At 46.4% G+C, this 57,671-nt stretch carries 41 protein-coding genes (2 of these 41 only partly in view); 20 read left to right on the top strand and 21 right to left on the bottom strand.

What is annotated here, in order from left to right; genetic code table 11:
- The 16 genes from AC121Z_RS04130 to cysD all read left to right on the top strand — a co-directional run.
- Window positions 1–1,364: the 3' portion of a serine hydrolase gene (locus AC121Z_RS04130; RefSeq protein ID WP_498126910.1), read on the top strand. It extends 262 nt beyond the left edge of the window; 1,364 of the gene's 1,626 nt are visible here — the last part of the coding sequence; its start codon lies off the left edge, out of view; the stop codon is at window positions 1,362–1,364.
- A gap of 130 nt (window positions 1,365–1,494) precedes the next feature.
- Window positions 1,495–2,298 carry a PEP-CTERM sorting domain-containing protein gene (locus tag AC121Z_RS04125; protein ID WP_498126908.1) on the top strand — a complete coding sequence of 268 codons (804 nt, stop codon included), beginning with the start codon at window positions 1,495–1,497 and terminating at the stop codon, window positions 2,296–2,298.
- Window positions 2,299–2,395: 97 nt separating this feature from the next.
- Window positions 2,396–3,718 (top strand): nucleotide sugar dehydrogenase, encoded by a 1,323-nt coding sequence (locus AC121Z_RS04120; protein ID WP_498126907.1) that lies wholly within the window; start codon window positions 2,396–2,398, stop codon window positions 3,716–3,718.
- The gene (locus AC121Z_RS04115; protein ID WP_498126905.1) at window positions 3,702–5,198 is read left to right on the top strand and encodes a glycosyltransferase family 2 protein; all 1,497 of its coding nucleotides are present in this window, start codon (window positions 3,702–3,704) and stop codon (window positions 5,196–5,198) included. The genes AC121Z_RS04120 and AC121Z_RS04115 overlap by 17 nt, the downstream gene beginning before the upstream one ends.
- Window positions 5,199–5,222: 24 nt before the next feature.
- Window positions 5,223–6,371: a PilZ domain-containing protein gene (locus AC121Z_RS04110; RefSeq protein ID WP_498126904.1), complete on the top strand. Its 1,149-nt coding sequence runs from the start codon at window positions 5,223–5,225 to the stop codon at window positions 6,369–6,371.
- A gap of 1 nt (window position 6,372) precedes the next feature.
- Window positions 6,373–7,752: an alginate export family protein gene (locus AC121Z_RS04105; protein WP_498126902.1), complete on the top strand. Its 1,380-nt coding sequence runs from the start codon at window positions 6,373–6,375 to the stop codon at window positions 7,750–7,752.
- Window positions 7,752–9,203, top strand: a complete 1,452-nt coding sequence (locus AC121Z_RS04100) for a right-handed parallel beta-helix repeat-containing protein (RefSeq protein WP_498126900.1) — start codon at window positions 7,752–7,754, stop codon at window positions 9,201–9,203. The genes AC121Z_RS04105 and AC121Z_RS04100 overlap by 1 nt, the downstream gene beginning before the upstream one ends.
- An 8-nt stretch (window positions 9,204–9,211) precedes the next feature.
- Entirely contained in the window at window positions 9,212–10,600 is a 1,389-nt protein-coding gene (locus tag AC121Z_RS04095) for a hypothetical protein (protein ID WP_498126899.1), read from the top strand.
- 45 nt (window positions 10,601–10,645) lie between these two features.
- Window positions 10,646–12,064 carry an MBOAT family O-acyltransferase gene (locus AC121Z_RS04090; RefSeq protein WP_498126897.1) on the top strand — a complete coding sequence of 473 codons (1,419 nt, stop codon included), beginning with the start codon at window positions 10,646–10,648 and terminating at the stop codon, window positions 12,062–12,064.
- 10 nt (window positions 12,065–12,074) lie between these two features.
- Window positions 12,075–13,139, top strand: coding sequence for an alginate O-acetyltransferase AlgX-related protein (locus tag AC121Z_RS04085; RefSeq protein WP_498126895.1), 1,065 nt, complete (start codon window positions 12,075–12,077; stop codon window positions 13,137–13,139).
- A 5-nt stretch (window positions 13,140–13,144) separates the two neighbouring features.
- On the top strand, window positions 13,145–13,780 hold the full coding sequence (locus AC121Z_RS04080; RefSeq protein ID WP_498126893.1) for an alginate O-acetyltransferase AlgF: 636 nt from the start codon (window positions 13,145–13,147) through the stop codon (window positions 13,778–13,780).
- Window positions 13,781–13,782: 2 nt separating this feature from the next.
- Complete coding sequence (locus AC121Z_RS04075) at window positions 13,783–15,183, top strand: alginate O-acetyltransferase AlgX-related protein (RefSeq protein ID WP_498126892.1); 1,401 nt, start codon at window positions 13,783–13,785, stop codon at window positions 15,181–15,183.
- Window positions 15,156–16,307 carry an alginate lyase family protein gene (locus AC121Z_RS04070; protein ID WP_498126890.1) on the top strand — a complete coding sequence of 384 codons (1,152 nt, stop codon included), beginning with the start codon at window positions 15,156–15,158 and terminating at the stop codon, window positions 16,305–16,307. The genes AC121Z_RS04075 and AC121Z_RS04070 overlap by 28 nt, the downstream gene beginning before the upstream one ends.
- A gap of 309 nt (window positions 16,308–16,616) precedes the next feature.
- Window positions 16,617–16,958 (top strand): DUF3718 domain-containing protein, encoded by a 342-nt coding sequence (locus tag AC121Z_RS04065; protein WP_498126889.1) that lies wholly within the window; start codon window positions 16,617–16,619, stop codon window positions 16,956–16,958.
- A 327-nt stretch (window positions 16,959–17,285) separates the two neighbouring features.
- A complete protein-coding gene (locus tag AC121Z_RS04060; RefSeq protein WP_498126887.1) occupies window positions 17,286–18,593 on the top strand; it encodes a mechanosensitive ion channel family protein in 1,308 nt (435 codons plus the stop codon).
- A gap of 133 nt (window positions 18,594–18,726) precedes the next feature.
- A complete protein-coding gene (gene cysD / locus AC121Z_RS04055) occupies window positions 18,727–19,647 on the top strand; it encodes a sulfate adenylyltransferase subunit CysD (RefSeq protein ID WP_498126885.1) in 921 nt (306 codons plus the stop codon).
- Here the strand turns inward: cysD and AC121Z_RS04050 are convergent.
- Both AC121Z_RS04050 and AC121Z_RS04045 read right to left on the bottom strand, forming a co-directional pair.
- Entirely contained in the window at window positions 19,644–21,176 is a 1,533-nt protein-coding gene (locus tag AC121Z_RS04050) for an MFS transporter (protein ID WP_498126883.1), read from the bottom strand. The two genes, cysD and AC121Z_RS04050, sit on opposite strands and share 4 nt — an antisense overlap.
- Window positions 21,177–21,194: 18 nt before the next feature.
- Complete coding sequence (locus AC121Z_RS04045) at window positions 21,195–22,547, bottom strand: GH1 family beta-glucosidase (RefSeq protein WP_498128144.1); 1,353 nt, start codon at window positions 22,545–22,547, stop codon at window positions 21,195–21,197.
- Window positions 22,548–22,737: 190 nt separating this feature from the next.
- On the opposite strand from AC121Z_RS04045, the gene AC121Z_RS04040 reads away from it, so the two are divergent.
- The gene (locus AC121Z_RS04040; protein WP_498126881.1) at window positions 22,738–23,859 is read left to right on the top strand and encodes a glycoside hydrolase family 5 protein; all 1,122 of its coding nucleotides are present in this window, start codon (window positions 22,738–22,740) and stop codon (window positions 23,857–23,859) included.
- A 108-nt stretch (window positions 23,860–23,967) separates the two neighbouring features.
- Here the strand turns inward: AC121Z_RS04040 and AC121Z_RS04035 are convergent, their stop codons facing one another.
- The 7 genes from AC121Z_RS04035 to AC121Z_RS04005 all read right to left on the bottom strand — a co-directional run bounded on the left by AC121Z_RS04035 (window position 23,968) and on the right by AC121Z_RS04005 (window position 35,555).
- Entirely contained in the window at window positions 23,968–24,648 is a 681-nt protein-coding gene (locus tag AC121Z_RS04035) for a hypothetical protein (protein ID WP_498126879.1), read from the bottom strand.
- 32 nt (window positions 24,649–24,680) lie between these two features.
- Window positions 24,681–26,225 carry a tryptophan halogenase family protein gene (locus tag AC121Z_RS04030; protein ID WP_498126877.1) on the bottom strand — a complete coding sequence of 515 codons (1,545 nt, stop codon included), beginning with the start codon at window positions 26,223–26,225 and terminating at the stop codon, window positions 24,681–24,683.
- Window positions 26,226–26,238: 13 nt separating this feature from the next.
- Window positions 26,239–27,783: a tryptophan 7-halogenase gene (locus AC121Z_RS04025; protein ID WP_498126875.1), complete on the bottom strand. Its 1,545-nt coding sequence runs from the start codon at window positions 27,781–27,783 to the stop codon at window positions 26,239–26,241.
- Between the two features lie 7 nt (window positions 27,784–27,790).
- The gene (locus AC121Z_RS04020) at window positions 27,791–29,341 is read right to left on the bottom strand and encodes a tryptophan halogenase family protein (protein ID WP_498126874.1); all 1,551 of its coding nucleotides are present in this window, start codon (window positions 29,339–29,341) and stop codon (window positions 27,791–27,793) included.
- Between the two features lie 153 nt (window positions 29,342–29,494).
- Window positions 29,495–32,464 carry a TonB-dependent receptor gene (locus AC121Z_RS04015; protein ID WP_498126873.1) on the bottom strand — a complete coding sequence of 990 codons (2,970 nt, stop codon included), beginning with the start codon at window positions 32,462–32,464 and terminating at the stop codon, window positions 29,495–29,497.
- Window positions 32,465–33,007: 543 nt separating this feature from the next.
- The gene (locus AC121Z_RS04010) at window positions 33,008–34,759 is read right to left on the bottom strand and encodes a glycoside hydrolase family 9 protein (RefSeq protein ID WP_498126872.1); all 1,752 of its coding nucleotides are present in this window, start codon (window positions 34,757–34,759) and stop codon (window positions 33,008–33,010) included.
- Window positions 34,760–35,072: 313 nt separating this feature from the next.
- A complete protein-coding gene (locus AC121Z_RS04005) occupies window positions 35,073–35,555 on the bottom strand; it encodes an acyl-CoA thioesterase (RefSeq protein WP_498126870.1) in 483 nt (160 codons plus the stop codon).
- A 237-nt stretch (window positions 35,556–35,792) separates the two neighbouring features.
- Between AC121Z_RS04005 and AC121Z_RS04000 the strand changes: the two genes are divergently transcribed.
- The gene (locus AC121Z_RS04000; protein WP_498126869.1) at window positions 35,793–36,962 is read left to right on the top strand and encodes a MerR family transcriptional regulator; all 1,170 of its coding nucleotides are present in this window, start codon (window positions 35,793–35,795) and stop codon (window positions 36,960–36,962) included.
- 85 nt (window positions 36,963–37,047) lie between these two features.
- Here AC121Z_RS04000 and katG read toward each other — a convergent pair whose 3' ends face one another.
- The 9 genes from katG to AC121Z_RS03955 form a co-directional block, all read right to left on the bottom strand.
- The gene (katG, locus tag AC121Z_RS03995) at window positions 37,048–39,315 is read right to left on the bottom strand and encodes a catalase/peroxidase HPI (protein WP_498126865.1); all 2,268 of its coding nucleotides are present in this window, start codon (window positions 39,313–39,315) and stop codon (window positions 37,048–37,050) included.
- Between the two features lie 223 nt (window positions 39,316–39,538).
- Window positions 39,539–40,849 (bottom strand): MFS transporter, encoded by a 1,311-nt coding sequence (locus tag AC121Z_RS03990; RefSeq protein WP_498126864.1) that lies wholly within the window; start codon window positions 40,847–40,849, stop codon window positions 39,539–39,541.
- Window positions 40,850–41,000: 151 nt separating this feature from the next.
- Window positions 41,001–41,636 carry a LysM peptidoglycan-binding domain-containing protein gene (locus AC121Z_RS03985; protein WP_498126862.1) on the bottom strand — a complete coding sequence of 212 codons (636 nt, stop codon included), beginning with the start codon at window positions 41,634–41,636 and terminating at the stop codon, window positions 41,001–41,003.
- A 125-nt stretch (window positions 41,637–41,761) separates the two neighbouring features.
- Entirely contained in the window at window positions 41,762–42,589 is an 828-nt protein-coding gene (locus AC121Z_RS03980) for a sugar-binding protein (RefSeq protein ID WP_498126861.1), read from the bottom strand.
- A complete protein-coding gene (locus AC121Z_RS03975; RefSeq protein ID WP_498126859.1) occupies window positions 42,546–43,085 on the bottom strand; it encodes a gluconokinase in 540 nt (179 codons plus the stop codon). The genes AC121Z_RS03980 and AC121Z_RS03975 overlap by 44 nt, the downstream gene beginning before the upstream one ends.
- Before the next feature lie 17 nt (window positions 43,086–43,102).
- Window positions 43,103–45,466 (bottom strand): GH36-type glycosyl hydrolase domain-containing protein, encoded by a 2,364-nt coding sequence (locus AC121Z_RS03970; protein WP_498128143.1) that lies wholly within the window; start codon window positions 45,464–45,466, stop codon window positions 43,103–43,105.
- Window positions 45,467–45,471: 5 nt separating this feature from the next.
- Entirely contained in the window at window positions 45,472–46,824 is a 1,353-nt protein-coding gene (locus tag AC121Z_RS03965) for an MFS transporter (RefSeq protein WP_498126858.1), read from the bottom strand.
- On the bottom strand, window positions 46,824–49,466 hold the full coding sequence (locus tag AC121Z_RS03960; RefSeq protein ID WP_498126856.1) for a glycoside hydrolase family 3 protein: 2,643 nt from the start codon (window positions 49,464–49,466) through the stop codon (window positions 46,824–46,826). Before AC121Z_RS03960 ends, AC121Z_RS03965 begins: the two co-directional genes overlap by 1 nt.
- Before the next feature lie 40 nt (window positions 49,467–49,506).
- Window positions 49,507–50,745 (bottom strand): sugar MFS transporter, encoded by a 1,239-nt coding sequence (locus tag AC121Z_RS03955; RefSeq protein ID WP_498126855.1) that lies wholly within the window; start codon window positions 50,743–50,745, stop codon window positions 49,507–49,509.
- A 425-nt stretch (window positions 50,746–51,170) separates the two neighbouring features.
- Between AC121Z_RS03955 and AC121Z_RS03950 the strand changes: the two genes are divergently transcribed.
- Window positions 51,171–52,175, top strand: coding sequence for a LacI family DNA-binding transcriptional regulator (locus AC121Z_RS03950; protein WP_498126854.1), 1,005 nt, complete (start codon window positions 51,171–51,173; stop codon window positions 52,173–52,175).
- On the opposite strand, the gene AC121Z_RS03945 is transcribed toward AC121Z_RS03950, so the two are convergent.
- On the bottom strand, window positions 52,172–52,675 hold the full coding sequence (locus tag AC121Z_RS03945; protein ID WP_498126853.1) for a CreA family protein: 504 nt from the start codon (window positions 52,673–52,675) through the stop codon (window positions 52,172–52,174). The genes AC121Z_RS03950 and AC121Z_RS03945 overlap by 4 nt on opposite strands.
- Window positions 52,676–52,836: 161 nt before the next feature.
- On the opposite strand from AC121Z_RS03945, the gene AC121Z_RS03940 reads away from it, so the two are divergent.
- Entirely contained in the window at window positions 52,837–54,519 is a 1,683-nt protein-coding gene (locus AC121Z_RS03940; RefSeq protein ID WP_498126852.1) for an ATP-binding protein, read from the top strand.
- Window positions 54,520–54,550: 31 nt separating this feature from the next.
- Here AC121Z_RS03940 and hutH read toward each other — a convergent pair whose 3' ends face one another.
- A complete protein-coding gene (hutH, locus tag AC121Z_RS03935) occupies window positions 54,551–56,074 on the bottom strand; it encodes a histidine ammonia-lyase (protein WP_498126851.1) in 1,524 nt (507 codons plus the stop codon).
- Window positions 56,074–57,671: the 3' portion of a urocanate hydratase gene (gene hutU / locus AC121Z_RS03930; RefSeq protein WP_498126849.1), read on the bottom strand. 79 nt of this gene lie beyond the right edge of the window; 1,598 of the gene's 1,677 nt are visible here — the last part of the coding sequence; its start codon lies off the right edge, out of view — the gene reads right to left on this strand; it ends in the stop codon at window positions 56,074–56,076. Before hutU ends, hutH begins: the two co-directional genes overlap by 1 nt.

Genomic DNA, 57,671 nt, shown 5'->3' with positions numbered 1-57,671 from the left:
CCCCGCAGACCTACTTTCGTATTGCTTCCACTAGCAAAGCATTTACTGCAGCCTCGCTCGCGATTTTAGTCGACCGGGAACAACTGGATTGGGATGATAGGGTCATCGATCACTTGCCAGAGTTTCGCATGTTCGACCCCTATGTTACGCGGGAAATGACTGTCCGCGATCTCCTGTCACACCGCAGTGGTTTAGGTGGCGGTGCTGGTGACAGTATGCTGTGGCCAGAGCCTGCGGGTTTTAGTCGAGCTGAGATTGTACATAATCTGCGTTACTTGACGCCGCAGTCGAGTTTCCGTAGCCGCTATGCCTACAGTAACGTTATGTACATCACAGCTGGCCAAATAGTAGCGCGTATCGCCGGACAAGATTGGAGTGAGTTTGTTGATGAACAACTCTTTGCGCCATTACAAATGGCCTGTTTTGCTGGTGACATACCAAAGTCCGCATTAAGAAACGTAGCATTGCCGTATGGATTTAATGAAGATACTGGGATCCACCTAATTCCACGCAATGCGATTCACGAAAAGGGACTTGCATCAGCTGCTGCGGGTGGTTTGGTATGTAATACTGCCGAAATGAGTAAATGGGTCATGGCATTATTATCGGACGCCCGCGCCAACGGATCAGAGCAAGACGTCAGGCATACATCTAAACTTCCATTCTCGGTGCAGCAACTACAAGCAATGTGGTCACCCAATACTTTGCTCGGGATCAGTGAGTTTGAGCAAGAATGGGATGGCATGGTGCTAAAAGCTTACGCCATGGGTTGGCGCATCAGTCACCTTAACAATACAAAAATTGTGTCACACACTGGCACGCTATCGGGGTACCAGGCATTTGTTGCACTCATTCCAGAGCAGGATGTTGGGGTGGTGATTTTAAATAATGGTTCCAATTATGGTGCTCGCTCCGCCGTCATGCAAAGTATACTGCGACATTTCTTATTGCCGACTGAGCAAAAGGATTGGGTTACCTTATACCAAAACTATCAGGCAGAGCGTGAGCAAGAGTACCTTGCCAAACACACAGAACCGAATGGAACTAAGCAAGTCAATCTGGATCCCTTGGCTTATACGGGCACGTTTGTTGATCAGTGGTTTGGTGCCATGGAAATCATCTCCGATAATGGTACATTGCGTATCCAATCTGATAAAATGCCAATGTTGATAGGTCGTCTGGTGCCGTTTAATGACCATACATGGGTAATTGAATGGGACAATCAGAATGCGGCAAGTGATGCGTTTATCCACTTTTCTGTGAATATCAATAATACAGTGACCGGATTTAGGCTGACTCCGTTTACGACTCAGCAGGTGGACAACCATGAATGGCGAGATATGTACTTTAATCGGTCGAATTAGGTTGACCTTGGGTATACTTGTGTATAAAAAAACATACGGGAAAACATAAGATTGGCGGAAAATGCCATAGGCTTATCTGGCAGTCAGTCGATATAATTCATGCATTAATAGAGTAGTAGGCTGTTTTAGAATGTACAAATTAGTTGCTGGTGCTTTTTTACTGTTGTGTTCTTCAGCACAAGCAAACTTGCTGCTGACGTCCCCCACCTCATATGGTCAAATCGATTACCGTATACCAGACTTTGGTGGTGCCGTTATCGATATGATTGGGCACAATAACAATCGAGTAACAAGCTTCATCGGTGAGGGTAACTTGGCGCATGTGGGTTTGATCACAGACTTAAATGGGTACGCTGATACCACCATCGGTAAATTGTCATTTAATGATGACATGCTGAAGGCGCTTGGTGGCGGTATTGCTCAAATGGGGATCCGTTTGACCATGTGGGACGGTGATAACGACCTTTATCAAGACGATACACAATCTCTAGAGTTAGGCTTTCACGCTAACAAAAACTTTTTATTCGTGAATGACTACTATTTTGGTAACTTTTCGGACGTTGAAACGGTTTCTTTTAATCGGTTTGGTCTCGGTCAGGTAGAAACGTCTAACACCTCAGGTTTTACCACAGATCATACAGGCGTTGGTTGGTTTTTCTCGAATGACGGTAAACTCCTCAGTAGTATTACTGAAGCAATTTTTGCCACTAGCGAGCTAGCCATGAAATTTGTGGTTTCCGGTGCAGCGCCAAATCATGCGAACTTTATTTCGTTTTCGGATCGTGATGACCGCCTCACCAAGCAAGTTAAGTCATTTACTAGCATTAAGGTTCCAGAGCCTAGTACCTTGATTTTGATACTGCTTTTGGTCGGTATGTTAGCGCTCAACCGCTGGCGAGATGCTACGCACCATAGAGCGGTAATCAACGCGTAATTATGAAGGAAGCCAAATGGCTTCCTTTTTTTTTGTTGTCTCTTTACTCAAACTCTAATTCCATGAATACTATGAGAAAAAAGAGAACGCAGACACCATGATAAAGATAAGTGTTATTGGCATGGGTTATGTTGGCTTAGTTTCAGCAACCTGCCAGGCTAATGATGGTCACAAGGTAGTCGGTGTAGACACTGATTCTGCGAAGCTTGCGCTGATTGCACAAGGTCAAGCACCCATTGTCGAAAAAGATCTTGCTCAGCTGTTAGACAATGCCGTCAACCAATCAGGCAACCTAACGGTAACAACCGATATTCAAGACGCGGTGCTTGCGACCGACATTTCTTTTGTTTGTGTTGGCACGCCTTCCGACAAACAGGGGGGTCTGGATCTCAAATATATTCAACAGGCATGTCATGACCTTGGAGCGGCGATAAAAGCCAAGGGCAGCTATCATGTGGTGGTGATCCGCAGTACGGTTATTCCTGGAACGGTTTCAGATGTGGTTAAACCTGCTTTGGAAGCGGCCTCAGGGTTGGTCGCCGGCAAAGATTTTGGTATCGCCTCAAATCCAGAATTCTTGCGTGAAGGCTCCGCTATTCAGGACTACAAAAATCCTCCGATGACCGTAATCGGAGCGCTAGATGAGCGTTCTGCGGAGACGTTGTTGAAGCTGTATGCCAATACCCCAGGGGAGATTGTGCAATTACCTATAGAATCAGCCGAAATGGTGAAATATAGTTGCAACGCATGGCACGCCACTAAAGTTGCTTTTGCGAATGAAATTGGTAGCTTTGCCAAAGCCTATGGCGTTGATGGTCGACAAGTGATGGACGTGCTTTGTAAGGATCATATTCTCAACATTTCTCCTTATTATATGAAGCCCGGATTTGCTTTCGGTGGGTCTTGTTTACCCAAGGACTTAAGGGCCCTCGACCACGAAGCTCGCGGTCGTCATATTCAATTACCCTTGCTCCATGCCGTACTAGAAAGTAACCGCAAGCACATTTACAAAGCCGTCAGCCAAATCGAAAAAATTGGTAAATTGAAGGTTGGCTTATTAGGATTAAGTTTCAAAGCTGGCACGGATGATTTGCGTGAGAGTCCATTGGTAGAGCTCGCCAGTATCCTGACCGGCAAAGGCTATGATTTACAGATTTATGATGCAAACTTGAACGCCAGTTTAGCCTTACAGAGTGAAACTCAAGATTTTTCCAAATACATTCCATTCCCCTACTTACTGCGCCTGTTAAGCAAGAACATGCAAGAAGTGATTGAATTTGCCGATTTAATCATTATCGGTAATCCCGAGCCTGAATTTAAATCTGTGGTTGCTACGCTGCCAGCAGATAAAGAGCTGCTCGATTTGGCCGGGCTAATGAGCTCAACCAGTCAAGGAAATCTGCATGGCATCTGTTGGTAAAGCGCAACTTTTACCTGCGGTTTATACCCCCGTTGGCTGGGTACTATGGTTTACTGTTGTTGGCATTTTAGTGCTTGCAGTGCCCCCCGGCACCTTTGTCGCTGACCACCCCAACTTTATTTTTATTATTGGAGCCTTGGGAATTTGGCGCTATGGGGTTGGGATCATGCACTTTGTGCGCGGCATGATTTTCATGTACTTAGTGTTCCCCGGTCAGCGTAAACGTGCATTGAAAGCCATTGCCGATCGCCCCCCCTCGCACATCTACTTGATGGTCACGAGTTTTCGGATTGATTCAATGACCACCGCGAAGGTCTATTCAGCGATTATCAAAGAAGCAGTCGAGTGCGGTTACCCTACTACCGTCGTGGCCTCTATTGTTGAAATGTCAGATGAGCTCTTGATCCTGAATTTATGGGAGCAGTTCAGTCCCCCCCCACACGTGCAACTTAAGGTTGTGCGTATTGCTGGCACCGGAAAACGCGACGGATTGGCTAATGGCTTCCGCTGTATTGCTAAGGACCTGCCCGATGAAACTGCTCTGGTTGCGGTTATAGATGGCGACACTGAACTGCAACCCGGAGTTATTGCGAAGAGTGCTCCCTATTTCTCGCTGTATCCTAATGTAGGGGCATTAACCACGAATGAAACCTGTCAGGTACTTGGCTCCTATGTGATGAGTCAGTGGCACAAACTGCGTTTCGCTCAACGTCATGTCAACATGTGCAGTATGAGTTTAGCGAAACGAGTATTAACCTTGACTGGCCGTATGTCGGTGTTCCGCGCCGCCGTGGTCACCCAAACTGACTTTATCAATGATGTTGAAAACGACCATCTGGATCACTGGCGTTTAGGTACTTTCAAGTTCTTAACCGGTGATGATAAGTCTAGCTGGTACTCATTAATGCGTCGCGGCTGGGACACATACTACGTCCCTGATGCCAGCATCCACACCTGGGAACACCCACCCGATAAGAACTTTTTCCGGGCAGCAAAGCAATTGATGTTCCGTTGGACCGGTAATTCTTTGCGGCAAAATTACCGTGCAACACGCTTGGGTTTGCGTCGTTTAGGGGTTTTGACCTATTACGTTCTTTGGGATCAGCGTATTTCAATGTGGACCAGTTTGGTTGGCCTGACAGCTGCGATTGTGGGCGGTCTAAAATACCACTATTCAATCCTCGTCATGTATCTCCTGTGGATTGCAATGACACGAACCTTTGTTACCTTTTTGCTGATGTTTTCAGGCCACAAGGTTGGCCCTATGTACCCAGCATTGTTGTATTTCAATCAGATTTATGGCGCTCTTGTTAAGGTCTATGTGACGTTTAGACTCGATCGTCAAAGCTGGACTCGTCAAAAAACCAAAAGTAAAGAAAGTGACGATCCATTTCAGAAGCACTTTAATGTTTATTCAACTCGACTTATGACCTTTGGCGCATTTTGCTTATTTTTTGCATTCATCTTACGCCTGGTATAACGCAATGGGATTTAAGGTATCAACATGAGTAATCAGTCAGATCCAAACAGCATGGTTCACGAAACAGAAACGCAAAGGCGACATTCGCGGGTTAAGATACCGAGCAAATTAACCATCGTGGCCGAGGATGGCACAAAGTCCCAGTTCGAACTGTTGGATATCAGCGCCAGTGGATTTGCTGTGCAAGCGGGCGACCTCAGCTTTACAGCGGGCGATTTTGCCAAAGGCACTTTGACCTTTAAGTTTGATAGTCTAGAAATTGGCTTGGATGTAAAGTTTCAAGTCGTCGCGAAGTATGGTGAAAAAGACGCGCGCTACGGTTGCGAATTCCATGAACTGGGCCGCGAAGAAATTTCTACTATTCGTACCATCATCACCAAGTTCCTGAGTGGTGAAGTCACCAATGTGAACGATATTCTTACTACCCTATCGCGGGAAAACTTCGCCAAACAGCGTACCGATGTAAATCGCGCCCTATCTGGCTCAGATAAGGTAAAAGCGGTGATTTTTACCGGCATGTTTGTGTTTCTCAGTTTGCTTGCGTTTGCTTATGTGTTACTCAACATCCATCAGTCATTCTTTGTCATTAAGGCAGATACCGCTGTAGTTTCAGCGCAAACGAGCATAGCTGCCGCCCAGCGCGAAGGTAATATTTATATTCAAGTTCAACCCGGCCAGAAAGTCGTTAAAGATCAACCTTTAGCAATAATTGAATCACCAATGTTGGTGGACACCGGCAGTATTGCTGCAGCAGCAGGAATGGAGCAATCAGCATTGCAAGATTTGCTCGATAAAACCATCCCTAGCACGGTCAAGAGCCCCTGTGATTGCGAAATCGTAGAGCTTGCTGTACGCGATGGTCAGTATGTCACTCAAGGTCAAACCATTGCCACCTTTGGCGACGCAGCCACATCAGCCGTAGTGTTAGCACGCTTCAAGCATGCAGATTTAGCTGATATTGCGGTCGGCACTAGTGTTTACGTCTATCTTGATCCGGAAAAGGCTCCGGTGCGCTCTGTCATTACTAAATTAGAAGTACCCGAAAATATTCGCGCCGAAGAACACAAAGTTCACAGTGTTCTTGCGACAATAGTGCCAGACGATCACATTCCACTGTCCTACCTGAAACGGCCGGTGACTGTGAAAATCGGCGAACTAGACGCGTTTATGTAAGATGAAAAAATTGCGGAACAACATCATCAATCGAGACATTGCTAGCTGTCTGGCCGCAGCGATGGTAATGACTGGGCCTTTGGCTTTTTCAGGTACCGCGTATAGCTATGAACTCGAACCTTGGTTACGCGGTGCAGTAACATCCCGTGACGTTACGAATCGCCCTAGCTTAAACACTATTGACCAAGATAGTTGGCTACTAGAAGCACGTTTAGGTATTCGCGACCAAATCAACACGCAGTGGTCTTGGTTTGCTGACGTTAGAGCCCTCGCCGCGAATGACAATACGTTCTTAAGTGACCAAACCAACGATATAGTGCGTGAAGATGGTTCCAATGACTCTTATTTTTTACAAGTGCGCGAGGCCTATATTAGATACTCTGGGTTGACCCCCTACCCCGACGAATTTTTAACCATAGGCTTGCAGCGCTTGGCTGACGCCGATGGCTTTTGGTGGGACGCTGACATCGAAGCCATTAGCTGGCAAGCCGATACCACACAGTTGGACTGGTTGGTAGCAACCGGCAGAGAATTTGATACCTATCGAACTGATGCTGAGCTTAGCGCTGTCAATGAAGACGTTACCAGAACCTTTGCTGGTTTTGACTGGGACTGGATTGCTTACCATAGTATTGGCTTCCATTACATGCGACAAAGTCAAAGCACTGACCTCACGCAAACGCGGTTTATCGATACGGCACTAGGCAGAAACGCAACTGTCAATTGGTACGGCGTAAAAGTCATGTCCAATTGGCATACGCGACAGGGGCCGAGTCCACTGGCTTATAAAGTAGAGTGGATCTCTCAGCGCGGCGATACTTCACTTATTAACGCAGATAATGTTGCCACGCCGAGCAAAATAGACGCTGACGCTATCGATGCAGGCATCCGCTATGATCTTGCTCAGTGGTCGGTAGGGCTAACTTACACTCGTGGCTCTGGTGGCGGTACTGCAGAACAGTCAAATAACTTTGTACAAAGCGGATTACATACCAATCGTGGCCAATATTTCGGTGGCAGACAACGCCTCATTCGTTTTAATGAGGCGCTACGAGCGGATATAACCAACCTCTCGCACAGCGGCCTCTTTTTCAGTTATCGACCTAACCTAGAATGGGAAACGGTGGTGTTACTGGGTCACTATCAGAAAACCAACAGCCAAGAGAATATTTTTTCTCTGACGCGTGAGATCGAGACACATTCTGACAGTAAAGACGTCGGCAAAAGCCTGGATGTAAACCTTACCTACACTCCGCAGATCCCTTTTTACAACATGCACTTGCTGCGCTTGCGCGCAGGCGCGTTTAGTCCGGGAGACGCAATGTTACGCAGCGGGACTGATTATCGTATTACCCTCGATGCTCAGTTTTGGTATTGGTAATGAAAGCCATTCTTGTTTTAGCCTTCATCGTCCTAACTAGTTCAGCGTCGGTAAACGCCCAGCTAGCGCAGGTCACAGCAGTAGAAATGCCGCTCAGGGCCAATCAATTGCCGGATCGAGATATCACCAACAATCCCACTCTCAGCGCCGATGTAACAGTCTCCTCAGCTGCATCAATAGCAGGAAATTCTGAGGTTAAACGCCTTAGCGAAACTAAGGATGTATTAAAAACCATATACTCATCCAGCTTTACCCGCATGGCCGAACAGCAAGGCCAGATCCCACTCGGTATCGTACTCAATCAAGGCAGCATGTCATTAGCAGAGCTGCATCAACAGCACCCAACATGGTTGCGAAAGATTGATGCGCAGAGTTTTGTCGCAGAGCTCCCTATCATTGTTGATATCGGTGCCGAATTAATTATTAGTAAAAAGCAGGTCCTTACCCTATCGACGCAGCGTGGTAGCTTTTTACATAACAGCGGCCGCTTGGTGATAACTGATGCTGTTGTCCAAGGTAGCGAAAATAAATCCGACGCGAACGACTTCCGACCATTCATTGTAGCCTTTGGCGGCAGCACCACAGTCGTCGCAAACTCTACCATTCGACAGCTCGGGTTTAATGAGACCTCCAGTTACGGTTTTACCATCCGCCCAGCCACTGCAGCAGCATTAGCCATGCTCAATGGGAATGAACAACAACTATTGGCAAAAGCGCCAAGACTATTGGTTGAAAACTCAACCTTTGAGGACCTATACATTGGTATTCAAGCTGCCGGTGTCAGTGCTAGTGTGATTAACAATACGCAGGTGAACAACAGTAGATTCGACGGGATCCAAGTTTTAGCCAGCGCATCTGCTGTGATAATCAACAACACGATACAACACGCAAAGCGCCATGGACTTTTCCTCTCAGGATCTGTCACGGCGAGCAGGGTGAGCGATAATCAAATAACCCTCAATGGCGGTGCAGGGATCGTTCTGGAGCAGGCCAGTGAGCGCAATCTAGTTGCCTACAATGAAGTTTTTAACAATGCAGCTGATGGTATTGCGCTGTATGAAGCCAATGAAAATCGTCTGTTTGGCAATCAGATCTATCAGAATGGCAGCCACGGTATTCGCTTGCGCTCAGCACACGCAAGCCAGCTACATCAAAATATCCTACTCGCCAATCAAGGCAGTGGCGTATTCATTTATGCCAGTGGTAACGTCAGTGCTTCCAAAGCTAATGCAGCAAACACGCTTAGTGAAGTCATCGGTGGACTGATGATCGGCAACCAGCGTGGTGCCATTACTAGTGAAGCGCCATACTCACTGTTACTTGGTCAATTGCGACTTGAAGATAATGGCAGCAGAGCATTTCGAGGACAGCTAGAGGTGCTAGAGGGCGCAATTGCCAGAGCCACACTGTCCGATAGTTCGGCCGCGCTTATCCAATTTAAGGTAGAGTAGGAATGCAGATGAGCGAATTATTACGGTCTGTTTCAGCTTCATTCTCAATGCTGCGACTGCGTCGATACATGCTGCCTATCGGTAGTATTTTGCTATTCTCAATCCAAGGTTGCAAAGTGCTGGAAGATACTCAACTTGCCCGCATTCAACTCACTGACAATTCACCTGCCCGCCATCAGCAAGCCCTAAAAGCATTACAATCCTTGTCCCAAAAAGGCTACTTGGACGCCACAATATTGCTCGCAGAATATCATGGTCGCCTCGGACAGTTTCCCAATATTGAGGCGGCGCACAGTGCTTTTATCCAGATGATCCCAAGTGCTGCAAGCTATGGTAAGCGTTATGCCAATTGGCTAACCCGCCTTGCCAGCACCCAACCCACTTATCACCAGCAAGCCAATGACGTGTTGTGGCAGCGCATGCGCACGCATGGAGATGTTGGCTACCAGTTGGTTAGATTGGCAGCAGCAACTGATCAAGATGTTGACGCGACAGTGCAAGAAGTGTTTGCTTTACTCGACCAGCAGGGGGAGTCAAGCACACTCGAGAAAATTCGGATCTTGGCTGAATTGGATGACGTTGCTCCCTGGTATGAGATGCTAGCAGAACTCTGCTCTAATGCTATCGATGCGAGTTATCATTGCTTGCGTAGTGAATTACGGTTTGCCAAAAAACATCAAACAGATCGACTTTCAGCGCTCGCTGAAGAAGCCAATAGAGCCTTCCAAAAAGGTGAGATCAACGTCGAGGAAAACATCAGCTTAATGCGACTATTTGCTGCTCAAAATGCCGATATTGGCGCCGGCAGTCAACGTTTAGCCTTCACCTCAGCAGGCACGGCTATTGCAACAGAGGATACCGCTTTTCTGGCGTATGCCAACTACGCTGTGGCTAACGAGGTGCATTACAAACTACCTGAATTAACTCAGCGACTTGAGCGCATAAGCGAGCAACACCCTCAAGCATTCGTTTTTCTCGGTCGATTATTTATGGAGGGGCGTCGCACGGTGGAATATCCGAGTAGAGCTTTAGGTTATCTGGAGCAGGCTTTACCTGATCCTGAGGCTTCCTATTACCTCGGTAAACTCCTACTCTCGGGTAAACTAGGTTATGCCGTGCTGCAAGAAGGTGTTGATCGACTGTTATTTGCCGCCCGACGCGGTGAGTATCGAGCCTATCGCGAACTCTTTCAACTATTTACTAATGGCGCTGGAATAAAGCCCAACCCAACCTATGCGCAAACCTTTGCTGAGGTCTATCAAGCCTTGGGGTATCAATTAAGTGAGTTCGACACCGAATTGCTCGCGTCACTGCCTGCAGCCAATGATACCGCCACCGATGTTACCGAGCTTGTAGCTGCTGAGATGCTAATCCTGACAGAGTTAACCGATGATTAAGATTTATCAGGTGCGGTTAACCCATAAAAGGAAACGCTAACGCATATGGTGTTCTCATCCAGCATCTTTTTGTTTTTCTTTTTGCCGCTGTTTTTGCTGTGTTATTACCTAACTCCTGCGCGCTTTCGTTCCTTAACCATATTGCTTGGCAGCTATGCATTTTACGCGTGGTGGCGCGTTGATTTTCTAGCACTTTTTGTCGCTGTAACCCTGTGGAATTATTTCATCGGCAAGGGCATTGCCGCTGCTCTTGCAGTGCATCCCACGAAAGCCAAACGACTGCTCGTTATTGGAGTTGCTGGTGATCTCGCAACATTAGGTTACTTTAAGTATGCCAACTTTGGCGTGGAAAATTTGGATCAACTGTTGATCTCTATCGGCAGCGAGCCACTTTCTCTGGCGCACGTTATCCTGCCCATTGGGATTTCCTTTTACATTTTTCAGGCGATTAGCTATTTGGTCGATGTGTACCGACAAGACACCCCGCCTTCCCGACGATTTATTGATTTTGCCGCATTCATCGCCCTATTTCCGCAATTAATTGCGGGCCCGGTATTACGTTATAAAGACTTAGCCAGTCAATTTGTCGAACGAGTGCACAGTTGGCCACTGTTTTGTTCTGGTTGCCTGTTGTTTATGCAGGGATTTGCCAAGAAAGTCTTGATTGCAGATACCGTTGCCCCTATCGCTGACGCCGCATTTAATGGGCATGCAGTGACCATGCTGGATCACTGGCTAGGTGTAACTGCCTACAGTATCCAGCTGTATTTTGATTTCTCAGGTTATAGTGATATGGCTATTGGACTGGGATTGATGATGGGTTTTCACTTCATTCAAAATTTCAATCAACCCTATATCAGTCAAAGTATCACCGAATTTTGGCGACGCTGGCATATTAGCTTGTCCACTTGGTTGAGAGATTACTTATACATAGCGCTCGGCGGAAACCGACATGGCACCTGGAAAACCTACCGTAATCTGTTTCTCACTATGTTGCTTGGCGGCCTTTGGCATGGTGCCAATTGGACATTCATTGTATGGGGGGCATGGCATGGCCTCATCCTCGCCTTTGAGCGACTCACCGGACTATCAAATTATACCGGCTTTTCTTTACTGCGTTGGCTGATAACCTTACTTCTGGTCATGTTGGGCTGGGTGTTCTTCCGTGCAGACAATGTCACTGACGCAGTCCACATAATCATCGCGATGTTTAGTTTCGACACTCAAGCGCTCAGCCCTGAGTTCTCAATTGAAGTGGCTCGCTGGGCATTAGTGATGCTCGTAATCGGAGTGGTAGTCGTTTTAATTCAGGGTTTGCGTCAGCACATTGCTGCAATCGAACGGGCTCTGAGCCATGCGATGGTATTGAAGCTAGCGCAAGGATTGCGACTTCCTATTTTCTTACTTGCGTTGAGTAGCTTATTAGCATCCAGCTACTCACCGTTTTTATATTTCCAGTTTTGAGGGTTGTAACATGAACACCAAATCCCTGATCGCTGGCATATGCATGACGGTACTTGCTGTAACCGGATTTATTACATTATTTCGTGCGCCGGTTGTCTTACCGGTATCGATTGACGAAATCCTGAATGGAACCACAAGTAAAAACCTCGAAGACCAACTTTTAGAGGCCATTCCATATAAGCAAGCTGTCACTGATTATTGGGCTCGCTTTCTTTTTACTGTATTCAATGAAGGTAAAGCCGGTGTGGTTATTGGTGATCAAGGCTGGTTATACAGTGACGAAGAGTTTCAATGGCCCCATGATGCAGCACAAAACATTCAAACTCACACCCAGTTTGTTGTTGAGACTGTACGCCATCTACAGACTGCCAATATTGACGTAGTGATTATTGTCGTACCGGAAAAAATAGCGGTCTATCCAGAATTTAGTCCACAGCCGAGTGCGCACAACAGTAACACGCTACACCAGCGGGTGGTTCGGACACTGAGAACAGCTAAAGTAACCATCATCGACCCGTTACCGCAATTACTAAAAGCGAAAGCCCAGCAAGCTCCCCCCTTATTCTTGCGTACAGATACACATTGGACGCCCGCAGGCGCCGAATTAGTTGCGCAACACGTGGCAACAGAACTACCGCAGTTGCAAGGCACGTTAAACTTTAGCAGCACTATAGCAGAGCCAATAGCATATCCCGGTGACCTGATGACCTTCATTCCTGCGAATAATGACTGGTTACGTCAACAGATCACGGTGGATCAAGTCGCTGTGGTTACAACGAGTTTAGTGGCGGATGATTTTGCAGACCTATTCGCAACACCAGAGCCGGTGTTTGCGGCATTAGTTGGAACCAGTTACAGTGCGAATGCGACTTGGAATTTTCATGGCTTCCTCCAACAAGCAATGGCCCTCGAAGTTTTGAATTATGCGCAGGAAGGACAGGGTCCATTTAAGCCGATGTATGCATTAATTGAAGCAGACGAATTACAAGCCCAAGCAATAACTACCGTATTTTGGGAAATTCCAATAAGATATTTTGTCCAAGCACCAGCGAACATAAGCGTGAGAGAGAATTAAGAAAGATGCGAAAATTGCGTAATGTATACTCAATAGTACTACTGAATCTGCTCTTGGTAGCAGGCGCCGTGCTGGCTGAAGATGAAGCCTTGTACGGAGCAGCACCACCGCCAGATGCGGTTTTTTTTCGTGTATTTAATGCATCGGAACAACCCATCGAGATCGTTCATCAAGATAAAGTCTTGGCAACAGTAGAGTCTCTGCAAGCCACACCCTATGGATTTGCTGCAGCCGATGAGGCGATGCTAAAGCTCAATGGCCAACCACTTACCCTGACGGGTCCCATTAATAGTCAATGGACAGTCATTTTCACTCCCAGCGCAGGATCGCCCTTAGTCTTGCTCGAGTCGCCTTTTGACAATAAACGTCAGGCTCGTATCGCGGTTTATAACCTAACGGAAGAAAGCGAGCTAGCGGTAAAAACCATTGATGGAAAACACACGATTATTGACAAAGTCCCTACGCTAACCATGGCCACACGCGATGTCAGGGCAATCAAAATTCCTACTGCGATAATGGCCGGCGAACAATTATTAGTGCAGTCAGAACCACTGATGCTGGCCCGCGACAATGTGACCAGTCTATTTATAACGCAGTTAAATGGGGCTGCTAGCCTTACCGTTGTTCAGGCGGAACAATAGTAATGACAGCAGCAAGAGGAATTCTCGTATTTATACTGTTAGGTTTAGTGTCGGTAGCCCGCGCCTCGACCTATCAAGTTGAAACCTACCCAACGCTCTGTGATGCGGTTTACGATGAAGCTAATTACACGACTGAATTCTTACGCAAGCATTGGCGTATCCTGCCAGGACAAGGTAACTGGCTCGCCAATACCAGTATGGATTTTCCCGATTATAGCAATATCATCTCAGCTCAAGGTATACAGGAACTTCGCCGCTTAACCGAGGTTTTAGCTACTTTTGATACTCAGCTTATGCTGGTTTATTTGCCCGCGCGAGGCGTCACCTATCCACAGCTACTCAATGCCCAACTAGCAGGCTTCGATGCGACATTGGCGCGCACTCAATACACCAAGGCGTTAAACGAGTTTAGGGCGCAGGGCATTGTCGTGCCCGATTTAACCGCCCTATTCACTGATGACGAACCGGCTCCTTTGTTTTATGAAAAAGATATCCATTGGTCTATCACTGGGGCGCAAAGAACCGCGCAATTAGTGGCGCAACAGCTTGTTACTCTAGGGTTAGCTGATATTGATATGCCAGCCAAATATGAAACGGTATACAACGGTGTAATGCTGGACGTCGCTAATGTAGAGAAAGCGATTGAACAAATTTGCGGGTTTACGTTTGCGCCTAGCTACTCTGCGACTTATACGACTAATGAGATCATAACTGAAGCTGAACAAGACACGTTTAGCTTATTCGATACCGTTGCCGATGAGATAACGTTATTAGGTACCAGTTTTTCTGCGCTCAGCAAATTTAACTTTGTAGGCTACCTGCAGGAGTATGCCAATGTTCCCGTCACCAATTATGCCCTTAGCGGCGGTGGTCTCATTGGCTCATGGATTAATTATCTGAAGTCCGGTGATTTTCACAGCCAACCGCCACGCCTGATCATATGGGAAGTGCCCGGATGGAGGGACTTTGAGCCGCGCTTTTTCCACACTATTTTACCGCTATTTTTTGACACCTGCGGTCCGGACGACGTGGCAATGCAGGCGAACAAGTTGACCGTTCGAGCAAATCAACGCTTGCCGAATGCCGCGTTTGACCCGAAGGGCTCGGTTAAACCTGCGCGCGAGCTAATGCTACAAGTCACCACCGACTCACCACACATTGAGGAAGTCCAGTTGCGTGTTTGGTTTGCCAATGGCGGAAACCGACTATATAAGTTGCGACATCAGTACCGAACACCAAATGACGGGCAATTTCAGACATTGTTAGGGGAAAATCACAATTATCCATCACAACCGGTTGTTGGGATTGATATTGAAAACACTCGATTCTATTCGTCAGGCGGCGAGCAAGCGCGCGCAACCGTCGATGTGAAGCTATGCTCCAATCCATTGCCCTACGAATAAACTGTGCTCGCGGGCTTAATTTAGCCAATCTAGGTCTGTGCGGACTTGTGCTGCTAAGCGTTATCACTGGTTGTAAACCTGCGCCCGACAGCACATCAAAGACATTTCAGCCGTTAGCCGCACCGGTGGGATTCTCACTGCCTATTACTTTACAAACAGATGTGGTTGATGAACGTTGTGAGTTGTCTGCGCCATTTACGGCTCGACTTACCTTTCCAAGCCGCTATGCAGGTAGTGATAGCGCGCGCGACCAAGTAAACTCGGAAACCACACAGGCATATTTACAACAATCAAAGCCAATTAGAGACTTTTCATTGTTAATTACTCGATTGGCCAACCGCCTATACGCACAGCAAGGCGGAGCAACAGACTATGCATGCTTAATTCGGCAACTGCATCATTGGGCACAACACAATAGCTTACTTAACATTGCTGATATGACTGGCATGGCGGTGCGAAAGTGGACATTAGCCGCATTAGCAAGTAATTATCTTAAACTCTCCTATCTACATCGAAATGATCAAGCATTTGCGTCACAGCGCCAACTGATTGAGCGTTGGTTCAGTGCTATCGCATGGCAAGTTGTAAGCGATTACAGTGACAAACCTATTGCACGAATGAACAATCATAGCTATTGGGCTGCTTGGTCAGTGATGGTCACCAGTATTACCGTGCAGGATCAAAAGTTATTCGCTTGGTCTAGACAGATCTATACGCAAGCGCTCAAGAACATAGATGAGCGTGGGTTGATCACATCAGAGCTCAATCGGGCCACACGCGCCGCCCATTACCAAAACTTTGCTTTGGCACCATTGATGGCAATAACTGCATTTTTGCAAGCGAACCAACTTCTGGAAAAAAGTGCATTGAAAACGATCACACTGGCAGCGGATACGACTCTTGAGATGCTCCACTCTACGGCATTGATTGAGGTAGCCACAGGTACTCCCCAAGTTGATCCAGAATTGACCACTCGAGGTCGACTCGCATGGGTGCCAATATTTTTATCGCTACAATACAATGATCTAGGGGTCAGTACTATTGAGTCCTATAACTTAACCGGTAACAGTCGGCTCGGAGGTGATACCTTTGCACTTTTTCAGCCGATAAGTGTCATCAATTAGGACAAATATCCTAGCATGATTTGTAAAATCCTGTTAAATCAGCAGCCTAAACTTAAAACCAGGCATTAAAAACCAATCAGCTTTGATAACAAATAAACATTAAAAACAACTAACAAATACCACGAAGTTATAATAAAAATTAAATTTTTGATTTAATTCATAGAGTTACGAATTTAACCTTATGGCAACATAGTTTGTAACGCTGTTTTTACCCAACCACTACAAACAAACAACAACAATCCATTTTTTCCTCAGGCATAAAGAATGGGCCTGGCACATGTTGTGTCAGGTTAACTTGAGGAAATATTTATGAAATTCATTTCAATAAAATCACTAATAGCTGTTTTGGCTTGTGTATTGACGTCTAATGTTGCGTTGGCAACAAGTCTTGAAACAACACCTGCACAAAACGTTAAATTTACGGGCGATATGCGTTTTGCCGGTTTTTGTAAAGCTGTGCTTGAAGACAGCGTAACGAGTATCCAGCAATTTGCTAATCGCAATGTTGGTGAAGTTGCCGCTAGTCGTCGAGCGGTTATTCGTGCGGTAGCAGCTGATAACGGTGTGACTTGCAACGGTAAAACACTGATTGAGTTTTCACTGGAAAAGAATGCGACCGACGTTCACGCTTTCTTAGTCGCCCAACGTTAATTCGTTATGCGGGTTAATCAAGCAACCTTAAATAGTGTCAAAGGCGAGGCTGGGCCTCGCCTTTAATTTTCATTTCGGCAAGTCAGTTTTCAAGGATTAATCTGCGGCATTTCAAAAGCAGGGCTAACAAAGCCTGTATGTCATCGATAAAACCCTGTTTTGTCACTACTCACTCCTCTATCTATGAGGTAATTTGCGTTTTCCCGGTCTCAAGAGATACGGCTATGAACTGTGCGAGTAATTAACTTTACTGGTTTTTTGCATCAATAGCGCTTAGATTGGCATTATTACATTCGTATTTGTTGTCTAGCCACAAAAGAACTTTACATGGATCATATTGCTACCTTACTCGCTGAGATTCAGCAATCAATGCACGCTGCACTTACCAGCCAACACTTTTTCATTCAAATCGGCGCTATTCTCGGGATCTATCTCTTTGCCTTCATTGTGGCCCGTCGCGTAACTAAATCGACACCCCTGCTTAATACTGAACCTGAGTCTGGTACCCACACATTACGTTGGATCGGTTACCGCTTAGGCGGGTTAGTATTCCCGTTTATTGCCATCGCTTTATTGAAACTATCTACCGTTTTGAGCCAGCAATTCCAGTTTTCTGATTGGCTGTTAAAAACCGCACTGACAATCGCGACTTTATTAGTTTTAAATTCATTTATTCGCGCCTTTGTGAAAGAAGGAATGATAGCAAGCCTACTGCGCTGGTTGGGCTTACCCATTGTGTTTTTACACATGATTGGTCTATTACCAGAAATTGTTACTGCCCTCTCTTCTATCGGATTTACTCTGGGCAATATTGAAATTTCAGCCTATGGCGTCGTAAGAGTTATCATTTTTGGCTCATTGCTGTTTTGGCTTGGGCGGGCGTCAAATGTGGTGGGTAAAGACATTATTCGCAATCATAAATCGCTTGATGTCAGCACCAAGGAAGTATTCGCTAAGATTTTCGAAGTTGCCCTATTCTGCGTTATTTTCATCTTATTATTGAATATTATGGGCATCAACTTGACCGCTCTGGCCGTTTTTGGTGGTGCAGTGGGTGTCGGTCTTGGTCTCGGTTTACAATCCATCGCTTCAAACTTTATTTCCGGGATCATCATTTTGCTCGATCGTTCACTCACCGTGGGCGATTTTGTGGAGCTTGACGATGGTAGCAAAGGATTCGTACGCGAATTTAAGATGCGCTATGCCGTGTTAGAAACCTATGATGGTAAAGACATTCTCGTGCCCAATGAGAAGTTCATTAACTCGCTGCTTATCAACTGGACCCATAAAGATCCAAAGCAACGTTATCGTATCGATTTTTCAGTTGCTTACCATACGGATATCCGTGCCATGGTAGAGATCGTGAAAGAAGCCGTTGCTCAACATCCGCAAGTTATTGCTGGTGAAGATATTCCCTTTGAGGAGCGCCCTGATTGCGAAATCGACAGCTTTGGTGACTCAGGGGTCAACATGTTTGTCGAGTTTTGGATGTATGGTATTGATGATGGTAAGAATCGCGTCGGCGGTGACTTATTATTGATCGTGTTTGAAACCTTGCGTGAACATGGTATCGAGATCCCATTCCCGCAACGCGAAGTGCGTATTCTTGAGCCAAAAATCAGCAAAGTGGAATAAGGCCGACTACCGATAGTTTCTTGGAAACTATTGTTCATCGAGGAATCTTGATGATCATTAAAAAAATCACGATTTTAAACTGATAATTAAAATCTCTATGATGGCGCACTATAAATCATAGAAGTGCGCCATTATGCCTCAACTCAACAACTTACAGATGCTTGAAGCTGAAGCTATTCATATCCTACGTGAAGTCGCTGCCAGCTTTGATAACCCGTGTATGTTTTACTCCATCGGCAAAGACTCAACCGTTATGTTGCATTTGGCGCGCAAGGCATTCTGGCCAGCCCGAGTGCCATTTACCCTGCTACATGTGGACACTACCTGGGAATTCAACGAAATGGGACGGTTTCGCGACCAACTCGCCGAAAAGCATGATTTGGATATCCGTGTACACATCAACCAAGAAGCGCTCGACATGGGTATTCATCCCATTGCCTCTGGTTCGGTCAAATATAATGATTTCATGAAGACCATTGCATTAAAGCAAGCATTGGATAAGTATCAGTTTGATGCAGCACTTGGTGGAGCACGGCGAGATGAAGAAAAATCAAGGGCCAAGGAGCGGGTATTCTCAGTCCGTAATGCCAATCATCAATGGGATCCGAAACAACAACGTCCTGAGCTATGGTCAATTTATAACTCACAAATCAACAAAGGCGAATCAGTCAGAGTTTTCCCGCTATCCAATTGGACAGAATTAGACATTTGGTTGTATATCCTGCAAGAGCGCATCGATATTGTGCCGCTGTATTTTGCTAAACCGCGGATGAGTTGGATTGATGATGACAGCCAACAAATCCTGGCATTAGATGATGAGCGCATGCTGCCTTACCTAAGTGCAACTGAAAAAGCATCACTCAAGGAACGTTGGATCCGTTTCCGCACCTTGGGATGCTACCCGCAGACAGGCGCCACATTGAGTCGAGCTGATACTTTAGAAGGCATTGTGGCGGAAATGATTGCCAGTAAAACCAGTGAGCGCGAAGGCCGACTTTTGGACAAAGACCAAACCGGTTCGATGGAGAAAAAGAAGCGCGAGGGTTACTTTTAAGTGATCGTTCGGTGCGCTTGCAACTCAGCAGTCATCCTTGCCTGCATTTGATTATTTATTGGATATGCCATCATTACGGCTGCACCAACTAATGCAAAAAATGACGGAATAAAACTCATCAACAATAACATGCCCGGTACCGCTTGTTGCGTCGTACTCTCATCCATGCCGTTGTACCCATACGAGGCTAACACAACTAACACCAACGCTCCTGCAAATCCACCCCCCGTTTTCTGCACGAAGGTACCAGCAGAATATACCAGCCCGGTTGCCCTGCGACCCGTCCTCCACTCGGAATAGTCGGCTGAATCGCCTAACATGGCAAAAAATAATGTGGGCATCATCGCAGCAAAAAACTCAGCTCCACAACCTAACACAAACAATAAAACCAATTGTTGGGAGCCAACCCAGAACATCGCGGACGTCAGCAATGCACTCGCTAGGAGAGCAAAAATAAACACCTGCTTCCGTCCCCAACGCCTAACAAACCATTCTGTGCTCAACGCCCCAACAACCGAAATTACCAGTAACGCGACAAAGTATTTCCCTACGAGTAATTCATTACCAACGTAATATTTAAAGTAATAGGCAATCACGCCATATTTAATCCCATTAAACATCATGGTTAGAAAACCCATAGCGAGTAATATCAGCCACGGCTTGTTCGATAGTAGATCAATCATATCTTGCTGGGCGCGCGATCGCTGCTGAATGGGGCGCCGCAGTAACCATCGAATGGCAAAAACTGTGAGCGCTCCAACGACCAGCAAAAATAAGAATGTCGACGCACTGCGATAGTAAAAAAACAGCGTGATAGCCAGTAGCGGTAATAGGATAAAGGGCAGTTGTTTCGACAAATCGATTATTTCACGGCCTAATGGCAACTCAGTTGTATTTACTGGCTTAACGCGCTCTTTAGTACCCGCTACCGTTATCAACATTAAAAACATAAGCAACGCAGCAAAAACGTACATGCTGTACTGATAGCCAATAGCATCATTACCTTTGCCGAAATGAGCGACCATATCGGGTAAAAAACCCATCACAAATAAGCCGCCTAAAAATGCTCCAGCAAAGCGGAACCCTGACAATGATGTGCGTTCAACATCTGAGCTCGTCATGACCCCCATCAATGCCGAATAGGGGACATTGTTGAATGTATACGCAAGAGTTAAGCCGATATAAGTGACATAGGCATAAATCAACTTGTCTTGTTCTGACCAGTCCGGTGTGGTGAAGCACAACACCATAAATAAACCTAAAAATGGTGTTGACACGAAAATCCACGGGCGAAATTTGCCCCACCGAGTGTTGGTGCGGTCCGCAATCATGCCCATAATGATGTCACTGATCCCGTCCGATAAACGCACCACCAAAAATAGCAAAGCTGCAGCACCTGCTGAAATTCCAAACGTGTCGGTATAAAACACCGCCAGATAAGCAAGTGCACCGCGCCATACCAAGTTCGCGGCCGAATCACCGAGAGCATAAGCGACTTTCTCTTGAAACTTTAACGACGTAGTCTGCATTTTTGGAGATCCCGTTGGTTAACTCTTAGCCTCGCTGTTGCGTTGCATAATCAGCTTTTTGTATGCATACGCACTTGCTTTGAAGGTACGTTTTTGTGTGGCGTAATCAACATAAATTAATCCAAAGCGTTTTAAATACCCTTCCGCCCATTCAAAGTTATCCATCAAACTCCAAGCAAAGTAGCCATTGACAACCACACCACTTTCAACCGCATTGTGTAGCGCCTCGAGATGTTGCTGGAAGTAGTCGATACGGTCTTGGTCATCCACTTCCCCATTGACCATTGTGTCATTCATGGCAGCACCATTTTCAGTGATATAAATCGGTGGTAAAGGATAGAGTTCATGCAGCTTAAGTAACAGATCGGTAAGCGCTTGTGGATAGATTTCCCAGCCAATATCGGTACGAGGGGCTTGGTGCGGATGTTCTATGTATAGCTTTTCAGGCTCAGACGCAGCTGAATAAGTAAGTCGGGTGTAAAAGTTTACGCCTAAAAAGTCTAGTGGTTGCTGCATGATTAATAAGTCCCCTTCCTCAACCGGAGGCTTGTGTGCATCAGGTAACTTATTGAACACATCTGGGTAGCAACCATCGAACAAAGGCTTAATGTACCACTGATTGATGTACTCATCAGCGTCGCGGGTCGCCAGCACATCTTCAGGTGCTGACGTGCGTGGGTAGCAAGGCGTAAAGTTCAATACAATCCCTGCTTGCGCTTTTGTTGTATTGCGTCGAATCGCCTGCATACCTAGGCCATGAGCTAGCAAAATATGGTGCGCTGCTGTTCTACCTTTATCTGCACCGGTTTTTCCCGGAGCATGTACCCCTACTTCATAACCAAGAAAAGCTGAACAAAAAGGTTCATTAAAAGTTGCATAGGACTCTACAGAATCGCCTAGCCTTGCCACAACTTTGTTCACATAGTTTTCAAACTCAAAAGCAGTTTTGCGATTAAGCCAGCCACCATGATCTTCGAGATACTGGGGTAGGTCCCAGTGGTACAGGGTTACAAACGCTTTAATGTTGGCAGTATTTAACTCTGCGATCAATTGCTCATAGAAGGCAATACCCGATTCGTTCAGCCGGCCATTTTCAGTCATCACGCGCGGCCATGAAATTGAAAAACGGTAGGCATCCACTTCCAAATCAACCAACATCTGAACATCTTCGCGAAATCGTTGGACATGTTCACAAGCAACTCGGCCGTGACTGTTATCAGCAATCTTTCCCGGCGTGGCACAGAAAGTATCCCAAATTGAGCTGAGTCGCTCATCTGCACTGCCTTCAATTTGAAAAGAGGATGTCGCAACACCGAACGTAAATGAACGATCCATCAGCGGAGAATTTTCGGGAAGTTGCAACGCTTTAATCATACGAGTCACTTAACTTGGTAGGGCAAACATTTAAGTCGCCTAATTTAAAATTTTTAACGAGATCAATTTATAGCTCATTTCGCACCTTAATGAAAGCGCTTTCATTAAATCTCATTATGCGCAATAATCAATGTGATACTAAGTCAAGCTGCCATATTTTTGCGCGTAGAAAGGTAAGGAGTAAAAAATGATGAAAATCGCGTTTACACTATCGCTTATCAAATGGTCATATATTTGTCTGCTGCTAATTGTTGCATCCGGATGTGGCAGTAGTTCTGGCTCATCACCAGTCACAACACCCACTGTAGATCCTTCTCCGGCGACTCCTGAGCAGCCTTTACCATTACCGAATGTGAGTCAAAATGTTTTGCCTGATGCGCAAGCGCCTGAACATGTAATCACAGCAATGGGGATTGGCATAAATCTGGGAAACACACTTGACGCACCGACTGAGGGTGAATGGGCACTCGCTGCCGAAGAGTACTATATTCAAGCCTTTCAAGATGCAGGGTTTAAACATGTGAGGATCCCCATTACCTGGGGAAATTATGTTGATGCCCAAGCTCCCTATGCTGTTGATGATGACTTTCTTGACCGTGTAGAGCAAATCGTTGATTGGGTCTTGGACCGAAATTTATATGCCATAATCAACGTTCACCACGATCAATGGATTAAAGAAAACTATCAAGACATTAGTCAGCGAAACCGGTTTGATTCAATTTGGTTAACGTTGTCTGAACGATTCAAAGACAAGTCTGCAAAGTTACTATTTGAAATCATCAATGAGCCTCGTGGATTGAGCGTTGCCCAACTTAATGAATTGAATCTTCGAGCCATCGATATTATTCGTAACCAAACACGTAATCGAATTATTGTGTATGCAGGCAATGAATGGTCATCATTAGACGACCTGTTCAATATCAACGTACCCTACCCGAATGATGGATTTATTATCGCAAATTTTCATAATTACGACCCTTGGGGTTTTGCAGGACTATGCGTCCAGTCTTGGGGCAGCGCCCAAGACAAAATGAATATGGAATCACTATATCAACGCGCGAGGGAGTGGTCAGACAGTAATAACATACCGATTATGATGAATGAATTCGGCTCGGCGAAGTATGACTTTCAAAATCCCGCCAATGTTTGTGAGCCCAGCGAACGTGCCGACTACTTACGCACATCGGTTGATCTCATCAAGAAGCATGGCATAGCAGCAACCTTTTGGGATGATGGAGGCTCATTTAGCAGCTATGACCGCAGCACTAACACCTGGAGTTTTGAAAAGGATATTTTGACTGCACAGTAACGACACTGTCGTTTTTGAGTCGCTTTTTACAACCATGATTAATGGCGGCTCTCATGCTTAATGCTGCTCTTCAATAGTATCGCAACAATTACTACACAAGTAACGGCTCTAATTTAAGAACGGTAACTGCTCAATGCTTATTTCCTTTCCTGCATTAAGCACATACACCGGTCCGAGTGCAATGTCCTGTTGCTGAGCAGCAAGCTGAAAACTAATTTGCGCCTCATGACTCGCGAAATCAGCGTGGGCTCTGCCAGCTAGAGTGTAAGAAGCCCAGTTTGATGAGACAGTAAAGCGCTTAGAAAAACTCGCGGTATAAGGTGCACGATTGAGTTGCAAGCCGACCTGCGATAATTCTCCCTCTTCTGCGTTCAAAGAGCGCGCAAAAAACAAAATAAAAATAACATCACCGTGTTTAATCTCCCCTCCTACAGGCAGGTATGCACCAGCATCGTATGGGTACTGGCCAGCTTGGGAAATTGAAATTTCATAAGCGCGGCCACCTACCGCGTCACTATTGGCATTCAGTTTTCCATTCGCTAAGGCACCATAATGATTGAGTTCATCAACGTAAGGAACCGCTATCAAATTTACGTTCGCTGGCATCTCACGAATAAGCTTGGCAAACACGATATCGATTTCTTTCGACCTATCTTGAGCCTGGCTGCTGAAGCTTGAAAGTGTCGTAATTAACAGAAAAACAACCAGCATTTTTACGGTGATTCCGTAAGGACTCATAGTTAACGAGAGAAAGACTGCTCTATATTTGGCATTGACGATTGATTGCATAATGTTTACCTCGACTTTAAAAAGAACGCCCCCTAATCAGTACTAGCACAATGTTGTGCAATAAAGTCAGCGTGAGTCGGCAGGCTTTCAGCACAGTGTGCGATCACTTGCTGCATTTTGCTTAGGTGCTGATGCAAGCGCTCCGCTTCACGCGCATCTGCAAATGGGTGAAGCCCTTCGGCACGAAAGTTCTGCCCCTCCATAACAGCGAGCCAACTGGGTATACCAAACAGCTCTTCATTATCTCTGAAGATGTGCCCACCCGTTTTATAAAGCGCCAGCTTGTTGGCCAAATCATCTGGGATTGGCATATCCCTGCAATGTTCCCAAAAGTGTGAGTCGGTGCGCTGATTAACTTTATAGTGCAACACCAAAAAGTCGCGAACACGCTCATATTCCCAATCTGTTAGTTGGTTGTAACGTTCGCTTAAAACGGAGCTAAAGCGCTTGTCTGGGAATAAGCTCAGCAACTTGGTAATACCGGTTTGGATCAGGTGTATACTGGTGCTCTCTAATGGCTCCATAAAACCACTGGATAAGCCAATCGCAACGCAGTTTTTAGACCAAAACTTGTTTCTTCTGCCAGTAGTGAATTTCAGGGTTTTAGGTTCAGCCAGCGGTTTACCATCAAGATTGTTCAGCAGAATGGCGGTCGCTTCATCCTCACTCATAAAACGACTACAAAACACATGACCATTGCCGATGCGATGTTGCAAAGGGATCCGCCATTGCCACCCCGCCGCCTGTGCGGTCGACCGCGTATACGGGATTGGTGGGCCGTCTGATTCGCAAGGCACAGCAATGGCTCGATCACAAGGTAGCCAATGCGTCCAGTCCTCATAGCCGGTGCGTAAAGCCTGTTCGATTAACAGGCCCCGAAACCCAGTGCAATCAATGAATAAATCGGCATTGAGTACCTCACCAGATGCTAAAGTGATCGACTCAATAAAGCCGTCATGATTACGCAATTTAACGGCAGAGACCTTACCCTCGATTCGCTGTACGTCACGCTTTTCAGCAAACTTACGCAAGAACTTTGCGTATAACCCCGCATCGAACTGAAAGGCGTATGCCATCTGTGCCAGTGGGGAATTAGGAATGTTCTGAGGGCGAGAAAAACGTCCGCGTTTTGCTGCGGCAATGGCTAATGAAAAATTGCCTAATTCAGAATCATAACCGGCATCTCTGAGCTTAAGCCAATAATGATGGAAAGGAATATTATCCGCCATGGGGGAGCCATACACACCAAATGGATGGATGTAGCGCTCACCGATATTACCCCAATTAACAAATTCAATCCCTAGCTTAAATGTACCTTGGGTTGCTTTTACAAACTCATTTTCATCGATGCCTAAGACATCATTAAATGTCCGTATCGCAGGTATGGTAGCCTCTCCAACACCAACGGTTCCAATCTCGTCAGACTCTACCAGACGAATACGCCGGCCTTTCTTGTGGAAACTTTTTGCCAATGCTGCAGCACTCATCCAGCCTGCTGTTCCACCACCAACAATCACAATTTCTCTGACTTGGCTGTCATTCGGTAGCGTATGCTGACGAGGTTGAGCTTCATGCATTCCTAGTTGACTCCTATTTAGCACCACAATGGCGCTGTAAATATTCACGGTGTGACGGCATTTGAGAACAAACCTGGGCAAAAGAATTTGCCAGTTGCTCACAAACTTTGCGGCTATCCTGTGCCGAATGTCGCTGTACATCTAACAAACGGTCGTATTGATGTGGCCAAAGGCCTAGCCCCAGAAATAACGATATCCAGGTTTTTTCTGCAAAGGTTTCTCGCTCATAGAAGGGGAACCGCCCAGTATGCTTGAACAACCTCATCTTATGCGTCAATGAATCAGGTAATTTTGCCGTTTGGCATTTCTGCCAAAAGGGAGAGTCCACCACTTTTGAGTCTCTAGCTATTAGCGCAAAGTAAGCACATTGATAGTCTAATAATCGGTCATACTCTTCGTAGCAAAGATAATTATATTCATCTCGACTAGCACAAATAGCGCTTTCATTTAATGCCATGTCTGGCAACAAATCGACCAACCGCAACACGGCAGACTGTACCAAATGAAAATTGCTAACAGCATTGCGGCCCAAGCTTCCAGCAGCATCTCCCATAGCAACACAATTGCCTGACCAAAAGGTTTCAATACGCCGTGGCTTGTGCTCTTGATGAATGATCCTTGCGCCAACGATTTCACTCAACTTGAGTGACTCCAAGGCTTGCTCTTTAGTTAACTGACTGCTATCGAAGTGGTATTCACAAACACCACAATCTTGCAACGGAAATCTAAGCCAAAAGCCATTTTCATGCGGTTTAACTTGCGTTACGGCTTGAGGATTTTTTTCAGGCTCAATAGCAAATTGAATACTCTGGTCACACGGCAGAAAATGACTATAGTCAATATAGTTGTTATTTAACGAATGATGGATCAATTGCCCCGTGTCGGTGCAATCAATGAAAAGATCAGCCTCCAATATTTTATCCGCATCAAATTCAATGGATCGGATGTGTTGATTTTTCATCTTATCGCCATCAGCAACTGCAAAAGTTGTTACTGCCTTGATCGAACCACTCACTTCAGTAACTCCCAGTTTGCACGCAAAGTCTTTCATTCCGGCAGCGTAGCGGTGAGTATCCAAATGCATGCCATAAGCGAAAGGTATGGATTTATATTCGGCCGAGGGAATACCAAATTTACCAAGCCGAGCAGCAACAGCGGGCAAGGAGTATCGGTCCAAATCGATTGACACACCAGACAGCCGCGCCTTACTAAGGTGATGTTGAAAAGCAACATTGTTGATCACTGTGCCATAAGCGCTCATGGAGTGATAAAAGGAAGTATGTGCTGCAAATGAATATTCAGTCGCTAATTTATAGGTCCCTTTTGCAACTGCCATCAGTTGATGCTCTTGGAGGCCAAGCACGCGATGAAAATAATGTATAGCAGGTAAGGTCGACTCACCAAGACTGTCTGGTGAGGTGTTTGGCTGGTTGCATACCACGACTTTGGTCGGGGTTTTATACAATCTGCGGGCTAGGCATGCAGCAATGGTCCAAGCATGCAGTCCGTTGCCCACAATTGCGATAGTATTTAACGGCCTATTTTGAGTCTGTTCCATCAATCTGCTAATGTCCATACAAGCTTAATTTAGCGGGTGGCGGTGGTGTTTGCCAACCTCGCGCAAGATTACAATGACGCGCTAAGCTTTCAGCATGCATTGGCATTTGTGAGACGGCTTGTCTAACGTCAGACTCAATAGTCTTAAGACACAGCGCAATCTGCTCTGTGGGTAAGGAATCAATTTGCCAATCATAGTTTTCGGGGATAATACCTTGTCCTAGGTAAACTGCTATCCAGCTCGCCTTGAGGAATAACCCCTCAGTGTATTGCACAACGCGACCACGCTGTTTGAACAAGTTGATTTTGTGTTCAAGCCCTGCTGGCAACGGCATCGTTCTAACGTAATTCCAAAACTCGGTTTCGTCGCGCTGGGTCGCGTGGTAATGCAGAACTAAGAAATCGCGTAAACGTTCAAACTCCAATTGCATCATACGATTGTACTCATCCGTTCGCACGGGATCACAATGTTTATCTGGAAAGAAATCGAGCAACTTCATAATACCCAGTTGAATTAAATGAATACTGGTACTTTCCAAAGGCTCCAGAAACCCAGCCGAGAGCCCAATGGCTACACAGTTCTTATGCCAAGTTTTCTTACGTTTACCGGTAGTAAAGCGCAGGAAGTTAGGCTCTGCTATCGGTTTGCCATCGAGGTTTTTAAGTAGGGTTTCTAGCGCTGCTTCATCATCCAAATAAGGGCTTGAATAAATGTGTCCATTACCAACCCGGTTTTGCAGTGGGATCCGCCACTGCCAACCCGCCTGCCGAGCCGTTGCCTGCGTATACGGTAAGGGAGGCGCTGTGGATTGAGTAGGAATTGCGATAGCTCGATCACAGGGCAACCAATGCCGCCAATCGTCATACCCAGTGTTTAAACACTCTTCAATCAATAAACCTCTAAACCCTGAACAATCGATGAAGAAGTCTGCACTTAGCTCTGTGCCGTTTTCAAGGGTTATCGATCGAATGAATCCATTGTCTTTATGCTGCCTCACACTGCTCACGGTGCCCTCCTGACGGATGACACCTCGTTGTTCAGAATAGGTGCGCAAATACTTGGCGAATAACCCAGCGTCCATATGAAACGCATATGAGAAAGTGGCAAGTATTGATTGTTCATCCGTGCTTGGATAAGCGAATTTCTGCGCTTTCGAGGCTAAAACAGGAAGTGAATAATTGCCTATTGGCTTAGCAAGACCGTGTTGGCGTAACTTCACATAATAATGATGAAAGTCGACCCCTTTAATGGGGTGACCAAAATCACCAAAAGGGTGAATATAAGCATCACCTATACGCCCCCAGTTAATAAATTCAATGCCAGTTTTATAGGTTGCGTTGGTTGCCCGCATAAACGCTTGTTCGTCAATCCCCAAGCGTTGAATGAAGTAGCGCAAGTGCGGTAGCGTTGCCTCTCCCACCCCCACAGTTCCAATTCGGTCTGATTCAATCAAAGTGATTTTAGTATCAGTTAGCAAATTCGCCAGAGCGGCCGCAGTCATCCAGCCAGCCGTACCTCCACCAACAATAATAATTGATTTAATCGCGTTGTCTTGCATACTTACGACAGCCCTGACGAAGGTGATTTTGATAGACTAATTGAGAAACCATTTTTATTCGCCAGCTTAGCAGCTTGCTGGCTGCCAATGAAAGCTGGACTTGCGCTTGAAAAATAAAGGGGGCTAAACATCAGCCCCCAACACACACAGAACCTAGAATGAACCTCTTAGGATAAGGGCAATCCGGCGGTCATTGGTAAATGAACTTCGCACCACTGTGTCACCTTCGTTATTAACTTGCATCCGAGTATTCGATTCAGACTCCGTTAAATTCTGCCCTTGAACACCAATCTGTAACTCGTCGGTTAAGTTATAGAAAATCGACGCATCAACTTGCCCCCGCGCTTCATTGAAGATCGGAACGCCTAAGTTGACCTGACGAATGGTCAATAGGTAATCCGAACGATAGTTATAGGCAATCCGGGCCTGAATATTGTCATCTTCATACATACCAACAAAATTGTAAGTGCGCTCTGATAATCCCTGCAGTGGCAAGTTATCGAATGGTAACTCCGTGCGCGATACATCATCTGGACTACCCGATTGATTAGGCCGTGTGTTCTGATTGGGCACACCGCTTTCTTTCAGCAAGGTAGCGTTAAACTGCACACCTAGATTTGAAAATAAACCTGGTAACTCATCAAAGAACTGCTGATAAGAAAGTTCAAATCCGCGCAAATCACCATCGCCCACGTTGATCGTCGTCGCAACATTGACAGGCAAGGTCACGCCATTATGAGTAACATTCTGCACAAAGGTATCATTGGAGAAGAATCCCTCAATCGATTTATGGAATATTCCGACCGAGAGTGAATCTGAATCGTCAAAATACCATTCTAGCGACAAGTCAAAGTCCGTTGACTCCATGGGATCTAAGAATGGGTTACCACTGCGACGCTCAATATTATCAAGTACCACAGGTGATTGCGGGTCGTTGGGATCAATACTGACAGTATCTGCGGTATAGTTGAAGTTGTAACGTAAATTACCTGAGTCAGCAAACGCGATAGATTTTGAAAAAGCAAAACGCGCGATCAAATCGTCACCAATCAGATATTTCACATTGAAACTGGGCAAGACTGTTGAGTAGCTGCTGCTAGTGGAAGCCAGAATGCTATCACCATTAAAGAAAGCGATTTGCTCAGGTGTCAATTGTAGATTTGCTGACGTTTGTAAAGGGTAATTTTCACCACCCTCAACGCTTGTCTCTACATTCACATAACGCAGCCCGACGTTGCCTGACCAACGCGAATCACCGCCAAAATTCAGCTTGACATAGAGCGCCGTATTCTCCTCTGTCACACGGTTTACTTCACCCGGCAGATAGCTGGTTCCTTCTACTACACCATCACGCGCTGACAATGGCGCTCGACCGAAACCGGATAGTCCTTGAATAAAATTGCCATAACTCGAAACCAGACTTGGGTTAGCAAATAACGCATTGACTGCACCACCGGCGTTACCGTTGTGGAAACCGTCGAAACCAAATTGCACAGGGGCTGCGATAGCAACGTCACCGATATCGCCAAATGGGTCACCATCCCACGATGGTGCGCGTTGGTCACCATTAAAATCAACCCAGCCACCAGCCCATTCTTCAGACAGATTTTGCCAATTATAAGTGGACCATCGGGTAGTTTGATCACGCTCAGCGTAACGCGCACCAACTTCCAAAGAATCGAGATATTCGTGCTCAAGCTCGTAGTCTACATCGAATTGAAAAGCCGTTTGGTCACCTTCAGATTCCTCTAAATGATCCATCGCCGCACGATAGAAATAGTTACTCGGGTCGCTAAAGTATTCCTGACTACTCTGTGCTGTAGTGCTCGGTGGTAAAAAGTCGACTACTGGCGTATCACCTTGTGCACCCACCTGAATGTTGATACCACTACCGGAGCTTGGAATAAAACCACCGAAGATAGATACATCGACAATATCGGTTGAAGCCTGTACGTGCTGAATATCAAACTCAATGCGCAGATCATCATTCAATTGGTATTGCGCATTGAAGGTGAATTCTTCGAGCAATTCTTCGGCATTACTCTGGCGCGTTTGTGGCCCAATACCGCTTTGCAAATTGAGCAATGTGCCACTGCGAAATGATACATCATCAAAAACCACATCATCAGCTAAGCTGCCATAGGCCTGGTCATCAGAAAAGAACGCATACTCAAGCCATTTAGTTTGTGAATCCGAGCGAATATACTCTGCGGTTAAGAACAAGGTTTCCGTAGTATTTTGATACTGTAATGAAGCAGAAGATGCCTCGCGACCTCGCTCAGTGGTAGTCGAACGGATACCCGCATTGATAGGGACGTAACGGTCCTGACCGGCACCCGCGGCATCTGCCACTAAATTATGCTGACCTAACTCAGAGCCATCAGCACGAAACGTCAGATCAACATCGCTGTGACTAACTAAAAAGCCAATCTCACCACCATCGACATCAAAAATATCTGAGTACAAACCAGAGAATCCAAATTCAGGCTCTTCGGACAAATTCCCCTCACTGCGCTGAATTTCAAAACTCATTAATCGCGACGAACTATCGAATGGTTTGCGGGTGTTCAGGTTGATGGTACCGGCAATACCGCCTTCAATCATATCCGCGGTTTGATTCTTAAATATTTCAACGCTACCGAGTAGTTGAGGAGAAATATCATCAAAACCGAGTCCGTTTGAAGAATCAGCGGCAACGCTATCGCGACCGTTAATGCCAGTTCGCGTTTGCGGAAGTCCGCGTAAGGTAGCGTCACTACCTTCGGTGGAGAAGTGGTCAGGATCATCTGGCGCAGCAAAACGCTCAATTGCAATACCAGGCACCCGCTGCAATGCTTCGACCACACTGGCATCAGGTAATGCACCTAAGTCAGACGCAGAGATGGCATCAACGAACGTATCAGCATTGCGCTTAATTTCTTGTGCTTCGGTCAAACTCAGGCGTTGACCTCGCACCTCAATGCGTTCTTCGATTTCGTCCGTTTTATTGTCTTGCGTTTCCTGCGCAAAGACAGGAGCATTCATCGTGGCCGCACCAACACATACCGCTAACAATGATTTTTTAAAGGGTGACCACTCGATATCTCGACAGTGACCGGCGTTTTTGCTGTTGCGTTTTTTCATCTCTATGTCCTTCCAAGTCAAGGTGTCTTGCAAACTATTTAGACGTTGAATCAGTTGTATTCTTTTATTTAGTAAGCGCTTACATTTTTACTCAATAGTAAGCGCTTACATTTTTATTTGAACTTATATTTTATTTGTTTCTTTCCCTTGTTTTTTGAATCTATCGAGGTGGCGTTGGAGTGGAATAAAATAAAAGACCAGCCACACTTTTTGATATTAGGCCGTAAAAATGACGATTGCAACAATATTTTAACAAAATGTAAGCCTTTTCATTATTTCGTTAACAAAACTGACTGCTGCAGCCTATTTGGCTACGGCTAGGCAAAAGCCTTCAACTATTTTGCTCTTAAGTAAAATTTTCTGTGATTTTTCACAGTCTCTGCAGTCAACAACCGATTCGATAGTTTATCGTTAGATTAAACTGCATCCATGATTGCTGTTCTGAATGGTTCTTTGTGGCTTTAGATGCGTAGTCTACGGGCCAACCGACGATTGGAAATCTGGCAACGTCCCGAGCTAGCTGTCCGACACACGACTCTCGGATTATTGTAGATTGTGCAGCGCCGCTAGGGCATAAACCAGTGGCGCATTCCAATTGATAGTTACTTCGTTGGTAGCATAGCTACACCAATCGTCAATGTAGGTATCTGCCGCCTGAGCTCCGGTGTAATTACAGTTATCTTGTTTACCTAAATGTGGCCCCCCAACTAAAAAGCCTGGCACAGGATCGTTCACGGCGTCTGCAGCCGATTGACGATGATGAGGATCCATCGGCGAATGTGTTCCATAGCCAGTTACATAAGAATATGCGGTTGGGTTTTTGCCTAACACATAGTCTGTCAAGCCTACTGCAGCATCCAAATAAGCGCTATTGTCGGTTAACTTGTATGCTTGAATTGCTATCAGTGCTTTATTCATAGCCACCGAATTACTGCCCCAGACAAAATCCTCTGGAACCATGGCTGTGCGATAGGCAGAGTGCTGATGGGTATTCGAAATCCCGTCAGCCAATTCCAGAAAACGTGCTTTAATTGCAGTATACGCGTCAGACCCTAATAAATTTTTGCCATCTGATAGTAACGAGATGTAGCCCAAGCTCATGGTATCTTGCCACCCTGGGACTGTTGGTGCTGCTGCATTCTGATTAAACGTATCTAGATACTCTTTCTCACCCGTTAACAGATAAAGCTCTACTGCAGCCCAAGTAAACTCGCCAGCAAAATCAACATCTTCATATTGACCCGTTTGGATATCAGGGGGTTGTTTATAAGGCACATTAGGATTGGCAATCGCCCAAGAATAAGCTCTAACTGCAGCGTCTTGATAGCGTCGAGCATTTGTAGAAAACTCTGGAAATTGGTGATACACCCGACTAGCCCTTGCCATCACTGCCGCAAAATTAAGTGCAGCTCCAGTACCTTTTTGCACAACATAACGCTGCGCATTAGCTTCATGCGGCATCACTTTACCCGCAAACTGTTGCGTGGTTAGTTTGTGATACACGCCCCCGTCATTGGGATCTTGCATCGTTTCCATCCACTCTAGATTCCACATGACTTCATCTAAAATATCGGGAATTACATTTTGCGATTCTGGAATTTGACCATCATGATTTGCGTAAAACTCAGGATAATGTTGGTAAGCGAGTAGCAGTGTATAAGTAGAAATTCCACTATTGACGATGTATTTGTTGTAGTCACCCGCGTCGTACCAGCCTTTTGATGAGTCGATAATAGTGCCTTCGGTTCTTTGTCCAGAAACCGCTGATCGATGAACCATGACCTTATCATCAGGATGCCCCATTGGCCGGTGCCAATCACCTGCGTGTTCCTGCAAAAGTTCCATGCTCGCACGATTGAAGTAGTAGGCTTTCAATGCCGCATCATGCAGCGCAATAAAACTGTTTTGTGCAATAACGAAATGCTCTGATGGTAAAACACCATCGACGACAAGCTGATAAGTGCCAGGTGTCGTTAAGGCAGTAAAATCAGCTAACTTTACAGTATGCGCAGCAGGTGCCCAATTAGCAGCGGCAGATAAGTCGCCTTGCATAGCAACTGCACCGGTAGTGGTATCTATCACTTTAAAGCGGTGTGCTGGCGTATCTGACACTACTGCGATTTTTGGCAGTGTAGGCAAATAACCTATTTGATTAATTTTAATAGTGGTTGCATTGGGCAATGTGTTTAGACTTTGTACAATTAGAGAACTCTCTCCACTAGCCATCTCAACGCTACAAGCACTACCCCAAAAAACTGCAAGACCAATTGTAAAAAGACGAAGTTTATTTTGCACTAATGCCCTAACTATAACCATTGCCTTCCAGCCTCACATTTTGTCGAAAATCCAGATCTACACCATCTAAACACAAAAATGTAAGCGTTTACAAATTTAATTAATTTAAACGTCCTCAATTTATCTAAGTGGCTAAGAATGGGATATAGGACAGCAACATTAACTTAAGCCAAACGACCAAAATCTCTGTCACTCATGGCAGTTTAATAGGGTAGAACCCCGCTCAAGCGTCCGCTTATTGCCTGTAACGTTGAGTCTGCATATCATGCGAATGGGTTAAGCAAAGAGAGGTAGAAACTTGCTATTGCGCCGATTACTTCCAACCCAACGTTTGCTCAAAATCCATATCTAATTGCTTGGCAAACTCCTTTGCATGAATGGCAACTTTTTCTAACTGCTTGCCCTCTTCATCCTCAACAGTAAATGCTGGCACTGCTACCGGATAACCCGCCTCATCCACCGCCATAAAAGTGATAAAACAACGATTGGTGACCACAATGTTATCTTCTTTGGGATCACCTGCCCGCACCACAACATAAATGTGCATACTGGTTTTTCCGGTATGCACTATACGCGCCTTTACGGATACTAATTGCCCCACCAGTATAGGCCGGATAAAACGAATCGCATTGGCTGACACCGTGACACAATAGCGCTTGCTCCACTGCGCGGCACAGGCATACGACGCTTGATCAATCCATTTCATGACCATGCCACCATGTACCTTACCGCCAAAATTCACATCAGTAGGCTCAGCGAGGAAACGAAACTCGGTTTGACTATTAGGACTGCTCATATAACTCTTTCATCTTTCTGCACTTTATACGTAAACCTAACCTTAGCAGAAAAGTCGCTTGGTACGTGGTAAATTGACCGACTTACACACTGAAACCGCTGTTTCTCTCGCGCTCTGAAAGGATAACGCGACATCTAACCTATAACTCGTTGCTGTCTCAAGCCAAGTTGATACTTGACCTGTCTATTACTTTATAGTTTACATTCAACATCACATCTAAAGTGAATGGAGTGGTCGGTGTATCGCATTTCTGAGCTAGCTTCGTTGGTGGGTTTATCCAGAACAGCGTTACTGTACTACGAAAAACTCAATCTGATTTCCAGTAAAAGATTAGCCAACGGCTATCGCGTATACAGCGAAACAGACTTACAGCAAGTTCGCTTAATTCAGCATTTACAAAGTGGCGGATTAACCTTGACTGAATGTAAATCGTGCCTTGACAGTAAGCTGGATAAGTCTGTGCTTAAAGTCCGTTATGAGCAGTTACAGCAAGACATCGAGCGAAAACAAAAGTCGTTGTCTTTGCTGGCTTCCCTATTAGGTGAAAACAGTAGTAAATCATGGCATGAGACGCTGGCCGAAATAGCGCCTGATGCACATCTCGATTGGTTGAAAGTACAAGGGTTTGACGAAAAACAAGCTCTCAGAATCAAATGGTTATCAAAAGACATGAACGAACATGATCAATATATACAAGATTTTATGAGCGTATTTGAGACGCTTGAATATTGGGGCCCGAATAGTGCAACTGATACAACTAAAGCATTTCGATCGCTCACTAAGGATCCAGAACGGATATTAGAAATCGGCTGTGGCAAGGGAAGTTCAACACTAGTACTCGCAACATTGTCCAGCGCTGAGATTATTGCAACTGACAATGAACCATCCGCTTTAGATATAGTAAATGCCAAAATACAGCAAAATAACCTGAGTGAGCGAGTATCAACCCAGTGTGTCAGCATGACAGAATTGAATTTTGGCAATGATAAATTTGACGTTATTTGGGCTGAAGCCTCTGCCTATATCATGGGCGTCGAAAACGCACTAAAGCAATGGAAGTCGTTACTCAAAGACGATGGGGTTTTGGTGTTTAGTGATTTAGTTTGGTTAACAGACCCCCCAAGTCAAGACACTATTAATCACTGGAAGAGCGATTATCCCGATATGCAGACTATTGAAACTCGTAGGTCACAAATCGCCAAAGCAGGTTATACACTGCTGCATACATTTACGCTGTCCAAACAGGCTTGGAAAAACTATTACGAGCCTCTAGAACAACGCCTCGATGAGGTTGCAACAAAAATGGCGGGGGCCCAAGCGGTGATCGACATTCAGCACGAAGTGAATTTGTATAAATTGAGGCTTGGCGAATTTGGCTATCAGTTTTTTATCGCGCAGAAGCTCTAATGTAACGATTACTGCAGCTCAACCTGAATAATAAAACGCCCCAACGAAATGCGGGGCGTTTGATTTACCATTTTATTGTGTTGGTTTAGCGACCTAAGTTCATCACCTTGGTCCATGCGGCAACAAAATCATCAACAAACTTCTGCTTCGACGTATCAAACGCATACACTTCAGCTATTGCTCGTAATTCAGAGTTACTACCAAAAATCAGGTCTACCGGCGTAGCCGTCCATTTCGGATTTCCACTGCTACGCTCAAGGGCCTGATACACGCCTTCTTCATCAGTTTTCTTCCATACATACGCCATATCTAAAAGGTTGACGAAGAAATCATTGGTCAATGTGCCTGGGTTATCCGTCAGCACGCCGTGTTGCATTCCTTTAAAGTTGGCATCCAACGCGCGCATGCCCCCCACCAGGACTGTCATTTCCGGTACTGTTAAGTTTAGCTGATCAGCCTTATCAACCAAGCTTTCGGTCGGTGACTCATAGCTTCCTTGAGCATCGAAATAGTTACGGAAACCATCCGCCTTTAATTCTAGCAAGGCGAACGAGTCCACATCGGTTTGCTCTTGAGTCGCATCACCGCGTCCGGGCTTAACCGGTACGGTAACGTCAAAGCCAGCGTCTTTGGCAGCTTTTTCAACCGCAGCCGCGCCAGCAATCACAATGAGGTCTGCCATGGATACTTTATCGCTATTGAACATACCGCCATTGAAATCATCTTGAACCTCTTTCAATGCGTTCATAACTTTTGTCAGCTCTGCTGGATTATTCACCGCCCAAGAATTTTGCGGTGCCAATGCTAAGCGCCCGCCATTGGTTCCACCACGCATATCAGAGTGACGATAGCTCGCGGCAGATGCCCAAGCAGTACGCACCAGTTCAGGCACACTTAAACCAGTATCAAGCACCGCTTTCTTCAACTTAGTAACGTCTTTGTCATCGATATCTGAAACACTTTCAGCATCAATCGGATCTTGCCAAATCAGTGGTTCCTCTGGCACGTACTTACCTAAGAAATTACTCGGTGGCCCCATATCACGGTGCGTTAATTTGTACCACGCTTTAGCGAAGGCCAATCGATACTCCTCAGGATTCGCCAAGAAACGTTCGGCTATCTTGCGATATTCCGGATCGGCTTTAAGCGCTAAGTCGGCAGTAGTCATTACCACCGGATTACGTTTGCCTTCAACATGCGCATCAGGCGCTGCGGTATGCATTGCCTCGTCTTTGGGGATCCACTGAATGGCACCGGCAGGGCTGCGCGTTTGTACCCATTCATTGTTGAGTAGATTACTCAAGTAGAGTGAAGTCCACTTGGTTGGCATTTGGGTCCAGGCCCCTTCAAGTCCACTGGTCACGGTATCTTCTGAATGCCCCTTACCACATTTGTTTTTCCAACCTAACCCTTGATCTTCAATTGGACCCGCGCCTGGTTCAACGCCTACGCAATCGGATGGTTTATGCGCACCGTGCATTTTCCCGAAGGTATGCCCACCCGCAACGAGTGCCACTGTTTCTTCGTCGTTCATAGCCATGCGACCAAAGGCTACACGAATATTTTTCGCTGAACCCATCGGATCGGGTTTGCCCTTAGGGCCTTCCGGATTTACGTAAATCAATCCCATGTGAGTCGCACCAAGCGGACGTTGTAATTCGCCATCGCGGGTTTCACGATCACTGGCTAACATCTCAACCTCTGGCCCCCAATAAACTAAGTCAGGTTCCCAGTCATCAGCTCGACCACCAGCAAAACCATAGGTTTCAAAACCCATATTTTCCAACGCTACCGTGCCGGCCAATACCATAAGGTCTGACCAAGACAGTGCCTCACCGTACTTTTGTTTAATCGGCCACAATAAACGCCGGGCTTTATCTAAATTGCCGTTATCCGGCCAGCTGTTGAGTGGGTCAAAGCGCATTTGACCACCGCCTGCACCACCACGTCCGTCAAGGGTTCGGTAGGTACCAGCACTGTGCCAGGTTAGACGAATGAAAAAGGGTCCGTAGTTACCGAAATCTGCAGGCCACCAATCTTGTGAGTCTGTCATTAAGGTGTTGAGGTCCGCTTTGACTGCGTCCAAATCTAACCGGGCAAATGCTTGCGCGTAGTCGAAATCGTTCCCGTAAGGGTTTGACCGCGAATCTTGATCGCGAAGTGGGGATAAATCTAATTGATCCGGCCACCAAAACTGGTTGGATTTTGGTTGTCCCATTTTTGCCATGCCGCTGCCCATGGCACCTTTCGGCTTGGTCATTTCGGCAGTTTCCGCAATAACGGGTGCGCTCGCGAAAGCCATGCTTACGAACCCGGCTAACGCGGTCTTCAAAAATCGACGTTGCAATTTCATATTCCTTTTCCTCGTATTTTCTATCTGCGTTTCTTTTCATTATTTTTAAGCTGAAAAAGGGAAACTATGTTTAGCAAAACCAGTTCCCCTTGCAGACCAATCACTCTTGCGACAGGCATCGCAATGAACGAATTAGTGTTAGAAGTATAGGAATGAAATGGTGAAAACGTGTGGTAAATAAAATCGATTGCCCTAATCAGAAAATTTGATTTAAGCGCACAGGCTAGTCTTTCGTTCTCGCTTGAGCACCTCTTAGCATTGAAGTTAGAGTTGCGACACTGACAAAAGAAAGCGATAAAATGAACGCTTGTGCGATAGTGGACATCATCGCTTCAATCGATGCTGACGCCATTGTCTGCTCCCCCATTTCAGCTTGTATAATTAAATTAACCACACTCATTCCAAACAAGTTGCCAATGGTTCTCGACAAATTCATTGAGGCTGAGGCGACACCGACTTCATGTTCATCAACTGCGCCCATAATGGCATTGTTGTTCGGTGTTGAGAATAATCCAAAGCCAATCCCTACAGCCAGCAGTGCGGCACTGATAACACTTGTACTGGTGCTTGCACTCAGCTGACTGAGGATGATAAATCCAATAGCCACGATGACACACCCCATGGTGGCTAAAACTCTTGGCTCAAATTTATCTGCCAGACGACCTGCAAAAGGCGCGACTAATGCCATCGCCAATGCTTGCAATAACAGTATCTGCCCAGCCTCTGCGGGTGACATGTTCTGAACATATTGCAGATATAGGCTCATCAAAAAAACAATGGCGAAATTACTGCCGTACATAAAAAAAGACGTGAGCAAAGACAAACTAAACAGGCGGCTTTCTGCAAATAGCTGAACACGAATAAGTGGAGTAGCATGCTGCTTTTGATGCACAATAAACGCCAGCAAACTGAGTAGCGCTACAACTAGACACAGTCCACCCAAGACGTTCAAGCCTTGACTGAGACCGTAAACCAGGCTCCCTGCAAAGAGCATAAAAATTACGCTTCCAACCGAGTCAAAACGTGCTGGCTGGTGACTCTTCCACTCGCCGGCTAAACGCAAACGAATGTAAAGGCTCAGCACTAACATAAAGGGTACCTGAAAGAAAAACACCGCACGCCAACCCCATTGCTGAGTTAACCAACCACCGATTGCAGGGGCGATTGTCAGCCCAACGTACACACTTGCAGCCACTATTCCTAAGGCCCTTCCGCGTCGGTGGGTGGGAGTCACCGATGTCACGATGGCAATACCAGTGCCAAAAATCATCGCTCCTGCAATCCCTTGAATAAACCGCCACACGAGAACTTCATCAATACTGGTAGCAAAGCCACAGCAGAGTGAAGATATTGCGGTGCACACGAGCCCGAGGGAATAGACCCGTTTGCGCCCATAGATATCAGCAAGCTTGCCTGCAGGTAGCATAAACGCCACATTACTCAGCAAATAAATGGTCGGTAGCCAGGCGACTTTAGAGGCATTCGCCTCAAGATCAAGCGCCAAATTAGGGATCGCCACATTTACAGCAGCCATGCCCATTGGCCCGATAAGGTAACCTATACACACCGCTACTAATGCGACAGAAGAAGAGGAATTCAACGTTATTCTTGAATAATTCAAACCGCAATTAGGATATCACAGAAAGCCGAATAGGAGGCGTCGAACATCAAGCTGAATGCTGTTGTTAACGAATGCGGACGGCTGCCCCGATAGGGATTGCATTAATATCTAATTGCGGATTCAGTGCTTGCAACTCTGCAACACTGACACCATAGCGCTTTGACAGACGATAGAAAGTCTCACCGAGCTGGATCACATGCATGCGTGCGGTGGGTGAGGGTTCCGTATCAGCTGTCGAAATCTCGGTGCTGATGGGTGTTTGTTGCGGGGAGCCAGCAGTATTTTGATTAAGTGAAAAATCAATGTTGTCTTGCTGGGTAGCCGTCTCATCAATCAGTGCCGATTGCATACATTCAATTGGCGTATCAAAGCGCTCATGAAATAAAGCAAGGTTACCGCATTCAGTGACGTGACTGAGAGCACGCTGTGCACTCACAATGTCATCGTTGCGCAAAGCAATTTCTGCGCTATACCGCCATAAAGACTCAGAGTATTGCTGTTCACTGATTTGTGCCATTAATGCTTCTGCACGCGTAAGATTGTTGTTCTTTAAATAAGCACCAACGAGAGAGCTCACGGTATCGACTGACATGGTAGTTGTTGAGGAGTTTAGCTGCACTTTGTCAGCTTCGCCCACCGAACTGCACCCTGCAATAGCACTGCAAACCGCTAAACCAATCACACTGGATATTTTTCTCATTGTGCAACGCCCCTATGGATAATGCGCTACACCATACCCAGTCAACAAGCGGCTTGCAATATGCTCAGTCGTTGTAACCTTGCAGGGTTGATGGTCGTGTGAGCTTTTTGTGTATTAAAAGACGTCTATTGTTGATTTTGTAACTGAATAACGCCAAATACATCTGCCGTTTTGTACCCTAGGTTTTTGTCGCCATTGATGGGTTCAATTGCATGCGAGCCTACAAAATGCTCTCGATTGGCACTACCGTCATTATCACAATAAGCCAGCATAAAGCCCATTTTCTTGCCAGCGAATAGCTGGACAGGTCGCTGGATTGAGCGCTTTCGGTCATCAAAGGAGTCATCAAAAACACGAATTGCAAGCTCCCAAATGACTTCGTAAGGCGGTTGATTACTGCGTTGCCAGCGACTGCTAATATGGTCATTTAATAAAATAAAACGTGTAGGTTGATCGGCCCCACCAATCCCAATATCGACCACCTGATTATCCAGAGCGACATGATAAGCAAAAGCATTATGATTAAATTGATGCTCACCACCCGAGGCGTCTTCATCTAAAAACACTTCTAAACAATCATCATCCCAATAAGCCTTGAGTGGATCTGGATTTTGGTCAAAGAGCACATCGTCTTGTATTGCAGCTAGTAAATACAAATAGCCTTTGTCCCATAGCAGTTTATATTGCCCGCTGAAATCATTCTGCGCTGGAGTACCACCTAAAATTAACTCCGACATAGGCAGCCAATCAGCGCGTTGCCATGCGGGTTCGTTAGCATTACCGTCCACGACAATCGGCACTGGCGTATGCACAACGGTTATCGCACCCGCCGCTTCAGCCGGAGACGCAACCGCACTTTCAGTATGCAGATATGATAACAGCGCTATTACAATCGACGCATAATGTAATCTATTTCGCAGCATCAACATATGCCATGGCTTGACGTAATACATGATTTAACTCCTGTTGCACGGAAACACAATAAGTCCGTAATTCACCCTCAGGTTCTTCCAACGCTTGCAATTGACTTTGCAACAGGCTGGTAGGGAAAAAATGATTAGTGCGTTCAACTAAGCGCTGACTTAGCGTAACAGAGTCACCTTTTAAGTAAATAAAGGACGCTGCTAAACCCCCTTTCCTTATCTGCTCTCGGTGTTTTCTGCGCAACGCTGAACAGGACATAACGATTACTGGATTTCTACTCGACAAACGTTTAATTGCTTGTAGCAATTGTGCTATCCATTGCTCACGAGCACTATCGTCCAGAGGCGTTCCATTCGCCATTTGCGCTTTAGCTTGAGCGCTGTGGTAATCATCGGCTTCAAGAAACCCATAACCTCGCTGTTGCGCAATATGCCTTGCAACGGTTGACTTACCACTCCCACTCACTCCCATAACCACCCACAAATGACGGGAGGATTTGTCAAAATTTAGGGTCAAATCACGCATGGATACTCACATTTTTACTACGGTAACTTAACCGCAACTTGATATTGAGCACCGGGCGTAATGTTAGTGATCAGATTATCTTGCAAAACCTTCCCATTCAGCACCAGCTGGGTTACCTCGACTGCGTCCGAACGTTGAATATCAATATCAAACCGAGCACCTCTAAAACGGCGATGAATATTTGCCTGCTGCCACTGGCTTGGCAATTGCGGATCAATACGCAGTCCCTGACTCTCGCCGCGCACACCAAACAGCTGTTCAACAATAATACGGTATAACCAAGACGCCGTGCCGGTATTAAATAGTTGACTGGAGCGCCCTGCACTATCCGGCAACTGCTGATAGGCACCACGGAAATAATTTGGCACAAATACAGGGAGTTGCCCACAAGTAGTATAATGCTGCTCGGTGATTAACATCTGCTCGATAAGCGCAAACGCCTTGTCCGCCTCGCGTAATTGGTACAAGGCAAAAATATAGAATGCCGCAGCATGATTGTATACCGCACCGTTTTCTGCCACGCCTGGGTACTTTTGCGTTAAGCGACCAATGTCTTCAACCATCTGAGTGTAGGCTGGTGCAAGCATTTGTACCCCAAAAGGCGTCATCAACCGCGCTTCGACTGCGTGAAGTAATTTGTGCGTTTGCTCAGGTGTAACGATTTCAGCAAGGATCGACCAACTTTGCGGATTCAGATAAATTTGTCCCTCTACGCATTGGCCGGTACCGAATGGTCGACCACCATCAGTGATACCTCGAATAAACCAATCTCCATCCCAGCATTGACGCTGGATACATTGACCTAGTTCGTGGCTCTTTTCCCGCCAGTAACCGGTATCTTCGGACAACTCAAGCTGGTTACACACCTCTGCCCAAAGATTCAGCGCATAAACGCACGCCATACTGAGCCAAGCTGACACGCCTTCCCCCTTGTATCCAACCATGTTCATGGGATCGCACCAGTCGCCTTGGGCAATCAACAGCAGGCCATTTTTTCCCTGTTGCTGCAGCAACCACCGCAATGCCCGGTTAATATGGACATATACCGGATGACTACTGTCATCGTCCGCGAAACTGACCGTTTGCTGTAACAGCGCATAATCATTGGTTTCATCAAGGTAGGCAGCAAGACATACCACCAGCCATACACAATGATCGGTATGCGGAATTTGATTGATATACTTTAACTTCGCCTCTGGATATAAACGAATGCCATCAGGCATTTCACCGTTACTTTTCTGCTGTGCTAAGGCGAATAACAAAGCACGCCGGAAATCATTCGGCTTAATGTAGACCATCCCCATGTGATCTTGCAGATAGTTACGGGTTTGTGGATCTGTACTCAAACGATTAACATCACCATGGTAAAACACTTGCCGCGGTAACCACTGGTTGACATATTGGTCAAATACCGGTTGCGCGGTAGCAACGCGAATACACCCCTCACTGCTAGCAAGATAATTTGCATACGCTCGTTTCGCTTTATCCACGCCATCGTTAAGATAAAACAATGTTCTGCGTAATTCGCCAATATCCCCCACAGAATGAGCAGCACCGAAGGCAAAACTATGTTTTTGTTTACTTTCTGGGGCTAGCGTATGTCGAAATTGCATAATTGCACTGGCATTTTCGTACCTGCTGAGACGCTGACTCAACGTTGCCTCTGCAAGTGCACTCGGCCGTTGCAGTCCTCCTTCGCCTTCGAACTGCTGCGCATTCGTCGTCCAACTATCCGGATGGTATAAGGAAGTAAAAAAGGTAAGCTCTTTAAATTGTTTTTGCTGCCAATAATCCTCAACTTTCTGATAAGGCGTTACTTTATGCGCAACAACGGCACAGTATTTCTCATTGTATTCTGCAGACTGATTCATCCATGATTGATAGCCGATTGAAAAGTAGGGATAAATTGCAATATGCCGGGTATCACTACCGGTATTATGTACCTGTAATTGCCAAATTTCATAAGTGCCTAGCGCAGGTAAACTTAAGGTCAGTGTAAAGCGCAATGCTCGCCACTCAATCTCCCAACGAATGTCGCTTTGCCCTTGCGAAAACGTAAACGTATCGAAACTGGCGCGCACGGGTTCATAAGGCAAAGAGCACACGGCACCGGAGTCTAAATCTTTTACATAGAAAAAACGCCCCGGATGATGCGCATAATATTGTGGTTCGGGCTGCATGAAGGTCGTCGCCTCTAACATTGGGGCAGACGAATACTTTGCCGGCTCAGGTTGCATAAACTGACTCGTCGCGTAGCCACGACAACTCATTTGGATCATCATTTGTGGATTCCACAAAAAGCCACTTGCCGCGAGTAGCGCTGTAGGCGAATGTAGGTTGACTCTACCATGCTTAAAATCATGGGTAATGAGAGGCTTCATCACATCTATTGCCCTTGCACAAGCCGTCGCTGATGCAGGTCACTTTGAACTTGCTCCAGTGCACTAGCATCTAGGCTATACCAGCGTATACAGCCTACCGCGAGAAATGCAAATAATGCTGGAATGAGCGTCATCAACAAGACAATGCCTTGTTCTGAGGCATTTGACTGCACAGCATTTGCAACGTAGCCCATACTCGCAAGAAGCCAGCCAATCATGGCGCCCGCAATCGCACCCCCCAATTTCTGTGAAAAGGCTGCGGCCGAGAAAACCATCGCCGTCGCTCTGCGTCCATGTTGCCATTCAGCATAATCAGCAGTATCAGCATACATTGAGAAGACCAAGGGTGATTTAGGGCCAAGGCAAAATCCAATAGCCATTTGCATGATAAACATCAAGCCCACCTGGTCACGTGGAATAAAGTAAAAACCGACGGAGAGGACTGCCACTATGAGCATGAGCAACATTAATAATCGTTTCTTGTCCAACCAACGGGTCAACAAGGGAGTCATCGCCGCACCTGTGGCCAGCGCAATCAAATAGGCGCCACTAAATGCACCGATTAGGTCTTCACGGCCAACATAGTATTTGAAGTAAAATGTCCCTGTACTGCCGCGCAGCGTTATGGTCAGCATTATGATCAAGGCGAGTGAAAACAGAACTAACCAAGGCTTATTGTGAAGCAGATCCAGAACATCCTGACGGATAGAGGTTGACTGTGCAGGTGGCGGTTGGATGCGCTCTCGCGTTGTCATAAAAGTAATAACAAACAAACCGGCAGCTACCATACCATAGACAGCCATCGTTAATTGCCAACCTAACGCAGTGTTGCCGCCACCGAAAACAACCACTAATTCTGGCGTCAGATAGGCCACTAATGTACCGCCACTAAAGGCGCCAATAAACCGGAAGCTGGTTAATGTGGTGCGCTGCTGACTATCAGCGGTCACCACTCCTAAAAGGGCTCCATATGGCACATTAATAAAGGTGTAGGCCAACATCATCAATATATAAGTCGCATAGGCCCAAACTAATTTACCCCCCTCTCCTAGGTCGGGCACGGTAAACGTGAGCACCCCAGCAGTAACGATGGGCAAAATCCCCCACAATAAGTAGGGCCTAAACTTACCCCAGCGTGTCTTAGTGCGATCAGCCAGAGCGCCCATCAACGGATCCGAGAATGCATCGATCAAGCGCGTGACAAGCATCATCGAGCCGACCGCAGCAGGACTTAAACCAAACACATCGGTGTAAAAGATAAATAAAAAAACGTCAAACACGCGCCAGTAAAAATTCGACGCCACATCACCACAGGCATAACCCAACTTCTCTTTAAGTGTTAGGGCTGCTTGCATCATCAGTTGGCCTCAGCGATCGGGCAATACAGGTCTGCATTATCTCGATTATTCGGCACCAGCCTAGCGTCTGCGAGCTGAAGAGTAAGTTCCCCGGTAGTTTCAACGGCCAGCAATGATGCAATGCGACTTAAATCAACGTTGTTTTGGACTAAACACTGCAAATCAATTACTAAGGTATGCCACTCTTGAGCTGACGCTTCACTTAGCCGCTCTGTTACATCAATACTATTGCCACACTGAGATTCACAACGCATGCCAAGGAAAACTGCAGCATTCGGTGGCACAACTACTTTCCATTGAATATTAAGGGTTGAATTAGCCTCTTGATAACCCCTTAAATCAACCACAAAGTTATCCGCAATTGCATAGAGCCCTTGCTCTGAGCCATTGAAAGTAAGTAATACGGTATCTTCTTGAACCTGCCAATCCTTGGTGCGAATACTGACACTGGCATTACTTTCTGCGCTACTGGCAACGCGATCTGTGCCCTTGCTGTCGCCAATAACGTTATGGAATGGTGCCCGGATCCCACCTGCAAACATTACGTATTCACGCAATTCGTCGGCCCCTGTTGCACTTTCTTCCGGTAAGCGATCAGGTAAAACATTGCTATCGCCAAACTGCAATCCAAAACCATAGGGTAATAATGGAAGAGATTGAGTTGTCGTTGAACTCTGTTGCGTAGGGATTGGCCAGACTAGAGCAAAGTCATCCCGCTGCATGCCCTTAGGCAAATAGGGTGATTGATAATCGCCTCGATTGATTACGGCTTGGGTGGCCGATATCGGCCATGAGAAGCTTAGACGGCCAGTAAAATCATATTGAACCTGGTCGTTTGCATCGCGCAACAATACATCAGCGATCCCTTGGCCCTCACTCCCTGGCAACCAAGCGGCAACGAAAGCATCAGACTGATTCAATTCGGCATTGACCCACAGCGGCCTGCCGCTAATGAAGACCGAAACCACGGGAATACCAGCGGCTTTAAGCTTTTTTAATAACGCAAGATCTGTTTTGCGACCGCGCTGATATTCTAAGTTGTCAAGGTCGCCATGCCCTTCGGCGTATGGCTCTTCACCAAATACCACGATAGCAACATCAGGCTGCTGTGAGTAATCGCCGTTTGCACTTAATTCTATACTGCCACCCGCCGCTTCAATTTGGGCTTTGAGACCTGCATATATCGACGTACCGCCTGGAAAGTCACTGTTGTTGTTGCCGGTACCCTGCCAAGTGATGGTCCAGCCGCCTGATTGTTTACCTATATTGTCTGCCGCGTCGCCCGCCACCAATACATTCAAGCGCGGCGATAATGGCAGTAAAGCATTTTTATTTTTCAGTAGCACTAAGGATTGACGCACCGCACGGCGAGCTATCTCGCGATGCGCTTGTGCACCAATCAACTCCATTTTTCCACTTAGGCTTCGCTCAGCAGGGCGAGGTTTATCAAATAAGCCTGCACGTACTTTAACGCGCAGAATACGCCGCACTGCATCGTCAATCCGACTCATGGGAATGATGCCGGATTCAACTTGCGCAATGGTGTTTTCATACAAAGGTTTCCAGGCATCCGTGGGCACCATAAATATATCTAACCCTGCGTTAATAGATTGGGGACAGCTTGCATTGGTGCAACCGGCAACCTGACCATGCCCATTCCAGTCACCGACCACAAAGCCATCAAAACCCATGCGCTCTTTTAAAACATCTGTGAGCAAATACCGATGACCATGGATTTTCTCTCCCTGCCAGCTGTTAAACGACGCCATCACTGACTGCGCTCCAGCTTGCAGTCCGCCGACATAGCCCTGAGCATGAATGGCAAATAACTCTTCTTCAGTTGATAAATTATTACCCTGATCGTCACCGCCTTCAGTTCCGCCATCGCCCACAAAGTGCTTGACTGTGCTAATTACCCGCTCATCGCCTAACAAATCACCATCAGCGTGGCCTTGTAAACCTTGTACAATTGCGGCTGCATATTCGCGCACAATTTCCGGATCCTCGGAATAACCTTCATAGGTTCTACCCCAGCGATCATCTCTGACAACCGCAACCGTCGGTGCAAACACCCAATCAATGCCCGTCGCCATAACTTCTTTGGCGGTAGCATGCGCGATTTCCTCAATTAAGGCAGGGTCATGCGCTGCACCCAGACCAATATTGTGTGGAAACAATGTAGCCCCAATTACGTTATTGTGCCCATGCACTGCATCTGTGCCCCACATGGTTGGAATACGACTGCCATCCAAAGAGTCATCGATCGAAGCCATATACATCGCGTCAGCAAGATCTATCCAATCCTGCACTGTGGCATGCTTATTCTGAGCAGGAAACGAGCCACCTCCATTGAGATAGGAGCCAAAACCATATCGCCGCATATCATCGACTGTGATATCCCGAATCTCTGGCTGGATCATTTGAGCCACTTTTTGTGGCAAGGTCATTTCAGCAATCAGGCTATCCACGCGAGCTTCTATTGCTGGATCATGCTTTACCGCAATATCAAGTCGAGGCCAGAAATCGGCAACAGGCTTTGCAGGGCTGGTTTGTGCCACTTGATCATCTGACGTCTCTGGCGCTTGACTGCAACTAGCAAGCAAAAATAGTGGCGCGATGATGATGAAGAGAGACCTATGCATGAAAAATTCCTTGTGTTTACTTGGTGACCAATGTTTGGAGTTATTGCGGGCGACTACCGGAGACGCCATAAAAGGCGATATAAAGGTAACACAATACGGGCGCGATAAATGCGAGTTGCAGACCGATGGCGTCGGCTAGCACACCTTGCACTACGGGAATAAGAGCGCCGCCGACAATAGCTAAACACAACAAACCTGAGGCTTGACCAGTGAGGCTGCCAAGTTGCTGTAAAGCAAGACTAAATATCGTTGGAAACATGATAGAGTTACATAACCCTACCGCCAAAATCGCCCACATTGCGGTGGTACCGGAACTATTTATCGCCACCAAGAGCAATACTACTGCCGCAACGGCATTGAACGCGAGCACCGTGTTACCAGCAATACGTTGCATTATCACAGCACCAATAAACCGGCCCACCATAGCACCGCCCCAATAGTAGGCGATGTAGCTCGCCGCTTTCGCTTCAGTAAATCCCGCCACATCGGGTTGCATAATAAAGTTCACCAGAAAACTACCAATTGCGACTTCAGCCCCTACATAGGTAAATATAGCGATAGCACCTAAAGTCAGATGACGATGCTCGAGCAAGTTTTCACCAACGCGGCTAGTTAACTTTGTTGCTGCTGTTTTAACCTCTGGCAAATTAATTCTGGCAAAGATTACCGCCAGCACAGCGAGTGCACCGGCCAATATTAAATAAGGGACTTTCACTGCGTCACTACCGCTATCGATGCTGGCTGGCTCATGCCCGGAAAAAATCAACCAAGCGCCAAAAAACGGCGCAACTGTCGTGCCTAGTGAGTTAAATGCTTGCGTCATGGTCAACCGCGATGAAGCGGTCTGTGCAGGCCCTAAAACTGTCACATAGGGATTCGCGGCAACCTGCAGTACAGTAATTCCAGCCGCCAGCACAAATAGTGCCGCCAAAAATAGTCCGTAAAGTTCAAGTTGCGCCGCTGGATAGAACAATAAACAGCCACACGCCGCTACCGTTAATCCCAATACGATCCCTTTCTGATAGCCAATTGCACTGACTAACTTGCCAGCAGGTAGTGACACAATGAAGTATGCGCCAAAAAAACAGAATTGGATCAACATAGCCTGTGTATAGCTCAAGTCAAAAGCCGCTTTGAGATAAGGAATGAGGATGTCATTTAAGCAGGTAATAAAGCCCCACATAAAAAACAAAATCGTCAGAATAACGAGCGGTGCCACCGACTGTGAGGAAGGTGAACCTGAAAACTCGGGATTAACGGTTGAAGGACTTATTGCCATAGTAACTTTCCACGTGTAGTTCAGCTTGCTTGGTTACGCGCTAACAAACCACTGGCAACTTCTGAATTGTAATAACCAATCTAGGGTGACTTGGATAATATTCATGAATATCCGGTCTCTTAAACAGCTCAATTGAAAGCGCTTACAAATAGGTTTTAACATGCAGTTAACTTTCTTGCAAGAATAATTGTAAGCGCTTCCAAGTGCGCGGGTAAAATGGTTTAATAAAGCGAAAAAACCACTGCCCCGCAATTGCTTTAGTAAAAAAGCATGGCAATGCAACTCGCAGATCTTTGAGACACACGGCTTTGCTCCAACTATACGGGGGTTGATGTCATGCCGACTGCGAATGAAGGAGCGCACATACTAGCGCAATACCTAAAGTGTGGTAGAGTTTACCTTGTCTTCAAATAGGCTAAATTTGCATGGCAACGATTTACGAAGTATCCAAGCTTGCTGGCGTCTCGCTTGCAACGGTCTCTCGCGTTATGAATGACAACGCGAAGGTTAGTGAAAAAACCCGCAATAAAGTCCTTGCGGCAATAGAAGAGTTAGGTTACCGGCCCAATTCGATTGCCCAATCGCTGGCATCTAATCGCAGTAATAGTATTGGTCTTTTAGTCACCGAACTGCACGGCTCTTTTTTTGGTGAGATGATGAGTGCAATTGAAGCTGTTTTGCGTGCCGCAGGAAAACACGTCATCGTTACGCCAGGGCATGCGAATGCAGAGAAAGAGAAAGATGGTCTCGAGTTTCTGATTTCACGCAAGTGTGATGCGTTGATTTTACACGCCGAGGCAGTTTCGGATGAGTACTTACGCGAACTTAGTCAAGGCAGCGTACCTATTGTGCTAGTTAACCGCTATGTTGAGGGCTTAAGTGAAAACTGTATAACCCTGAACAATGAGTTAGGTGGCTACATTTCAGCGAAGGCCATGATTGATATGGGTCATACTCGCATCGCCTATATTGCCGGTCCTGAGGCAAAAGCAGACGCCAACGAACGTCTCGAAGGTCATAAGCGCGCGCTACGTTCACACGGCATTGATTTTGATGAAGACCTCTTCTACCGCGGGGATTACAAAGTTTCAGGGGGCGAGATGGGGCTTAAAGCCTTGCTCGCAAAAAATAAACCCTTTACTGCATTGGTTTGTTGTAACGATGAGATGGCATCCGGTGCAATGACCTATGCGCGTGAGCACAACTTAACCATCCCGGACGATCTTTCAGTCATTGGTTTTGATAATGTGATCTTTGCTACCCATGTATACCCTAAGCTTACGACGGTGAATAATCCCGTAGCAGAAATGGGCAGTATGGCTGCCCGTTGGGTATTAAAAAACGTGTATGGACGTTCGCATTTACAAGTTCAACACCTCTTCCTTCCACAACTCGTTCAACGTGATTCGATTCGCAATATCGCCGACTAATTGGTTGGTGTTATCGTAGTTGTGGATAGCGGTTCGCGATAGGCTTGCGTGCCCCACAAGGGCACCGTTGATAGGCTGTGCTTAAAACTGCCTGAGGTTTCTTTGGTGCTGTAGGAGACATACATCAGGGTTTGTGACGAAGGGTCGAAAATGCGGCGTACTTTCATGTTTTTGAAGAAAATACTCTTAGATTTTGTAAACACGATCTCACCCGAATCAGACCGATCGATGCTAGCCAGCATAGCCGCAGTAATCTCGCCGGTTTGGCGACACGCAATAGAGCTATCCGAGGGGTCGGATAGATCCAGATTCGCTTCAATACTTGAGATATGGCAGGTGACTCCCGGTATCTTCGGATCAGTTAATGCGTCAATCTTGATGTCTTTGGTGGTAAACACACCCAGACTTACATCACCCACTTCGCTATCACTGCAGCCCGTAAGCGACAATACTAACAATGTCAGCATTCCAAGGTATGTTTTACAGCGTATCAATTTCATTTCACTGTTCTCCGTTTGATAGATATTTTGTCAACTAACAGGCTTATTCTTAATACGTTATCCTATTAACCCAATCGCCTCCACTAGCAAAACCAAAGCAATTTGTATTCAAGCACCGTTAGGGCGATACTCTGCTTACCGCAGTAGATAAGTAATGTGACATGTATACCGAGGCCGAACAGTTAAAACACGCCTACATCACCGCAATGGTTAAGGCATTAATGTTACTGCTGTTGCCGATTATCTTGTTGACCCTCTACTTTAATTTAGTTGCAGCAGTCCGCCCACAGGTCGTCATCGTACAATTGCTCATGTTTTGCGCGATGTTTTTGCTTTATCACTGCCGCAATCGGCTATCTTCGCAAACCCTTGCACTCGCCTTTAGTTGTTTATTGATGCTCGTTGGATGGGTCAATTGTTATGTGAATCAAAGCATTGCCTATGCGGGTATTGCGTTAATGGTGAGTGCCTTTGCTATCGCAGTATACAATACGCAATGGGTGCGATGGAGCGTGCTAGTAGTTACCCAAGTTGGATTACTTACCAGTTACGCAATGGCCTTTAATTTTGATTTCGCTCTCGGACCCAGTCGCTGGTTGCTCGTAACCTTGGTTGGCCAGGTGGTCGTGCTTCAAGGTATGCAGTTTTTGTTTACTAAAGTAGAACAATTCTTTGCCATTGAGCACCAACTCCGACTGGATTCAGAAGCTGCGTTGAAAGAAAAATCCCGCTTTTTGGCTAACATGAGTCATGAAATTCGCACCCCGATTGCAGGCGTCAGTGGTTTATTACAAACCATTGACCTGTCGAATTTAGCGCCACAACAGTGCGAAAATCTAAAGTTGGCCCAGCAAAGTGCGACGTTGCTAGCGCAGATCGTCGACGATATTCTAGACTATTCCAAGATTGAAGCCGGCAAATTGAGGTTAACTCAATCGACCTTCGAACTCACTGAATGCTTTGCACAAATGGTACAACTGTTTGAGCCAATGTATGCCAAACAAGGCAATACCTTGGTTTTACAGACTGATTGGTCAAACCCTGTTTGGGTCAGCGCAGATCAAACGCGCTTACAACAGATCCTGCTTAATTTACTCAGTAACGCGAATAAGTTTACCGAGCAAGGTCAAGTCACCATCACGGCTCACCTTAGCGAGAATGCGAATGACTGCAGTTTAAACTGTCAGATCAAAGATACCGGAATTGGGATAGCAGAAAACGACCTTGATAAGTTGTTTCGCCCATTCCAGCAACTGGATGACAGCAGCCGCAAAAGAAATGCGGGGACGGGCCTTGGATTGTTGATTTGTCGAGAACTAATAACTTTGATGAAAGGAACGATAGCTGTCCGCAGTGAACTTGGTGAAGGAACAGAATTTACCTTTACCCTTCCCCTAGAGCGTGTTGCAGAAAGAAGCGAACTAGGTGCAGATGACATTGCTGCTGATATTACTGACTGCCAGGTTCTAGTGGCTGAAGATAACGCAATTAATCAACTGGTAGTCGAAGACATGTTGGCAAATCTCGGGGCCAAAGTCATCACGGTTGAAAATGGTCAAAAGGTGCTTGAACTTTTGTCACAAAAGACGAGGCAGGAAATCGACCTGATCTTAATGGACTGCCAGATGCCGGTTATGGATGGATACGAAACCAGTCAAAAAATCCGCGCAGGCCAATGCGGGCCTTGGCAAGATATCCCAATTATAGCGTTGACAGCCAATGCTTTAGATGGTGATAGGGATGCCTGTTTTGCTGCTGGCATGACCGATTATCTGACTAAACCCGTCGACAAGTCCAAACTCGCACGCGTAATCGGGCAGTATTATTCACGCAAGAGTGCCTAATAGCCCCAGTCATTGACTGAGGCTCCTGTACTTAACTCAATAATGATAGCTGTGTAGCATCCATCAATTCATGCCTCTTGATCAATTGCTTAGCGGCCTCTATATCAGGGGCGAAATAACGATCCTGGGCATAAAAATCAACCTTACTTCTCAGCAACCCATGCAAAGTTTGTAAGTGCTCACTTGTCTTTAATGGCTTGCGGAAATCTAGCCCTTGGCAAGCAGCCAGCCATTCGATTGCAAGGATCCCTGCAACATTGTCGAAAATGTCGCGTAAACGACGTCCGGCGAACGTTGCCATGGAGACATGATCTTCTTGATTCGCCGATGTTGGCAACGAATCAATCGATGCTGGATGCGCAAGGGTTTTGTTCTCACTCGCTAGCGCCGCACAGGTGACTTGCGCAATCATAAAGCCAGAATTTACCCCACCGTTATCCACTAAAAATGGGGGTAACCCGCTCAGATGCGTATCAATCATGAGCGACATTCGACGCTCTGCGATGGCCCCAATTTCGGCTAACGCAATCGCTAGCATATCAGCGGCCATAGCAACCGCCTCGGCATGAAAATTCCCACCCGATAAAATATCACCACTCTCAGCGAACACTAACGGATTGTCGCTTACACCATTGGCCTCGGTGACTAATACTTCAGCTGCAAATCGCATTTGCTGCAAACTTGCTCCCATAACCTGCGGCTGGCAACGCAGTGAATAAGGGTCTTGGACTTTCTCGCAGCCTTGATGAGAATCACCTATGCTTGAAGACCCGAGCATCTGGCGAAATGCCGCGGCTACATCGGCTTGACTCTGATGCCCACGCACTGCATGAATGCGCTCATCGAAAGGCACCCGTGAGCCTAAAGCAGCATCAACGGTTAATGCTCCTATACCGATCCCGCTGTATAGCGCGTTTTCTGCATAAAACAATCCTTGCAACGCAAATGCCGTTGAGGCTTGAGTACCGTTAAGTAAGGCTAAACCTTCTTTAGGGGCAAGAGTAATTGGGGCTAAACCGGCGATTTTCAGCGCTTGTTCTGCATTGATCCGTTGACCGCGATGAAACGCTTCCCCCTCACCCAGCAATACGGCACTCATATGTGCCAATGGCGCAAGGTCCCCGCTTGCGCCGACTGAGCCTTTTTCTGGAATTGCAGGATAAACTTCAGCATTATACAAGCGGATTAACGCTTCGATTACATTCAGACGAATACCCGAAAACCCGCGCGCCAATGAATTGATTTTTAGCAACATGAGTAAACGCACAGTATCGGGTTGCATGAAATCCCCCGTGCCTGCGGCATGTGAAAGCACAATACTGCGTTGCAGGAGTTCCAATTCTGTAACATCAATTCGGGTGTTCGCTAGCAGCCCAAAACCCGTGTTAATACCGTAGACAGTGCGCCCTTGTTGGATAACATCAAGTACCGTTTGCTCGGCCGCACGAATGGCACCATGAGCAGTTTCAGTCAATTGCAGCGGTATATGCTGACGATGTACTGTGCGTAATTGCTCTAACGTTAAGGTGCCAGGTTCGAGAATGAGAGGTTGCATTACTCGTTCCCTCCTTTAAGCATCGGTAAATCCAGTTTGTGGTCACGCGCGCACTGTTGCGCAATTTCGTAACCTGCATCCGCATGTCGCATAACCCCAGTCGCTGGGTCATTATGTAACACGCGAGCAATCCTAGCATCAGCCTCTGCGCTACCATCACAGACAATCACTACACCGCTGTGTTGACTAAAACCCATACCGACACCACCACCATGATGTAAGCTAACCCAAGTAGCGCCACCGGCAGTATTTAATAATGCGTTTAGTAGCGGCCAATCCGACACCGCATCCGAGCCGTCCAACATTGCCTCGGTCTCGCGATTCGGTGACGCAACTGAGCCTGAATCTAAATGATCGCGTCCAATCACCACCGGCGCGCTGAGCTCGCCATCACGCACCATTTGGTTAAACGCCAGACCCAATTTTTGCCTTTCTCCTAAACCAACCCAGCAGATCCGCGCAGGTAGTCCCTGAAACTGAATACGCTCTTTGGCCATATCCAGCCAATTGTGCAGGTGCGGATTATCGGGGATTAGCTCTTTTACCTTGGCGTCAGTTTTATAGATATCCTCAGGATCACCCGACAATGCAGCCCAGCGAAACGGACCAATCCCTTGGCAGAATAACGGACGAATGTAAGCTGGTACGAATCCCGGAAAATCAAAGGCATTACTCACCCCTTCTTCCAAGGCCATCTGACGAATATTATTGCCATAGTCCAACGTGGCTGCGCCAGCTGCCTGCAAACCCAACATGGCTTTTACTTGGAGCGCCATCGACTGTTTAGCGGCATTTACCACCGCGGCTTCATCTTTAGCCCGCATTTCAGCCGCGTACGCTAAGCTCCAGTTTTGCGGCAGATATCCATTAAGCGGATCGTGCGCGCTGGTTTGGTCGGTAACCACGTCGGGGATCACATTACGTTCTAACAAGGCAGGAAAAACATCCGCCGCATTGCCGAGTAAACCTACTGAGATAGGCGAGTTTTCGGCTTTAGCCGCGCTCAGCAGAGCCAGTGCTTCATCAATCGATTTGGCTTTCTTGTCGAGATAACCGGTTTTGATGCGAAAGTCGATACGGCTTTCATCCACTTCAACAGCTAACATTGAGAAACCGGCCATCGTTGCTGCAAGCGGTTGAGCGCCCCCCATACCACCAAGACCGCCGGTCAATATCCAACGACCTTGCGCAGCGCCATCAAAGTGGGCCTTGGCCACACTGACAAAGGTTTCATAGGTGCCCTGCACGATCCCTTGTGAACCGATGTAGATCCATGATCCCGCGGTCATTTGCCCATACATCATCAACCCTTGCTTATCGAGTTCATTAAAGTGTTCCCAATTAGCCCAATGCGGCACCAAATTAGAGTTGGCTATCAACACACGTGGTGCATTCTCATGGGTTGGAAATACCCCAACCGGCTTGCCTGACTGAACCAACAGTGTTTCATCATTATTGAGGCGCTTGAGCACTTCTACGATTTTGTCAAAGCATTCCCAATCACGCGCCGCACGGCCAATGCCACCATAAACCACCAGGTTTTTCGGGTGCTCGGCGACGTCTGGATCGAGATTGTTCATCAGCATGCGCAGTGGTG

It is taken from the genome of Alteromonas sp. DYW1, assembly GCF_059752595.1.
This window is presented reverse-complemented; position numbering and strand designations above follow the sequence as displayed.

What these genes read in the sequence shown, in the direction of transcription:
- AC121Z_RS04125 (WP_498126908.1), top strand. Translation starts at nt 1,495, where the DNA reads ATGTACAAATTAGTTGCTGGTGCTTTTTTACTGTTGTGTTCTTCAGCA.
- AC121Z_RS04120 (WP_498126907.1), top strand. Translation starts at nt 2,396, where the DNA reads ATGATAAAGATAAGTGTTATTGGCATGGGTTATGTTGGCTTAGTTTCA.
- AC121Z_RS04115 (WP_498126905.1), top strand. Translation starts at nt 3,702, where the DNA reads ATGGCATCTGTTGGTAAAGCGCAACTTTTACCTGCGGTTTATACCCCC.
- AC121Z_RS04110 (WP_498126904.1), top strand. Translation starts at nt 5,223, where the DNA reads ATGAGTAATCAGTCAGATCCAAACAGCATGGTTCACGAAACAGAAACG.
- AC121Z_RS04105 (WP_498126902.1), top strand. Translation starts at nt 6,373, where the DNA reads ATGAAAAAATTGCGGAACAACATCATCAATCGAGACATTGCTAGCTGT.
- AC121Z_RS04100 (WP_498126900.1), top strand. Translation starts at nt 7,752, where the DNA reads ATGAAAGCCATTCTTGTTTTAGCCTTCATCGTCCTAACTAGTTCAGCG.
- AC121Z_RS04095 (WP_498126899.1), top strand. Translation starts at nt 9,212, where the DNA reads ATGAGCGAATTATTACGGTCTGTTTCAGCTTCATTCTCAATGCTGCGA.
- AC121Z_RS04090 (WP_498126897.1), top strand. Translation starts at nt 10,646, where the DNA reads ATGGTGTTCTCATCCAGCATCTTTTTGTTTTTCTTTTTGCCGCTGTTT.
- AC121Z_RS04085 (WP_498126895.1), top strand. Translation starts at nt 12,075, where the DNA reads ATGAACACCAAATCCCTGATCGCTGGCATATGCATGACGGTACTTGCT.
- AC121Z_RS04080 (WP_498126893.1), top strand. Translation starts at nt 13,145, where the DNA reads ATGCGAAAATTGCGTAATGTATACTCAATAGTACTACTGAATCTGCTC.
- AC121Z_RS04075 (WP_498126892.1), top strand. Translation starts at nt 13,783, where the DNA reads ATGACAGCAGCAAGAGGAATTCTCGTATTTATACTGTTAGGTTTAGTG.
- AC121Z_RS04070 (WP_498126890.1), top strand. Translation starts at nt 15,156, where the DNA reads ATGCTCCAATCCATTGCCCTACGAATAAACTGTGCTCGCGGGCTTAAT.
- AC121Z_RS04065 (WP_498126889.1), top strand. Translation starts at nt 16,617, where the DNA reads ATGAAATTCATTTCAATAAAATCACTAATAGCTGTTTTGGCTTGTGTA.
- AC121Z_RS04060 (WP_498126887.1), top strand. Translation starts at nt 17,286, where the DNA reads ATGGATCATATTGCTACCTTACTCGCTGAGATTCAGCAATCAATGCAC.
- cysD (WP_498126885.1), top strand. Translation starts at nt 18,727, where the DNA reads ATGCCTCAACTCAACAACTTACAGATGCTTGAAGCTGAAGCTATTCAT.
- AC121Z_RS04050 (WP_498126883.1), bottom strand. Translation starts at nt 21,176, where the DNA reads ATGCAGACTACGTCGTTAAAGTTTCAAGAGAAAGTCGCTTATGCTCTC.
- AC121Z_RS04040 (WP_498126881.1), top strand. Translation starts at nt 22,738, where the DNA reads ATGATGAAAATCGCGTTTACACTATCGCTTATCAAATGGTCATATATT.
- AC121Z_RS04035 (WP_498126879.1), bottom strand. Translation starts at nt 24,648, where the DNA reads ATGCAATCAATCGTCAATGCCAAATATAGAGCAGTCTTTCTCTCGTTA.
- AC121Z_RS04030 (WP_498126877.1), bottom strand. Translation starts at nt 26,225, where the DNA reads ATGCATGAAGCTCAACCTCGTCAGCATACGCTACCGAATGACAGCCAA.
- AC121Z_RS04025 (WP_498126875.1), bottom strand. Translation starts at nt 27,783, where the DNA reads ATGGAACAGACTCAAAATAGGCCGTTAAATACTATCGCAATTGTGGGC.
- AC121Z_RS04020 (WP_498126874.1), bottom strand. Translation starts at nt 29,341, where the DNA reads ATGCAAGACAACGCGATTAAATCAATTATTATTGTTGGTGGAGGTACG.
- AC121Z_RS04015 (WP_498126873.1), bottom strand. Translation starts at nt 32,464, where the DNA reads ATGAAAAAACGCAACAGCAAAAACGCCGGTCACTGTCGAGATATCGAG.
- AC121Z_RS04005 (WP_498126870.1), bottom strand. Translation starts at nt 35,555, where the DNA reads ATGAGCAGTCCTAATAGTCAAACCGAGTTTCGTTTCCTCGCTGAGCCT.
- katG (WP_498126865.1), bottom strand. Translation starts at nt 39,315, where the DNA reads ATGAAATTGCAACGTCGATTTTTGAAGACCGCGTTAGCCGGGTTCGTA.
- AC121Z_RS03990 (WP_498126864.1), bottom strand. Translation starts at nt 40,849, where the DNA reads ATGGCTGCTGTAAATGTGGCGATCCCTAATTTGGCGCTTGATCTTGAG.
- AC121Z_RS03985 (WP_498126862.1), bottom strand. Translation starts at nt 41,636, where the DNA reads ATGAGAAAAATATCCAGTGTGATTGGTTTAGCGGTTTGCAGTGCTATT.
- AC121Z_RS03980 (WP_498126861.1), bottom strand. Translation starts at nt 42,589, where the DNA reads ATGTATTACGTCAAGCCATGGCATATGTTGATGCTGCGAAATAGATTA.
- AC121Z_RS03975 (WP_498126859.1), bottom strand. Translation starts at nt 43,085, where the DNA reads ATGCGTGATTTGACCCTAAATTTTGACAAATCCTCCCGTCATTTGTGG.
- AC121Z_RS03970 (WP_498128143.1), bottom strand. Translation starts at nt 45,466, where the DNA reads ATGAAGCCTCTCATTACCCATGATTTTAAGCATGGTAGAGTCAACCTA.
- AC121Z_RS03965 (WP_498126858.1), bottom strand. Translation starts at nt 46,824, where the DNA reads ATGATGCAAGCAGCCCTAACACTTAAAGAGAAGTTGGGTTATGCCTGT.
- AC121Z_RS03960 (WP_498126856.1), bottom strand. Translation starts at nt 49,466, where the DNA reads ATGCATAGGTCTCTCTTCATCATCATCGCGCCACTATTTTTGCTTGCT.
- AC121Z_RS03955 (WP_498126855.1), bottom strand. Translation starts at nt 50,745, where the DNA reads ATGGCAATAAGTCCTTCAACCGTTAATCCCGAGTTTTCAGGTTCACCT.
- AC121Z_RS03950 (WP_498126854.1), top strand. Translation starts at nt 51,171, where the DNA reads ATGGCAACGATTTACGAAGTATCCAAGCTTGCTGGCGTCTCGCTTGCA.
- AC121Z_RS03945 (WP_498126853.1), bottom strand. Translation starts at nt 52,675, where the DNA reads ATGAAATTGATACGCTGTAAAACATACCTTGGAATGCTGACATTGTTA.
- AC121Z_RS03940 (WP_498126852.1), top strand. Translation starts at nt 52,837, where the DNA reads ATGTATACCGAGGCCGAACAGTTAAAACACGCCTACATCACCGCAATG.
- hutH (WP_498126851.1), bottom strand. Translation starts at nt 56,074, where the DNA reads ATGCAACCTCTCATTCTCGAACCTGGCACCTTAACGTTAGAGCAATTA.